The 57,671-nt window shown below is 52.4% G+C and carries 48 protein-coding genes, 1 tRNA gene and 1 pseudogene (2 of these 50 only partly in view); 30 read left to right on the top strand and 20 right to left on the bottom strand.

The window, feature by feature from the left end:
• From ACYVC2_RS17100 to ACYVC2_RS17125, 6 genes are all read left to right on the top strand, one after another.
• On the top strand, nt 1-1,824 hold the 3' portion of the coding sequence (locus tag ACYVC2_RS17100) for a sialate O-acetylesterase (protein WP_461103869.1). 120 nt of this gene lie to the left of the window's left edge; only the last 1,824 of its 1,944 coding nucleotides appear in the window; its start codon lies beyond the left edge, outside the window; the stop codon is at nt 1,822-1,824.
• Between the two features lie 49 nt (nt 1,825-1,873).
• Nucleotides 1,874-2,209 (top strand): hypothetical protein, encoded by a 336-nt coding sequence (locus ACYVC2_RS17105; RefSeq protein WP_461103871.1) that lies wholly within the window; start codon nt 1,874-1,876, stop codon nt 2,207-2,209.
• Nucleotides 2,210-2,282: 73 nt separating this feature from the next.
• Nucleotides 2,283-2,873, top strand: a complete 591-nt coding sequence (locus ACYVC2_RS17110) for an RNA polymerase sigma factor (protein WP_461103873.1) — start codon at nt 2,283-2,285, stop codon at nt 2,871-2,873.
• Nucleotides 2,874-3,034: 161 nt separating this feature from the next.
• Nucleotides 3,035-4,099 carry a FecR family protein gene (locus ACYVC2_RS17115; RefSeq protein WP_461103875.1) on the top strand — a complete coding sequence of 355 codons (1,065 nt, stop codon included), beginning with the start codon at nt 3,035-3,037 and terminating at the stop codon, nt 4,097-4,099.
• Between the two features lie 37 nt (nt 4,100-4,136).
• Nucleotides 4,137-7,637 (top strand): TonB-dependent receptor, encoded by a 3,501-nt coding sequence (locus ACYVC2_RS17120; RefSeq protein WP_461103877.1) that lies wholly within the window; start codon nt 4,137-4,139, stop codon nt 7,635-7,637.
• A 62-nt stretch (nt 7,638-7,699) separates the two neighbouring features.
• The gene (locus ACYVC2_RS17125; protein WP_461103879.1) at nt 7,700-9,151 is read left to right on the top strand and encodes a RagB/SusD family nutrient uptake outer membrane protein; all 1,452 of its coding nucleotides are present in this window, start codon (nt 7,700-7,702) and stop codon (nt 9,149-9,151) included.
• Between the two features lie 276 nt (nt 9,152-9,427).
• Here ACYVC2_RS17125 and ACYVC2_RS17130 read toward each other — a convergent pair whose 3' ends face one another.
• Nucleotides 9,428-9,619, bottom strand: a complete 192-nt coding sequence (locus ACYVC2_RS17130; RefSeq protein WP_461103881.1) for a Sec-independent protein translocase subunit TatA/TatB — start codon at nt 9,617-9,619, stop codon at nt 9,428-9,430.
• A gap of 442 nt (nt 9,620-10,061) precedes the next feature.
• Here ACYVC2_RS17130 and ACYVC2_RS17135 point away from each other — a divergent pair, with 442 nt between their 5' ends.
• The 10 genes and pseudogenes from ACYVC2_RS17135 (at nt 10,062) to ACYVC2_RS17180 (ending at nt 24,230) form a co-directional block, all read left to right on the top strand.
• Entirely contained in the window at nt 10,062-14,048 is a 3,987-nt protein-coding gene (locus ACYVC2_RS17135) for a hybrid sensor histidine kinase/response regulator transcription factor (RefSeq protein ID WP_461103884.1), read from the top strand.
• Nucleotides 14,049-14,366: 318 nt separating this feature from the next.
• The gene (locus ACYVC2_RS17140) at nt 14,367-15,884 is read left to right on the top strand and encodes an insecticidal delta-endotoxin Cry8Ea1 family protein (protein WP_461103886.1); all 1,518 of its coding nucleotides are present in this window, start codon (nt 14,367-14,369) and stop codon (nt 15,882-15,884) included.
• A gap of 374 nt (nt 15,885-16,258) precedes the next feature.
• Complete coding sequence (locus tag ACYVC2_RS17145; RefSeq protein WP_461103888.1) at nt 16,259-17,428, top strand: WD40/YVTN/BNR-like repeat-containing protein; 1,170 nt, start codon at nt 16,259-16,261, stop codon at nt 17,426-17,428.
• A 122-nt stretch (nt 17,429-17,550) separates the two neighbouring features.
• Entirely contained in the window at nt 17,551-18,675 is a 1,125-nt protein-coding gene (locus ACYVC2_RS17150) for a DUF418 domain-containing protein (protein ID WP_461103890.1), read from the top strand.
• A gap of 378 nt (nt 18,676-19,053) precedes the next feature.
• A complete protein-coding gene (locus ACYVC2_RS17155) occupies nt 19,054-20,250 on the top strand; it encodes a lipase family protein (protein ID WP_461103892.1) in 1,197 nt (398 codons plus the stop codon).
• Between the two features lie 71 nt (nt 20,251-20,321).
• Nucleotides 20,322-20,615: a hypothetical protein gene (locus ACYVC2_RS17160; protein ID WP_461103894.1), complete on the top strand. Its 294-nt coding sequence runs from the start codon at nt 20,322-20,324 to the stop codon at nt 20,613-20,615.
• A gap of 212 nt (nt 20,616-20,827) precedes the next feature.
• Nucleotides 20,828-21,006, top strand: a pseudogene (locus tag ACYVC2_RS17165) (Sec-independent protein translocase subunit TatA/TatB).
• Nucleotides 21,007-21,136: 130 nt separating this feature from the next.
• A complete protein-coding gene (locus ACYVC2_RS17170; RefSeq protein WP_461103896.1) occupies nt 21,137-22,285 on the top strand; it encodes an alpha/beta hydrolase in 1,149 nt (382 codons plus the stop codon).
• A gap of 400 nt (nt 22,286-22,685) precedes the next feature.
• A complete protein-coding gene (locus ACYVC2_RS17175) occupies nt 22,686-23,186 on the top strand; it encodes a DUF2165 family protein (protein WP_461103898.1) in 501 nt (166 codons plus the stop codon).
• Nucleotides 23,187-23,309: 123 nt separating this feature from the next.
• Complete coding sequence (locus ACYVC2_RS17180; protein WP_461103900.1) at nt 23,310-24,230, top strand: bestrophin family protein; 921 nt, start codon at nt 23,310-23,312, stop codon at nt 24,228-24,230.
• 152 nt (nt 24,231-24,382) lie between these two features.
• On the opposite strand, the gene ACYVC2_RS17185 is transcribed toward ACYVC2_RS17180, so the two are convergent.
• From ACYVC2_RS17185 to ACYVC2_RS17205, 5 genes are all read right to left on the bottom strand, one after another.
• A complete protein-coding gene (locus tag ACYVC2_RS17185) occupies nt 24,383-24,580 on the bottom strand; it encodes a hypothetical protein (RefSeq protein ID WP_461103902.1) in 198 nt (65 codons plus the stop codon).
• Nucleotides 24,581-24,824: 244 nt separating this feature from the next.
• Nucleotides 24,825-24,896: transfer RNA gene (locus tag ACYVC2_RS17190), tRNA-Arg, on the bottom strand.
• Entirely contained in the window at nt 24,870-25,148 is a 279-nt protein-coding gene (locus tag ACYVC2_RS17195) for a GIY-YIG nuclease family protein (RefSeq protein ID WP_461103904.1), read from the bottom strand. The genes ACYVC2_RS17190 and ACYVC2_RS17195 overlap by 27 nt, the downstream gene beginning before the upstream one ends.
• A 129-nt stretch (nt 25,149-25,277) precedes the next feature.
• Entirely contained in the window at nt 25,278-26,558 is a 1,281-nt protein-coding gene (hflX, locus tag ACYVC2_RS17200) for a GTPase HflX (RefSeq protein ID WP_461103906.1), read from the bottom strand.
• Nucleotides 26,559-26,769: 211 nt separating this feature from the next.
• Nucleotides 26,770-28,155, bottom strand: coding sequence for an MATE family efflux transporter (locus ACYVC2_RS17205; RefSeq protein WP_461103908.1), 1,386 nt, complete (start codon nt 28,153-28,155; stop codon nt 26,770-26,772).
• A 276-nt stretch (nt 28,156-28,431) separates the two neighbouring features.
• Between ACYVC2_RS17205 and ACYVC2_RS17210 the strand changes: the two genes are divergently transcribed.
• On the top strand, nt 28,432-29,190 hold the full coding sequence (locus ACYVC2_RS17210; RefSeq protein ID WP_461103910.1) for a Nif3-like dinuclear metal center hexameric protein: 759 nt from the start codon (nt 28,432-28,434) through the stop codon (nt 29,188-29,190).
• Nucleotides 29,191-29,202: 12 nt separating this feature from the next.
• On the opposite strand, the gene ACYVC2_RS17215 is transcribed toward ACYVC2_RS17210, so the two are convergent.
• Complete coding sequence (locus ACYVC2_RS17215) at nt 29,203-30,021, bottom strand: aldo/keto reductase (protein ID WP_461103912.1); 819 nt, start codon at nt 30,019-30,021, stop codon at nt 29,203-29,205.
• 337 nt (nt 30,022-30,358) lie between these two features.
• Here ACYVC2_RS17215 and ACYVC2_RS17220 point away from each other — a divergent pair, with 337 nt between their 5' ends.
• The 8 genes from ACYVC2_RS17220 to ACYVC2_RS17255 all read left to right on the top strand — a co-directional run bounded on the left by ACYVC2_RS17220 (nt 30,359) and on the right by ACYVC2_RS17255 (nt 39,040).
• The gene (locus tag ACYVC2_RS17220; protein ID WP_461103914.1) at nt 30,359-31,912 is read left to right on the top strand and encodes a DUF4394 domain-containing protein; all 1,554 of its coding nucleotides are present in this window, start codon (nt 30,359-30,361) and stop codon (nt 31,910-31,912) included.
• A gap of 116 nt (nt 31,913-32,028) precedes the next feature.
• Nucleotides 32,029-32,595 (top strand): Uma2 family endonuclease, encoded by a 567-nt coding sequence (locus ACYVC2_RS17225; protein ID WP_461103916.1) that lies wholly within the window; start codon nt 32,029-32,031, stop codon nt 32,593-32,595.
• 361 nt (nt 32,596-32,956) lie between these two features.
• Complete coding sequence (locus ACYVC2_RS17230) at nt 32,957-33,898, top strand: hypothetical protein (RefSeq protein ID WP_461103918.1); 942 nt, start codon at nt 32,957-32,959, stop codon at nt 33,896-33,898.
• Between the two features lie 37 nt (nt 33,899-33,935).
• Nucleotides 33,936-34,520, top strand: coding sequence for an RNA polymerase sigma factor (locus ACYVC2_RS17235; protein WP_461103920.1), 585 nt, complete (start codon nt 33,936-33,938; stop codon nt 34,518-34,520).
• Nucleotides 34,504-35,898: a hypothetical protein gene (locus ACYVC2_RS17240; protein WP_461103922.1), complete on the top strand. Its 1,395-nt coding sequence runs from the start codon at nt 34,504-34,506 to the stop codon at nt 35,896-35,898. Before ACYVC2_RS17235 ends, ACYVC2_RS17240 begins: the two co-directional genes overlap by 17 nt.
• 16 nt (nt 35,899-35,914) lie before the next feature.
• Entirely contained in the window at nt 35,915-36,874 is a 960-nt protein-coding gene (locus tag ACYVC2_RS17245) for a hypothetical protein (protein WP_461103924.1), read from the top strand.
• 18 nt (nt 36,875-36,892) lie between these two features.
• Nucleotides 36,893-37,831, top strand: coding sequence for a hypothetical protein (locus tag ACYVC2_RS17250; RefSeq protein ID WP_461103926.1), 939 nt, complete (start codon nt 36,893-36,895; stop codon nt 37,829-37,831).
• A gap of 48 nt (nt 37,832-37,879) precedes the next feature.
• The gene (locus ACYVC2_RS17255) at nt 37,880-39,040 is read left to right on the top strand and encodes an outer membrane protein assembly factor BamB family protein (RefSeq protein ID WP_461103928.1); all 1,161 of its coding nucleotides are present in this window, start codon (nt 37,880-37,882) and stop codon (nt 39,038-39,040) included.
• Nucleotides 39,041-39,171: 131 nt separating this feature from the next.
• Here the strand turns inward: ACYVC2_RS17255 and ACYVC2_RS17260 are convergent, their stop codons facing one another.
• The 3 genes from ACYVC2_RS17260 to carB all read right to left on the bottom strand — a co-directional run bounded on the left by ACYVC2_RS17260 (nt 39,172) and on the right by carB (nt 42,887).
• Nucleotides 39,172-39,594 carry a putative toxin-antitoxin system toxin component, PIN family gene (locus tag ACYVC2_RS17260; RefSeq protein ID WP_461103930.1) on the bottom strand — a complete coding sequence of 141 codons (423 nt, stop codon included), beginning with the start codon at nt 39,592-39,594 and terminating at the stop codon, nt 39,172-39,174.
• Between the two features lie 81 nt (nt 39,595-39,675).
• Nucleotides 39,676-39,891 carry a hypothetical protein gene (locus ACYVC2_RS17265; RefSeq protein ID WP_461103932.1) on the bottom strand — a complete coding sequence of 72 codons (216 nt, stop codon included), beginning with the start codon at nt 39,889-39,891 and terminating at the stop codon, nt 39,676-39,678.
• Nucleotides 39,892-40,010: 119 nt separating this feature from the next.
• Nucleotides 40,011-42,887, bottom strand: a complete 2,877-nt coding sequence (carB, locus tag ACYVC2_RS17270) for a carbamoyl-phosphate synthase large subunit (protein ID WP_461103934.1) — start codon at nt 42,885-42,887, stop codon at nt 40,011-40,013.
• 298 nt (nt 42,888-43,185) lie between these two features.
• On the opposite strand from carB, the gene ACYVC2_RS17275 reads away from it, so the two are divergent.
• Nucleotides 43,186-44,637 (top strand): hypothetical protein, encoded by a 1,452-nt coding sequence (locus ACYVC2_RS17275; protein WP_461103936.1) that lies wholly within the window; start codon nt 43,186-43,188, stop codon nt 44,635-44,637.
• Nucleotides 44,638-44,698: 61 nt separating this feature from the next.
• Here the strand turns inward: ACYVC2_RS17275 and ACYVC2_RS17280 are convergent, their stop codons facing one another.
• Nucleotides 44,699-45,496: a ferritin-like domain-containing protein gene (locus ACYVC2_RS17280; RefSeq protein WP_461103938.1), complete on the bottom strand. Its 798-nt coding sequence runs from the start codon at nt 45,494-45,496 to the stop codon at nt 44,699-44,701.
• Nucleotides 45,497-45,523: 27 nt separating this feature from the next.
• On the bottom strand, nt 45,524-46,249 hold the full coding sequence (locus ACYVC2_RS17285; RefSeq protein WP_461103940.1) for a ferritin-like domain-containing protein: 726 nt from the start codon (nt 46,247-46,249) through the stop codon (nt 45,524-45,526).
• A 500-nt stretch (nt 46,250-46,749) separates the two neighbouring features.
• On the opposite strand from ACYVC2_RS17285, the gene ACYVC2_RS17290 reads away from it, so the two are divergent.
• Nucleotides 46,750-47,205: a ferritin-like domain-containing protein gene (locus ACYVC2_RS17290; protein ID WP_461103942.1), complete on the top strand. Its 456-nt coding sequence runs from the start codon at nt 46,750-46,752 to the stop codon at nt 47,203-47,205.
• A 61-nt stretch (nt 47,206-47,266) separates the two neighbouring features.
• Here ACYVC2_RS17290 and ACYVC2_RS17295 read toward each other — a convergent pair whose 3' ends face one another.
• The 3 genes from ACYVC2_RS17295 to ACYVC2_RS17305 all read right to left on the bottom strand — a co-directional run bounded on the left by ACYVC2_RS17295 (nt 47,267) and on the right by ACYVC2_RS17305 (nt 49,530).
• A complete protein-coding gene (locus ACYVC2_RS17295) occupies nt 47,267-47,614 on the bottom strand; it encodes a hypothetical protein (RefSeq protein WP_461103944.1) in 348 nt (115 codons plus the stop codon).
• A 56-nt stretch (nt 47,615-47,670) separates the two neighbouring features.
• A complete protein-coding gene (locus ACYVC2_RS17300) occupies nt 47,671-48,549 on the bottom strand; it encodes an aldo/keto reductase (protein WP_461103946.1) in 879 nt (292 codons plus the stop codon).
• 123 nt (nt 48,550-48,672) lie between these two features.
• Nucleotides 48,673-49,530 carry a prephenate dehydrogenase gene (locus ACYVC2_RS17305; RefSeq protein ID WP_461103948.1) on the bottom strand — a complete coding sequence of 286 codons (858 nt, stop codon included), beginning with the start codon at nt 49,528-49,530 and terminating at the stop codon, nt 48,673-48,675.
• Between the two features lie 220 nt (nt 49,531-49,750).
• On the opposite strand from ACYVC2_RS17305, the gene ACYVC2_RS17310 reads away from it, so the two are divergent.
• Nucleotides 49,751-50,047 (top strand): GxxExxY protein, encoded by a 297-nt coding sequence (locus ACYVC2_RS17310; protein ID WP_461107170.1) that lies wholly within the window; start codon nt 49,751-49,753, stop codon nt 50,045-50,047.
• A 70-nt stretch (nt 50,048-50,117) separates the two neighbouring features.
• On the opposite strand, the gene ACYVC2_RS17315 is transcribed toward ACYVC2_RS17310, so the two are convergent.
• Nucleotides 50,118-51,290: a pyridoxal phosphate-dependent aminotransferase gene (locus tag ACYVC2_RS17315; protein WP_461103950.1), complete on the bottom strand. Its 1,173-nt coding sequence runs from the start codon at nt 51,288-51,290 to the stop codon at nt 50,118-50,120.
• Between the two features lie 240 nt (nt 51,291-51,530).
• On the bottom strand, nt 51,531-52,091 hold the full coding sequence (locus ACYVC2_RS17320; RefSeq protein WP_461107172.1) for an NUDIX hydrolase: 561 nt from the start codon (nt 52,089-52,091) through the stop codon (nt 51,531-51,533).
• Nucleotides 52,092-52,211: 120 nt separating this feature from the next.
• Here ACYVC2_RS17320 and ACYVC2_RS17325 point away from each other — a divergent pair, with 120 nt between their 5' ends.
• Nucleotides 52,212-52,793, top strand: coding sequence for a hypothetical protein (locus ACYVC2_RS17325; protein ID WP_461103952.1), 582 nt, complete (start codon nt 52,212-52,214; stop codon nt 52,791-52,793).
• Nucleotides 52,794-52,827: 34 nt separating this feature from the next.
• On the opposite strand, the gene ACYVC2_RS17330 is transcribed toward ACYVC2_RS17325, so the two are convergent.
• Nucleotides 52,828-53,766, bottom strand: a complete 939-nt coding sequence (locus tag ACYVC2_RS17330) for a nucleoside hydrolase (protein WP_461103954.1) — start codon at nt 53,764-53,766, stop codon at nt 52,828-52,830.
• Between the two features lie 161 nt (nt 53,767-53,927).
• Between ACYVC2_RS17330 and ACYVC2_RS17335 the strand changes: the two genes are divergently transcribed.
• Nucleotides 53,928-55,595 carry a M28 family metallopeptidase gene (locus ACYVC2_RS17335; protein WP_461103956.1) on the top strand — a complete coding sequence of 556 codons (1,668 nt, stop codon included), beginning with the start codon at nt 53,928-53,930 and terminating at the stop codon, nt 55,593-55,595.
• 57 nt (nt 55,596-55,652) lie between these two features.
• Here ACYVC2_RS17335 and ACYVC2_RS17340 read toward each other — a convergent pair whose 3' ends face one another.
• Together ACYVC2_RS17340 and ACYVC2_RS17345 are read right to left on the bottom strand one after the other, a co-directional pair.
• The gene (locus ACYVC2_RS17340; RefSeq protein WP_461103958.1) at nt 55,653-56,333 is read right to left on the bottom strand and encodes a peptidoglycan recognition protein family protein; all 681 of its coding nucleotides are present in this window, start codon (nt 56,331-56,333) and stop codon (nt 55,653-55,655) included.
• A gap of 154 nt (nt 56,334-56,487) precedes the next feature.
• A protein-coding gene (locus ACYVC2_RS17345) for a SusD/RagB family nutrient-binding outer membrane lipoprotein (RefSeq protein ID WP_461103960.1) crosses the window boundary here: on the bottom strand, nt 56,488-57,671 show its 3' portion. It continues 241 nt past the right edge of the window; the window shows 1,184 of its 1,425 coding nt (coding positions 242-1,425); its start codon lies beyond the right edge, outside the window — the gene reads right to left on this strand; its stop codon occupies nt 56,488-56,490.

Consider the following 57,671-nt stretch of genomic DNA (forward strand, 5'->3'; position numbering starts at 1 on the left):
GATGTACCGCTTACCATCTGGGGATGGGCAACGCCCGGTGAGCGGATATCGGTACGGTTCAAAAACAAGAACTACAAAACCGTAACGGAAGCCAGCGGCCAATGGCGGATAAAGCTGCCACCGACTCCGCCGGGAGGGCCATTCACCATGGACATTTCGGGTAACTCACAACGCCAGCTGAAGGATGTTTTAGTCGGCGACGTGTGGTTTTGCAGCGGACAAAGCAACATGGTCCACCAACTGAATATTCATGACGTCACGTACGCGAACGATATTGCAACCGCAAATTATCCCCAGATTCGCCAGTTCTGGATTCCTACCCTGACCAACTTACAGGGACCTCAGGCCGATGTTCCGAATGCGCGCTGGAAAGCGGCCGTCGGCGAAGACGTTCGTCCGTTCTCGGCAGTAGCTTATTTTTTCGCCCGAAAATTGTTCGAGAAATACCATGTACCGATCGGGATTATCAACGCCAGTGTGGGCGGCACGCCCATCGAGGCCTGGACGAGCGAAGCGGGGCTAACCGATTTTTCGACGCTCGAAGCCATCATCAAAAAGAATAAAGACACGACTTATACAAACAGCCTCACCCGACGCCAAACGACAACGCCCCGAAACCCGGCTCCGCCCGCCGATTTGGGGCTTGCGGGCAGCACAAAGTGGTACGAGCCCTCTTATGTGCCTAAAGGCTGGCGTCCGATCAATGTTCCGGGCTATTGGGAAGATCAGGGAATCAACGAGTTGAACGGTGTGGTGTGGTATCGTAAGGAAGTCGATATACCCGCTTCGATGACCGGCAAGCCCGCCCGGGTGTTCCTGGGTCGGATCGTAGATGCCGATGAACTCTACATCAACGGCAAACAGGTTGGCAAAACCACGTACATGTATCCACAGCGTCGATACCCCGTTCCCGCCGACCTGTTGAAAGCGGGGAAGAATGTGTTTGTGGTCCGGGTCACCAACATGGCCGGAAAAGGCGGGTTCGTGCCCGACAAACCGTACTGTATTTTCGCCGGTGCCGATACCGTCGATCTGAAGGGCACCTGGCAGTACAAAGTAAGCGTCGCCTATCGACCCTCTGCCGGTGGCAGCGTTGGTGGAGGCTTAAATGCGCAGAATCAGCCGACAGCGCTCTACAATGCGATGGTCGCTCCGGAAATCAACTACGCGCTGAAAGGATTTTGCTGGTACCAGGGGGAAAGCAATGCCGGTAAACCGCAGGAGTACGCAGCCTTGCTGCCTGCCCTGATCAATGACTGGCGAAGTCGCTGGAAACAGGGTGCGTTGCCCTTTCTGTACGTGCAGCTTCCCGGCTTTATGGAGTACAATTACCAGCCGACGGAAAGCAACTGGGCACTGCTGCGGGAAGCCCAGCTCCACGCCTTATCTGTAGCCAACACAGCCATGGTCGTGGCCATCGACCTGGGCGAATGGAACGACATTCACCCGGATAATAAGAAAGATGTGGGGGAACGACTGGCGCTGGCGGCTATGAAAACGGCTTACGGCGAAAACCTTGTTTATTCGGGACCCCTATATCGATCGGCCACGGTTGACGGCAATAAAATCGTGATCAACTTTTCGAACGCTGGTAGCGGATTGACGACCAAAGATGGCGAAGAGCCCGCTGAATTCGCCATTGCGGGCCCGGACAAAAAATTTGTCTGGGCGAAGGCTAAAATCGAGGGGGCCAACGTGATCGTGTGGAGCGATGAAGTGCCTTCTCCGCAGTACGTTCGCTACGCCTGGGCCGACAACCCCGTCAACCCCAACCTGTACAACAAAGAGGGCTTACCGGCTTCGCCATTCAGGACCGATAAGTGAGAACGACCAAAGGAGCATTCGACTACGCACGATTACCGGCTGCCCATTTTTGGATCAGCTGGAGCACTTCGGCGTTATTCGGGTGCTCCTCCCGATGCTCACCGATTACCCGTTCCAGGAGCGGAGCCAGATGCGGGGGAATGTCGACCCACTGAAAATTTTTTTCTCCTGCCGAAGGCGGATTAGCCTCCAGCCACTGTCTGAGTTCATCCATACCACAAACCTAAGCAGGTATTATCCATTTCTGAACCGGTTGGCTTACCAGGCAGCCCTGGCCCGAAGCTGGCGGGATCGATCGGAGGGCGCTGTGGTGCGGTTCATGCACGAACAGCTGGCTCGTTATGTACAGGAGCGTATTAATGAATTTACAGAGGAGGTAAACTGAATCAGCGTTCACGTCTATTTTTGAGTAGATTAATTAAAAATTCACTTCCGGTAGTTGAGCCAAAAGCCTGCCCATGAACGTCGACCTGTTGGATGATAATGTTCTTTGGCAACGATTCCGGACAGGAGATACCGTTGCTTACGATCAGCTTGTTCTCCGCTTTTATCAACCTCTTTTTCGCTATGGGACTCGTCTGGATCCCGATGAGGAATACATTAAAGACTGTATTCAGGATGTATTCGTCGAACTCTGGCAGCGACGGAAAACGGTCAGCGAAACGGAATTTGTTAAATTTTATCTGCTTAAATCGCTTCGTCGACGCATCTTTCGGGGACGAGCCAAATGGGGTTCCAGTTGGGCGCCCGTCGATGATACGTATTACTTCGAGGTAGAATTCTCCATCGAAGCAAAACTCATTACCCAGGAAGTGGCGCATGGTCAGGCTCAGCAACTGGAAACGTTGCTCAATCAACTTTCCCGACGGCAAAAAGAAGTCATTTTCCTTAAATTCTACCAGAATCTGACCCATGAGCAGATCGCCGAGGTCATGTCCCTGAATCGCCAGTCGGTCTACAACATATTACACGAGGCTCTTCAAAAACTGCGGAACGCCTGGCAGGGCGATATGGCTTTTTTACTGGGGCTACTCGGCCTGCTGGTGTAACGATCCGAATAGTCAAGCGGTAGAATCTCGCACAATTTTTTCAAAAAAAATCCATATCCCATCCAGTAGGATCGGTAGGGCGACTGCATGTTGGTTATAGAGGCTAGGTTTTAGCTTACTCCTTCATGAAAAACTACCAGGATTACCAGTTAGAAGATTTTTTGGCCGATGAGTCCTTCAACCGCTGGGCTCGCCAGGAAAGTCCCCCTGCCGAGTGGGAGTTTTGGCATGACTGGCTTAGGCAGCATTCCGATAAGCAGGACATTGCCAGGCAGGCCAGTCTGATCATTCTTGGCCTTGGGGTTAAGCCGTATCGGGACATCCCGGAAGCAGATTTGGAGGAACAGATCAACCAGATTCGATTACAAACCCATCAAAAACGCACATTGAGCGCCTGGTCACCTAACCAGTTTGTCTGGTGGATGAGCGCTGCAGCTATGCTGTTGCTCGCGTCAGTCATTGGCTGGCTAACGTGGGAAACACGCCCTACGGTCAGCCAGCCCATCTACAGCCAGCTGGTTCAGGCATCATCGATTGCTTTAATTGAGAAAGTAAATAACACCCAAGCTCCCGTATCCGTGCGCCTGCCAGATGGGAGTGTTGTACGGCTGCAACCCGCGAGTCGCATCAGTTTCAGCAAGCTGGGTACGGAAGACAAACGGGAAGTCTATTTAACGGGCGAAGCCTTTTTCACCGTACAGAAAAATCCACTCAGGCCTTTTTATGTACATGCGAACGAAGTGGTCACCCGGGTGTTAGGGACCAGTTTCACGGTAAAGGCCTTCGAAAATCAAACAGATGTGCAGGTTGCCGTACGCACAGGGCGAGTCTCTGTTTTTGCCCGAAATGATTGGGAACGTGCCGAGGAAATCAACAGGGATGTACCCGGGCTTGTGCTGACGCCTAATCAGCAGGTGGTTTTTAATCGTCAGGCGGGCAGTTTCCACCGATCAATCAGGCCTGATCCAACCATTATCAGGCACCACTTTGCCAACGATGTTTTTGTCTACGATGAAACCGCAGTAAACCAGGTTTTTGCCCAGTTGGAGGAGGCTTACGGGATCGACATCGTCTTCGACGAGCAACTGCTGAAACACTGCACGCTGACGGCAAAATTTCAGGATGAGCCGTTACTGGAAAAACTTGACCTGATCTGCAAAACCATAAACGCTTCCTACCAAATCGTTGATGCTCAAATCGTAATTAACGCGCCAGGATGCTACTAACGCTATTTTTTTTACCCTTTTACTCAAAAATAACCCGATGAAACAAACTCGACCTTTACGAGATTTTGCACTACTGTTCCTAAAAGCCCCCCTGGTTCAGGGTTGTATACTCATCCTTTTTTTTGCGGGCATGGCCTATGCCACCACTGTGGATGCCCAATCGCCACTCGATCGCCAGATCAGCCTGCAGATGGAGAATGTGACCGTAAAAAATATGCTGAAAGCCATTGAACGCGAGGCCGATGTTGAATTTATGTATAGCGACAGGCTGATCCAATCCGGTCGCAAGGTCTCACTGACGGTGGCTGGTGAGCGGCTATCGGCAGTGCTTGAGAAACTCCTGCGCCCCCTGCAGTTGAGTTACCAGCTAACCGGTAAACGTATTCTGCTAAACGTGTCCAGTCCGGACATGATCGTTGTACCCAGGGCCCGTCAGGTTTCAGTGAGCGCACCGGCCGACCGCATCGTGACCGGCACGGTCACCGACGATACCGGTGAGGGGCTGCCGGGCGTTAGCGTCGTGGTGAAGGGAAGCCAGCGCGGCACGACAACCGATGCCCGGGGCCAGTTTCGACTGTCGGTTGCCGAGGAAGGATCGCCGGTGTTGGTGTTCAGCTTTGTGGGCTACCAGAGTCAGGAGGTTCCACTGGGAAGCAGCACTCAGGTGACGGTCAAGCTGGTCAACGACGACAAAACGCTGAACGAAGTAGTGGTGGTGGGATATGGGACGCAGAAGCGCGAAGCGGTAACGGCCGCGATTGCATCCGTGCCGATGTCCGAAATCAGGGACATGCCCGTGTCGAACGCAGCTACGGCCCTGCAGGGTAAAATTGCCGGGGTTGTCGTTCAGCAAACCAGTGGTACACCGGGTAGCACCCCTGCCATTAAGGTTCGAGGTTTCGGTTCGATCAGTGCCGGAAATACGCCCCTGATCGTTGTGGATGGAAACATCGTAGACGCCAACGTATTTAGTCTGCTCAACAGTAACGATATCGAAAGTATCGATGTATTGAAAGATGCTTCCTCGGCGGCTATTTACGGGTCCAAAGGCTCGAATGGGGTGATTCTGGTCACAACCAAACGGGGTAAGAATGGCAAAACCAACGTCAGTCTGGATGTTTACACGGGCTTTCAGCAGGTCACTAAAAAGCTGGACCTGCTCAACTCACAGCAGTTTGCTGAATTTGGTAAAGAATCGTCCAATAACGCCTACATTGACAATGTACCCGGCGCTTCGGTCAATGACCCCAACAGCGCTCGACCAACGTCCTACCTGCGCTATCGCTACCCGCGGGGTGAAGTGTATGACTGGTTTAACTTCGACGATCCAACCCGAGTGGCTAACCTACCTTACCATGACTACCAGGATATGATTTTCCGAAAGGCTAGCATCAGTAATTACCAGCTTGGCGTTTCGGGCGGTACCGACAAGGCACGTTATCTGATTAGTGGTGGCTACCTCAAACAGGACGGAATCATCAAAGGCTCGACGCTCGACCGGTATACGTTGCGGGCTAATGTCGACGTCAATATCACACCTGACTTGCGCGTGGGTCTGAACATCAACCCCTCGTTTAAACAACAGCAGGAGGTAACGGCCGAAGGGCACTGGGCCAACAACGGGATCATCAATGCGGCTCTCTCCGCCATGCCGATGGCGCCCATATACGCGGCTGATGGAACCACGTATTCGTCGCAGACCGAACTGGCCGCCCCCTATAACTATCCGGGGATAACCAATCCCATCGCGAATATCACGGAAAATCACAGTCAGTATCAGCAGGCGAACTTGCTGGCCAACGCGTATGTGGAATACAGCTTTCTGAAAGCCTTCAAATACCGGGCGTCGGGAAACATCAATTACACAGGGTATCGGCGGAATGGGTACCGGACTTCGCGAATACCGCTCAACCAGTTATTGCCACCCAACGCAGCGGTTGGTCGGGCCGAGTCGGAGCAGGGCCTGAGCTGGTTGTTCAACCAGACCCTGACCTACAGTAAAACCTTCAACGATGCCCACAATCTGGATGTACTGGTGGGTATGGAGTCGACACGCTACCAGTATCAGTACAGTTTGGGTACGGGGAGTTCCTACGCGAACGACGTTGTCGAAACCCTGAACGCCAGTGCCAACGGAACCACGTCGACCATCACCTCGTCGGCACGGGCCAATGCCTCTACGTCTTACTTTGCCCGCCTTACGTACAATTACAAAAGCCGGTATCTGGCCAATATTTCGGTACGTCGGGATGGATCATCCATCTTCGGACCCGAAAATCGCTGGGGGACGTTCCCGGCGGGTTCGGTCGGCTGGCGCTTTACGGAAGAAAATTTCATGAAAGGGATTAAGGCCCTGTCGGAGGGTAAACTTCGGGTTGCGTATGGATTCTCGGGTAACAATGCATTCGGTAATGATTTCTATCCCTATGCAGCGACCCTCCGGACGGACAATTACTCCTTCAATAATGCGCTGGTCAATGGGTTAGCGCCCGGTTCGCTGGGTAACGCCAAATTAGGTTGGGAAAAGAGCCAGCAGTTCGATGCGGGTATTGATCTGGGCTTACTCAGCAACCGGATCTACCTGATCGTCGATTACTACCAGCGGATAACCAAGGACTTGCTTTTGTCCGTAAATGTGCCCACCGTAACGGGCTTTTCCTCGGCGGTGAAAAACATTGGCAAGATGGAAAACAAAGGCTGGGAGTTTGCGCTCAATACCCGTAACCTGACCGGGGCCTTTGTCTGGAATACCAGCGCGAACCTGTCCTTCAACCGGAATAAAGTGCTGGCGCTGGGGCCCACGGGCGACCCGATCCGGAGCAACAGCGGGGTCGATCAAACGAACATTACCCAGATTGGATCGCCCATCGGCAGCTTTTATGGCTACAAACAAATCGGGATTTTCCAGAGCCAGGCCGATTTGGACAGCTATCCACATGATGCTACGGCCAGACCGGGCGACGTAAAATTTCAGGATGTAAATGGAGATGGTAAAATTACGGCCGACGACCGAACCCTGATCGGCAACAACCAGCCCAAATTCATTTATGGCCTGACGAACAGCTTCAGCTACAAGGGCTTCGATCTAAGCCTGGCGCTTCAGGGAACGCAGGGAGGACAGGTGCTGAACCTGAGCCGACGTTTCTTTGAAAACCTGGAAGGGAATGCCAATCAGATCACAACCGTATTGACGCGCTGGCGGTCGGAAAGTAATCCGGGCGATGGGGTAACCCCACGCGCCAATGCCCGGACAACGGGGAATAACAATGCCGTTTCCTCCCGCTGGGTTGAAGATGGTTCGTACCTGCGGATTCAGAATCTTAGCCTGGGATATCAACTGCCCAAAGCCCTGCTGAATAAAGCCAGAATCCAGCAGGCGCGGGTGTATGTCACGGCTCAGAACCTTTATACCTGGACCAAATACCTGAATTATAATCCCGAAGTGAGCAACTACGAAGGCCCATTAACTGGCGGGGTTGACTACGGCTTCTATCCATTAGCAAAAACCTTTACGATTGGTCTCAACCTGGGTTTTTAAACACGCCTTTTTACGACCTAACTGCCCAGGGCCAAGGCCATGGCTAAACCGAAACGACAACAATGAAAGCAAAAAAAGTATACATATCCCTGCTGGCCAGTCTGTTTCTCAGCTCCTGCAGCAAAGAGTTTCTGGATCTAAAGCCCATTTCATCGGCCACCTCCGATAATTTTTACCAGACAGCCGACGATTTTAAAAATGCGGTAAATGGCGCCTATGCCTCGCTTCAGTCGGGCGGTGTGTTTGGAAACAGTTATGTCTTTGGCGACGTTGCTTCCGACAACACAGTGCCGCCGGCTTCCGGCTCGGTAACCGATCAGGATGAGTTCGATCGGTTTTACATCCGAACGACGAACCCATTTATTTCCGGACGCTGGAATGACAGCTATTCGGCCATAGCCCGGTATAATACCATCCTGGATAAAATCGGCGGAGTCAAGATGGATGAGACGTTAAAGAACCGTTACGTAGGCGAAACAAAATTCCTTCGGGCACTGGTCTATTTCAATCTGGTTCGCACCTTTGGCGATGTACCCCTGATCCTGAAATCGATTTCGAATCCCGACGAAGGCTACAATTACGGTCGGTCGCCGAAAGCCGATGTGTACGCACAAATTGAAAAAGACCTGATGGATGCCGAGGGAGTTTTACCCGTTTCGTATGCCGCTGCGGAGACAGGCCGTGCCACCAAAGGAGCTGCGAAGGGGCTGCTTGGGAAAGTCTACCTGACTGAGAAAAAATATGCTCAGGCAGCTGCCAAGCTGAAAGAAGTGATCGATTTAGGGGTGTACGACATTTTGCCGAATTATGCAGATGTGTTCAGAGTAGCCAATAAAAACAATAAGGAATCGGTATTCGACGTGCAGTACAAATCGGGCGGTTCCGGCGAAGGCAACGCCTGGCCGAACTCTTTTGCTCCTGAAAACTCCGGCAATGCCGTCATCGCGTTTGGGGGAGGGGGTAATAACCAACCCACTGCCGACCTGGTGAATGCCTACGAAGCGGGCGATAAGCGCAAGGATATTTCCCTGGCGACTTCCTACGTGAATGCCAGCGGTCAGACGATTCCCTACAACTATGTGAAGAAGTACTATGACACCCCTGCTACCATTAACGATAATGGAAACAACATCCCCGTTATTCGCTATGCCGACATTCTGCTGATGTACGCCGAAAGCATCAACGAAGTTGGCTATCAGGCCAATGGCGAAGCGTTGACTTATCTAAACCGTATCCGGAACCGGGCGGGGTTGCCCAGCAAAACGGCAGCCGATCTTCCAAACCAACAGGCCTTTCGGCTGGCCATGGAGCAGGAGCGTCGGGTCGAGTTTGCCTTTGAAGGTCAACGCTGGTACGATTTGGTTCGCACGGATCGGGCGATTCCGGTACTGAACGGCAAAAAGGATCAGATACGCCTGGTGAACGTGCTCACGGAGAACAACCTGGTCGATCCAATTCCACAAAGCCAAATCGATATTAATCGGACGAAGATTCAGCAAAACCCAGGGTACTAATCCTGATCACCGGTCTTTTGAAAAAGGGAGCAACTTCGTGTTTGTTCCCTTTTTACGTTTAGCCGCGGGATAAGGTTACTAGTATCTGATTTCAATTCCTGTTTATTCTAGTCGGTTGCAGACTCTAGCTAGCGCCTGTTTTGCTGTATTTTGTCCTGGTTAAGCTGCTCATGAACAGGCCTGTTCGCGAAAAACAACTAAATAGAATAGCCCATTAGCCAACTCATTAATGAGTTGGCTAATGGGCAGTCCACAAACTCGACTCACTCGGATCGGTCATTTCAGGCCGTCTTCAATATTCTCGCGAACATCTTTGGTCGCTTCTTTAAATTCTTTGATGCCGTTTCCCAGGCCCCGGGCCAGCTCGGGGATCTTTTTGGCACCAAATAACAGGATCAAGGCCAGGAAGATAAAGATCATTTCCTGTCCGCCTAATCCCATAATAGCATAGATGCTTGCTGTAATCATGATTCTTGTGATTTAAATGGATGAAAAATAGAAAGTTTAAAACTTGACGTTCCCGTCCTGAGCAGCCACCCGTGTCGAAACGACTGATCCACTGTAGTCATTCCCAGCGCATCTGTCCGACTAACTTGATTCGACTACAGGACAAAGGTAGAGGGTGTTTCCTACCCCCTGTTAGCACAAATCGGCCATATCACTAGCACAAATCGGCCAATGTTAGCCAATACCCACCTGGATCGCTCAACTTCGTCCGAAATACGTCCATAACTTAGCCCCAGCGAAATACAGTATCACCCGGAACATTGATGGCCGTCAAACGCCATCCTGTTTCTTTCTCGCCAGACATTGCCAGATCAGTTAGACTGGATGAGATCCAGGCGAACCTATTTAGTTGGCTGATTGGAGCTTATGACGTATTTTTAACCGTCTATCCTCTTGACCAGCCATGACAGTTTGTGTTCGACTCTGGCTACTACTGTTGCTGATTAACAGCCCCTTGCTGGCGCAGCCCTTTAGGGCCCGTAACCTGAGTCTCCAGCAGGGCTTGCCCGAATACTATGCGTCCGGCATTGTGCAGGACAAGGAAGGCTTTATCTGGGTAGCGACCCTCGATGGGCTGGCCCGCTACGATGGCCGTCAGTTCAAGGTATTTCGCCATCGACTCACCGGCACACCCTCGCTGGCCAGCAACGTGATTCTTTCCATGGAGCCCGTTTCGGATTCGACCCTGCTTCTTTACCTGGAGAACCGTACCTTCCAACTGTTTAATCCTATTACTGAACAATTTAGTGACTTACTAACGGATGACCAGTTAGCGCGTCATCAGGTGAACATGGTGAAGGTGATCCTGACCCCGGATGAAAAAACGGTCTGGGGGCGCTTCCGTACCCAACTGACACGGTTTGATCGACAGACGGGTCGGTTCACTGCCTTCCCCTTTCCCCCGTTCCCCGATGCGGGCCTGTTTCCGGGAAATTCCCTGCTGCTGGCCAAAGACCATCAGCTGTTTGCACCGGCTCCCGGACGACTCCTGCAGTTCGACACCCAAACGGGTACGTTTCATTCGTGGGCGCATTCCCTCATCGGCTTATCCGGTACGATCGACACGTATTATGGGACGCCCCTGATCCAGCGGTCTAACGGGGAGATTCTCATCGGCGCGGCCCGGCAGCTGCTTCGCTTCGATCCGAAAACGCACCGGTTCGTATCCATTCCCATTCCATCGGCTGTCGATACCCAGACCGGGCTTATCTACGAAGCCCCGGATGGCCAGGTCTATTTTACCTATGGTATGACTGTGTACCAGCTATCAGCGAACAATCAGGTAACCGCCATCTGGACGGCTCCCCGCCTGGATTACCAGAATTATTTTCATGCGCTGCTGCTGGATCGCTCCGGCGTGCTATGGATCGGCACCAACGGGGATGGCATGTATCAGATCGATCAGCGGGCATTGCCTATTAAAACCTATCCCTACCGGATTAATTTTTTTGTAGATGTGCTCGAATCCGAATTGGGGTTGGCCGTTCCCTCCTGGGCCCAAACCGATCAGCAGCTTTATCAACTCCGCATCGCCGGAACGGCACCTTATTTAACGATCGGGATCGAAGGGCGGTATGAATTATTACGGGGTGATCAAGCCAACCATCGATTCCGGTCGTTACTTACACTGCCCAGGAAGACCCAGCTCGGGGACTATGATGGGGGAAATGCCCTTCGCCAGGAGCCCGATGGCACCCTTTGGCTGTTCGATCCGCACCAGGGACTCTTGAAAGCAGACTCGGCCGGGCGGCTCCTGGCCGTATTTGCCTGCCCAACCCCGATTAACCGGGTCAGCTCGATTCAACCCCTTGGCCAGTACGTCTGGATTGGCTCCCAGGTAAGCGGGCTCTATGCCTATGACCTTCAAACGCGCCGGATTGTTCGCCACCTGAGCTACCAACCCGATCAGGCGAAGACTCTGCTCTCGAACCCGGTGAACTGTCTGGCCGCTGATCCGGTGAACCCGGCCATTCTCTGGGTCGGTACCCACGAAGGCCTTTGCCGCCTGGATACCCGGACGATGCGCGGCCAGAACTGGACCGACGAGCAGGGCCTGCCCAGCGCGACGATCAATACGCTGCTGACCGATCGGCAGGGGAATCTGTGGTTTAGCACAGGAAGAGGCATCAGTCGGCTAAATCTCCGTACCTACCGGCTGCGCCATTTCTCTACCTATGATGGCCTGCTGGACATCGAATATCGACCCAATCAGGCCCTGCGCTTACCCGATGGACGGATGGCGTTTGGGGGCGCTACGGGGGTCAGCGTGTTTGACCCCCTGGCCCTCACCGACGTGGTCGAGCCCATCCCGACAGTGCTGACGGGTTTGCGGCTGGCTAACCTACCCATTGAGCCCGGCAAAATCGGCTCACCCCTGCGGCTGCCCCTCAATGCCACTCCTGCCCTGCGGCTCCAGTTCAACCAGAACTTTTTGAGCCTGGAGTATGCGGGTCTTCAGTATAACAAGCCCGCTAGCCTGCAGTATCGCTACCAGCTCACGGGGGTCGATGCCCACTGGGTCTACGCGGGTAACCAGACTGTAGCTAACTACACCCAACTCGACCCCGGTGACTACGAATTTCGGGTCAACACGGCCAATGCCAGTGGCCGCTGGAGCCCAATTATTAAAACCCTGCGGATCATCATTGCTCCCCCCTGGTGGCAGACCTGGTGGGCGTATGGTCTGTACGGGTTGGTGGTACTGGTGCTGGTACGGGCCTATATACAATACCGGATCAACCAAGCGCAGCTTCGCCAGGATATGGCCCTTCAGGAGCAACAGGCCCGCCTGATCAAAGAGAACGCCGACTGGCAGACGCGATTCTTTACCAACATCACCCACGAATTCAGAACACCCCTGACACTGATCATCAATCCGTTGGAGCGGATGATGGAAACGGCAGCTCCCTCGCTGCAGCAGCCCTACGGGGTAATGCACCGCAATGCCCGCCGGCTGTTACGCTTAATTAACCAACTCCTGGATATGGCCAAACTCGAAGCGGGTCAGTTGGGAATGGTGCTTACGCGGGGGAATCTGGCCCGTTTTTTTTCGGATCTGGTGGATTCGTTTCGCCTGCGCGCCGAGCGCAAGGGTGTCCAGTTACGCTACGAGCCCGCCGATATGCCCACCGATTCGCTCTTCGACGCCCATAAACTGGAAACCATTGGCTACAACCTGCTGGATAATGCCCTCAAGTTTACCCCCGCCGGTGGCCACATCCGGATGCTTCTTCATCCCGTTGAGTCGGCATCTGAACGCTCGTTCCAGTTACAGGTCATCGATTCGGGCGGGGGTATTCCCGACGAGCAGTTACCACGAATTTTCGAGAGGTTTTATCAGGGGCGTCAGGCCGGGGGGAACGCGGGTACAGGAACGGGCATTGGTCTGTTCCTGATCGCCGAATTTACCCGGCTGCTGGGGGGGCATGTGCAGGTGGAGAGTCAGGAAGGTCAGGGCACTACGTTCACCGTTACCCTGCCGCTCCAAAAAGCAACCGACACCCTGGCGGTTCTGGATGCGCCCACGGAGTGGCTACGTCCTGCGAGCACGGAGTTGGCAGCGGAAGCCATTGCCGGAACGGAATCGGCTGATACGGCCCAAACCGCACCAGCGCCCGCAACGGCTCCGATGGTGCTGGTGGTGGAGGATAATGACGAACTGCGGGAATTTATGGCCGGTGAGCTGGCCCGGACCTACCGGGTACTGACGGCCCCGAACGGGCAGGAAGGCTGGCAGATTTGTTTAGCCGAGCTACCGGACCTGGTCATTTCGGACGTGATGATGCCGCTGATGGATGGCTTTACGCTGGTGGAACGGATTAAGACGACGCCCCTGACGGCCCACATCGCTGTGATGCTGCTGACGGCTAAAACCATGACCGAATCCCGCATTCAGGGGCTTACGGCCGGGGCCAATGATTACCTGACCAAGCCCTTCCATGGGCAGGAACTACACTTACGCATTGCCAACCTGCTGCGTCACCAGCAGCAGCTACGCCAGCACTGGCAGCAGCAGACAGGCCCGTTGCCAAGTCCGACATCACCGGTAGCCAGGCCCAACATCGACGACCCCTTTCTGGCCAAGTTCTACCAGATACTGGATCGGGAGCTGGCCAATTCGGCCTTTTCGGTTGATTTGTTAGCCGATGAACTTGCCGTCAGCTACCGGACCCTGCATCGGAAACTCAGCGCCCTGACGGGAACTTCTGCTAATGAACTGATTCGTATCCACCGGTTACAGCAGGCGGCCCGCTTGTTGCAGGATGGCTATTCGATTTCAGAAACCGCCGAAAAAGCGGGCTTCGAAGGATTATCTTACTTCGCCAAAATGTTTAAGGCCCACTTTGGGATGACGCCCACGGCGTTTGTGCTCGCTCAGGGTCCCCACTAACAGTTCCTGTTTTCGTATAATTTATTCTTCATTCAGTACTGCCAATCTGCTCTTTGCGCCTACTAAAACGCGCTGATCGAGCAGATTGGCAGTTTTCTGCTATCGATTGGCAGATTTGTGCTACCTGCCAGGGGGAGTCAGGGTCTAGTTTTGCCCAGCAGTTCGGGATGACCGACGCGCTTCGAGGAACAGCTTGAGGGGCCATAAAGCGTACCCTTGTGGAAGCGCAAAACTATCCTCCCACACGCATCCATACTAAAGCGGGCTTAGCCATTCATCTGTACTTAAACTTTCTCCATTCATTTAACCCATACAATTATGTTTTTAGAAACTCGTAAAATGACGCGCAAACAATTTATTGGCCGCTCACTGCTGGGATTTGGCAGCGCCTTTATCTTGCCCAGTATGCTGCAAAGCTGCATGAAAGACCATGACCTCCCGAACCCAGTGGGTGGTGGCAATCATCCTCCGCTTTTAACCTATACGGTGGATTGGAATGACGACGCGAAAACGATGGTCGCCAGTGCGATCGAAATGGTACCCGTAGCCGGTGATCTGCTGGGCGGATTGGTAGAAATTTTATGGCCCAGTACTCAGGAAGACGTATGGGGTGAAATCAAATCCCAGGTGGAAGCCTTAGTCAACCAACAAATCGCTGCTGCTGTCTATACGCAGGTTTCCGAAGATCTGCAAGGCTTGAGCAACTCGCTAACTATTTATCAGAATGAACTAAAAGAGGGTACTACAGGTGAAATTCTAAACCAATGGATGATCACCAAAAATTTGTTTGTTGCTGCGCTCCCCCATTTTCAATCACAAGGCAACCAGGTGCCGCTGCTACCCTTATTTGGGCAGTTTGTCAACCTGTATCTGGGGATATTACGGGATGGGGTAGCCAATGGTCTAAGCTGGGGTAGGACCGCTGCCGATCACCAGCAGGATATTACCGACTTGAAAAATGCAATCACTACTTCTGTCAACTATACCACGACCACGTATAATAACGGACGAAGTGCCTTGTTGCAAAAAACGAAGGCAGATTCCCATCACATCGAGCCGTTTAAAACGGTTAACATCTATGACCGCCAGATGAGTCAAACGGTACTTGTCTTTATGGATATGTGGCCTTATTTTGATGTGGACAAATACCCCAATGGGACGAAAGTGGTCTACTCACGCGAAATTTACAGTGACCCCTATGGCACCGCCGATGACAGCGGCCCTATCGTTCTCCCGTCAGCTCCAACGCAGTCTCCATCTAATATAACCGTATGGGGGTGGGATCGAATCGATGCGGTTCAGGTAACCTACCCAGCTGGTGGCGGGCCGGGTGGGGTTACCACAACGCCCCGCATGGGCGATCAAAATGGGGGCTCGAATCAGCCTCCTTATGGCGGCTCATTTAATTTAAGTCCTCAATCGATCGCAGCGGGCAGAGTTACCTACGGCAGCATTGTCAATTCGATGCAATTTATATATGGTGACCAAACATCGACACCGATGATGGGCGGAAACGCTGGTTGGGGAAGTAACGATACGGGTTGGGTAGGGTACTCTGATACGTTTTTGTCGAGTGTTCACATTAATGGGGTAAGTAGTTACTATGGCAGCGCCGACTTAGTGGTGTTTGGGTTTCAATACTGGACCACGCCAAACTCACAGTTGAACGCGATTCAAACAATGTATGTCACAAGCCCCAAAGAACGCTCGGTGACTGATTTTGCCAAAGAATTTCCGAACCTGAGTATTACAGATAACCTGATCACCGATACCTTAAAAAAGGAACGCAGTGATTACTGGGCAAAGCTTAAAGCGCGCGCAGAAGCCCTTAAATAGCCGACACCCGCCTGGCCAAAAGGCGGCTTGATCAAGAGCCCGGGTAGGGTATCCGGGCTCTCTTTCATAAGGTGTCGGCAGCTGATCACAGGGAATCGCCTGTATGATAAACTAGGTCCAATGGCTGGCTAATGCGCAGCTTTAGTGAGGGAAAGGACGGCCAATCCGGGCCGGGCCACTCCAGGCCGGGCCACTCCACATTCATTGAAGCTGTTGCTGGCTCCGCATTTAACTAAACCAGACGCGGATACCATCCACCAAATCCTTTATTCGTGCGAACTAGCAACGCAGTGCGTTTTTATCTCCACCGTCATCCGCTAGAGACCCGCTTTCAGTTTGAAGAAGACCACTCATTTTTTTAAGTAAGCTCCACCATGAAAACAATAGTGACGAAACGTATCGGTCAACTCCTCCTTTTAAGTACACTTCTGGGAGCGACCATCAGCTGTATGGACAAAGACCATCAGGTACTTACTGGACCGCCATCTAAGGGCACGCTCCTGGATATGGGGGAGATGCCCGTGCCGGTCAAGGGCCATGCCGAATTTACCCAAAACGAATTTCAAACGGCTGCTTACTCCGACAATTTTGTGGTTGTGGCCACCTCCAACGGGTTGTGGCGATGCAATTTGCTCACCAAAGAGTGGTCCAGAAGTGGATTTGCGGGCCGCAAGGTCTCCTGTATTTACAAGCACCCTACCCTAAAAAACAAGTTCTTTGCCGGGGTGATCCCCGCCGAACAATCCTCGGAGAAATCCTTATTTATCTCCGAGGACGGTGGGCAAAGTTGGACGGCGGCCACCACACCCATTCACGATGATGGGGAGAATAGGTATGAAACGTACGTCAGTATAGCCGTACGCCCTTCGCATCCCGATCAGGTTTATGCCAATCTGGAAGGGGGGGCTATGATCGCCGTATCGACCGATGGGGGCCAAAGCTGGCAACGCATGAATTATGAGCCCCATTCCAATTTTGGTTATCAAAGTAATATAGTTTTCCTGCCCGACAATCCTGACCAGCTCTTCCAGGGTAGCGAAAACCCCTTCGATGACGCCTGGCTGGGCCGCTACACCATCGACCCGACCGATCCGGTGAAACTGACCCAGTTTACTAAAGTGGTGGATATGAGTGTGTTTGGCAATCGACGTCCGGTGGAGTTGCAGACAACGGTGTATACCGGCAACAGCATCTATGTAGGGCAGGAAGGAGCGCTGGCCAAAGTGACCGGCACGACCACTCAGTTTATCTTTAAAGCCGAAGAAAACAAGCCCGCCCTTCCCTATGCCTATATCTATGGCATCTGGATTGATCCAAAAGATACGCGGCACCTGCTGTTCGGTGGGGCCGTCAATGGGGATCAAACGGCCTTAAGCTTATTTGAAACCCTTGACGAAGGCATAACCATCCGGCAGCTAAACGATATACCCAGTTTAGCCAGTGCCCAGGTGGTCAAGATCGTGACTACGGATACGGATCCAGCCATCGTGCTGTATGATACGGCCACGAAAAAAATTCGGCTATTCCTCTACAAGTCCACCTAAAAGATCCTTTGGTCATCCCGTAGTCAACCTCATGGCCCCGCTCCTGGGGATGCCAACAGAACTGTCTAGCGTAGCGGCCTTTTGTGTGGTAAGCAGTGAATCCCGGCTTTTTTTATCAACGTATGGTCCCTACCGTTTGCCGTTCGTCTGAGCGGATCACCACCCAGGATGCGCTCTGGGGCCTGGTGCTGCTGGGCCTATTGATGGCGCAGGCGTTTGGTCAGCCCGCTATTCCGCAACCGGGTCATGGTTTACCCCTAAACCATCATCACCCCGAGTTGCCGGCTCAGTTTATTCTGCACCTGCTGGTGAGTGGTCAGTTCGAGCGGCTGGGTAGCTTTTTGTTCGGCCTGGGGTTTTATCAGGGCTGGGGGCAAATTAGACTAGCCAGGCTAAACGCTGGGCACATTGCCCGGCATCTCTTGCTGATGATGCTGGGGATCGGCCTTGGCCTGAGTCTACTGCTGGGATCGGTTGATCTGCTCTGTAAGTATGCGCTGCTGGGATTGACGCTGCTGTACTTTATGAACCAGTCGGTGGCCAGCCTGCTCAAGTGGCTGGTAGGCTTGATTGGGCTGGTCATCCTGGTACCGGGCAGTGTAGCCCTCCTTGATCCCGGCGGGATGACGCCCCACACCATGCTTAGCGGGCCCTCTTTCAAAGACTGGCTGCTGGCTAGTCACTCGGTGAGCCGGGGTTTTGCCGCCACGATCTCCTACGAGTTGATGCTGCTGGGGGGGCTGCTGGTGGGTAAGCTGGGGTTGTTGTCACCCAATACCCAATTGCGGGTGCGCTTGTCGCTTTTACAAATAGGGGTATTACCACTGGCTTTTCTTTGCAAAGGGGCGTGGGTGGCCCTATCCCTTGGTCTGGTGGCTTTACCCGGGCGCCTTTTGGGCTACCAACCCTTACTGCTGAGCCTGTGTGGCTTTTGGGGTGCTTTGCTGTTGACCGTAGTTTATCTGCTGGAGCTTGGGGTAAATAGCCGATGGGGGTCTCAAAGATGGGTGAGTTGGCCTGCCCGGATTGGCCAGCTGAGCCTGACGAATTACCTCATCCAGTCGATTCTCTATCCGCTTCTGCTGTACGGCTATGGGCAAGCCGACTCAGGCTTGCCACCCGTATGGGGCAGGGCCATTCTAGTGATGGGCATTTACGGCTTTCAGCTGGGATTCAGCTGGCTGTGGACGAAGCGCTACCGGCTGGGTCCACTCGAATGGCTTTTTCGCCAGTGGCTTCGACGCTAAATAGGGGGTGAAGTAGTGATTAGCTCTAGGCTTTAGCCATCTACGTTCACAGGGGTGTTATAAACTGGTGGAGGCTTCGGTTCGTAACGTATCACTTGAGCGATTCGCGAATTAAATGCGAAGCTAATAAGGAGTAATGTCTGGGTTGGACCGATGAGAAGTCAATAAATTATCAGACAATCGGTGATAATTCGACGTTGGCAGCAAAGTTGTCCGATTTGTGCTAGTAAACTGGCCGATTTTTGCTAGCCGTGCCTGGGGGCCACCCTCTACTTTTGTCTCGCAGTCGGGGATCTAACTAGCCAGCTTTATACGCCAATTTTTAGCTCCTTATCACCTTGTACAAATTCAGTCTCATTATTTAACGTACGTAACCCCATGAACGGGCTTCTCCATGCCAAATCATGCTTATTCCGACCGTTTGAAGGTCTCAACTACTCGGTCTTCCTACTTCTGCTGGGAGTAATCACCCTGTCGGCCTGTAGCGACCATCAGCTACCGCCACCCCTTCTCGGTCAGGAGCAATCCCCCACCGATACCCATAAACGCATCGCCCTGCTGGCCATGATGGCTGATATCAACTACGATCTGGTAGCCGCATCCGAAGCGGAACTCCAACAGAACACCCTCAAGATCAATCAGCTCCTGCAAACCAACGCCGATGCCCAAGCCTTTCTGGGCACCGACTGGCAGGTGGTATGGGGACCCGCCCTTTCCAACAGCAAACGAAAATCCGCCACGAGTCCGGTCGACAGCTTTGTCACTGACAACGCGATGTATGTGGCCCGGGGCACCGACCTGGCTACGGGTAAACCCCTGTATGTGGTGGCCATTGCGGGTACCAATGCGGTCTCCAGAAACGGTGCCCTCTTCCAGGATTTGAACGTCGTCGAAGAAAAGGACTGGCCCACGCTGGGCGGTGGTAAAATCAGCGCGGGCAGCCTTCTGGGTTTTAACAACCTGAATGCGATGCGCGATGCCAACAGCGGACAAACCCTACTGGAGTTTCTGGCTACACTCAGCAAAGCCGGTCCTGGCCAGGTAGCCTTCACGGGCCATAGTCTGGGCGGAGCCCTCGCCCCCCTAATGGCCCTCAAAGCCATTGAGTGGCAGCAGCAGACGGGCTCTACTAGCTTGACTGTCAGCGCCTATCCGATTGCCGGTCCCACCCCGGGCGATGGGGTGTTTGCCGGGTATGCCGCCAGAAAATTTGGCGATGCCTACCACTCGGTCATCAACACCCATGATATTGTGCCCCATGCCTGGCAGAAAGATCAGTTCGCCCAGATTCCCTCACTTTACAAACAGGCGCCCCCGTTTAATCCGGGGGGGGCGAAGGGGTTTAGCTTACCGTCTACGGATCAGCTGGCCTATGATGCCCTGAAGCTGAGTATCGATAAAAAAACTTACCAGCGCATTGCCCCAGAGCGGGAGTTTGTCTTTTCCGGTACACCGAATGTGTACCCCGATGGGTCGGGTAGTTATTTCCAGGAAGCCAAGTATCAGCATACCATCGCCTACTATAAGGAGGCCTTTGGCTTTCCCCAACCCATTATTGATGCCCTGGCTCATTAAAGCTACCTAAAAAAGCGTGTTTAGATAAAATTTGTAAAACCAACTGAAATCCGTTAAACATGAATACCATCATGAACCAATCAATTATCTATCCTCATACGGAGGAAGCTGTCGCAGATAGTAAAACAACAACCAAGGACATTATTTCGGTAGCTGAAGCATCCTTTCCGACCCCGCCGTATGAGCGAAATCGAAACGCACCCGTTCTTCTTTCGTTGGCACCAGCCCACTCCTTCGAGGAGCAACTGGACACTGACAGGAAACTGGTTCAGTTCGTTTTGTCGGAGGCTGAAGCCGCCTTTGTCAGTCCGGTTCGCCATTTTTTCAATCCGGGAGGCCAGCAGCTACAGTATAATCAGAATTAAAATCCGTAAGCAGGCCAGTCAGCACGCTAGGCTCAGTCTTAACCCGATGGCCTCTTGGCTTGGGGCGGGTGGTTCGTCCGGTGGAAACCACCGGACGATGCTGCAGAGATAGGATAGTGGGATGACCTATCGTGACGATTAAATTTTGCATTTCCATTTTTTCATCCAGTTAACTCATAAGCATCATGATTTCAGCAGGCATTTAGGCTATTATGGGTTTAGGTGGTCAGGAGATGATCTTTATCTTCCTGGCCCTGGTCCTGTTGTTCGGGGTGAAAAAAATCCCCTAGCTGGCCTGGGCCTGGGAAACGGCATCAAAGAGTTCAAAGACGCCACCAAAGACGTTCGGGGAGATATCGAAAGTGGTCTAAAAGATATCGAGAGGAACTAATCGTGTTTGTTCATAGGCAGTTCATCCGCGAACTGACCGATGGGCTGGCTGTAGTAAACTGTCTTTCGGTAAGAGGGTAATACGAGGCTGTTCGTTAAGTGCAATTTTCACAAAAGACTCCAGGCTTGAGATGGCTGAATACATTTCTCAAGCAAACGAGGGTAACCGGTACGCCATGGTCCGCACCGGTCCGGTCGACCCGGCGGCATTCTGGAGCGAGCCGACCGGGAATTACCCGGGCTCGCGACTGGTCAGCTGGCGCTGTGCGTACCGATGCCGTACTTTTCCGCAAATAAACTCAAAATTGTATGATCCGGTCATGATAAAGCCGCTAATAAAGCCGATATTATATAGTAGCGCCTTCCTTTTTTTAGGACTTTCCTTAGGGTGTAAAAAGCAAAACTCAGTTGATCCTGCTTTACCTGATTCTTCTGCACCTATTCAACTTTGGCCCGTTGGTAAAATGCCCGACAGCACAGGCCTACGGGGCCCAATTAAAATCAGTTCGACGGGGGACATAACCAATGTAGCCGTGCCCTACCTGATTCCTCACGTGCCGGCGCAGCCGAATGGCCGCGTACTGTTGGTGATCGCGGGCGGTGGCTATACGCATATTGAATCCGGGAATGAGAGCGGGGCGGCAGCGGACTGGTTAAGTAATCAGGGCTTCACCGCTTTTGAACTGATCTACCGATTACCTTCCGAAAATTGGGGTACAAAGCTTGTAGCTTTTCAGGATGGACAACGGGCAGTGCGACTCATTAAAAGCTTAGCGAGTCAGTATCATTACGATGCCACGAAGCTTGGCATTATGGGTTTCTCGGCTGGCGGTCATTTGGCGGGTATGCTGGCTACCGTACCTCAGCGAATGTTTTACAAGCCGGTTGATGGGCGGGATAGCTTAGGGACTGACGTACAATTTGCTGCCCTTCTGTATCCCATTGTTACCATGCTTCCGCCCTATAATAACACGTCTTCGAAGAAGGTCCTATTCGGAACCGGCGATGATTTGACCGCTGAACAACAATACTCTGTGCAGTTGCTGGTTAGCCCGCAAACGCCCCCCATGTTTTTAGCTCAGGCCAAAGATGATACGACTTCATCGGTACAAAACAGCGAGATGTTGTATCAAGCTTTACTAACCAAGGGAGTGACCACTTCCCAACTTCATCTATTCGATACGGGTGGTCATGGATGGGGGTTAGGGAAAGCAGGAACGCCGGAAACGGTATGGCCCTCGTTATTCCAGAATTGGGCTACGCAAAACGGGTATTGGTAGAAGAGTGGCCGCCTGCGCGGTACCAACACCCTGGGTAGTTTTATTGGTCTTCAAAAACGATGGTAATCAATGCGCCACCCACTCCCCATGTCGATAGTCGTTAAAAAAGCTACCTCATGAAAACGTATCGCTCCAGGCTGGTTGGCTCCCACGGTAGCGGGTCTGTGGTCTTCCAATGGTTGCTCCTGTTGAGTTTAGGGGTACTCATTCAAGGGTGGTTAACGCGCTACCGCCTGCATCAGCAGCCCCATAAAACGATTGGGTTTACGAAAGAATCTCTACCATCGAACCGATATAATCCAGTAGGTAGCAGAGTACCCTATTTTAGGAAATAACCAGTATATCTACTCGTGTAGCGTGCTATACCTACCAAAGCAACGTCTCGTTTACCGCCTGAATCATGTATACAACTGCTCGTTTAGTGAGGATTGCCAAAACGGTTTCGGTAGGGGCCATCGGTCTCCTCGGATTCTTCATCGTACTGGGTAACACCACCGATTATTATACGAATTATCGCTTCGTCGAGCATGTGCTAAAAATGGATACCACCTTTCCGGCCAGTCAGATTCAGTATCGTCATATTGACAATCCACTGCTGTATCACGTGGGCTACGTAGTGATCATTGGGCTGGAGACAGTGATGAGTGTTTGCTGCCTGCGTGGATGCTGGTTACTGGCAAAACACGTAAACAGCGATTCCATTACGTTTCAGGCAGCCAAGAACTGGGCCGTGGCGGGCATTATCATTGGTATTTTGATTTGGTTTTTGGGCTTTGAGGTCGTTGGCGGGGAATGGTTTGCCATGTGGCAAAGTGCAAGCTGGAATGGCTTAAGCAGTGCTGAACGGATTGTGAGTTTTCTGATGTTAACCCTTATTTTATTGCAATACCGGGATGAGTGACCGTTGGGTTCGTTACTCCCTGTGCATAACGGGGGATTAAGTAGTCGATTGAATCAGTATCATCCTTTACCTAAACCTTACACTGACACCTTTCCCCGTAATTGACAACCTGAAAATACCCTTATGCTGCTTAAGCCCGACCTTCGACTCAGCCGCGTCATCCGAATTACCTGGAAAGTGGATCTGTGGATGATTGCCCTCTGTACGGGGGCCTATCTGCTGGAAACCTATCTGCTCCGGGGGAATGTTCGCATTCCCAATAACATCCCCGCCCTGCTGGCCACTACGCTGGCATTTTTCATTGGCTTCAACAATAACCAGGCTTACAGCCGCTGGTGGGAAGCCCGCACCATCTGGGGAGCCTTGGTCAACGACGCCCGCTCCTGGACCCGCGCGCTGCTGGCCTATACCCAGCCACCCGATGTGGTAAAAACTGTCCAGGACCATCCCAATGAGCTGGCCATCCGGTTAGTCCGTCGGAATCTAAGTTTCGTGTATGCCCTCAAAAGAAGCTTACGAGGCACCGATAATAGGGATTACCAGACCTATCTGGAGCCAGCTGATCTGAGCACCCTCAGCCGCTACACCAACATTCCGGCGGCTCTACTCGATTTACAGGCGCAGGATCTTCAGCAGCTCCGGCAAACCGGTCAGGTGGATGGGTTCACGTTCATGGCCCTCAACGAGTTGCTGGTTCGCTTCAGCGACAGCATGGGCCGCTGTGAGCGGATCAAGAACACGCTATTCCCCGTTACGTATCTCTACTTTACCCGGGTGTTCATCTGGCTGATGATCGTTATCCTGACCATCGACATTGCCGAAGATGCCGGTATGTGGTCCATTGTGCTGGGCTGGCTGATTGGATTTGTCTTTCACGTGACACATCTGAACGGGCTGAACCTGGTGAATCCTTTCGATGGCAATCCGGCCAGCGTGCCCCTGGATTCGATTGTGCGTACGATCGAAATCAACGTGTTGCAAACGCTTAATGCGTCTGAGGTTCCTAAGCCCATCGTAGCGGTGGATGGCGAGTATATTTTATAGCCGTCTCGTCCTGATTTTAGTCGGACGTTTTTCTGAACGATAGCTAGCAAGGAGAGAAGGGCTGGAAACGGCCTTTTTGGTGTTCAATAAACCCGTTCATTTTAATCGTTCACACTGCCTTGGCGTCATTGATACGCAAGTCCATGAAGCAACTAAATAAAAATACTCAACACGGTCCGCCAAGAATCCGGCGTGTCATTAGCTTCAAATAAGGCCAACCATACTTGACGCTGTTCTTGGGTCAGTACATGGGGGAAACTTTCGGGCTTACTGCCTTCAATGACCTTAAAAGGCATCAAAACGTTCTTATCTGCCAGCGCCCAGTTGACATACGTGCGGACGTCTTTCATTCCTTTTTTCAATCGTTTCCGGCCGGATTGCTTGTCATAATAAATAAGTTGGTGGCCACGAAAGCTTCAGGGGCATCTGGTCGAAATTGCCGTCCACAGAAACATATATATACAGCGGGCAAGTCTCGCTTTTTTGATGTAGTCATCCTTGCTAATGCCCTTTTTACTGAAATTCGGCGTGTTTCCCATTTGGAAATGAAAAAGCCCTTATATGGCGTTCATAAGGGCTTTTCACCTTGTTTCGTGGTCCCGACGGGAATCGAACCCATATCAAACGTTTAGGAAACGTCTATTCTATCCGTTGAACTACGGGACCATTTTTTAAAAATTCTTTGCCGACGCCAGACTTCAAATATAGTTCTCGTTTTCGAGCCTCAGCCCGCGTTGACACTTGTTCTGTATAAATAAGCTTCCAGGGTTTGTAAAATCTGGTCGATCTATTTTTGCCTGAGTTATGCTCCTGTACTCTACGGGCCAGGTTGTTTGTCATACCTATGTAGATGCGTCCGTCGACCTCACTTTGAATAGCGTAAACGACATAAACAGCCTCTGTCTCAATCGAACCCATATCTAAGGTTTAGGAAACGTCCCTGCCTGCCGGCAGGCAGGTATTCTATCCGTTGAACTACGGGGCCAAAAAGTAGAGACGCTAATGTTAGCGTCTCTACAGTACACGTGCAAAATTGTCGAAAATCTGTCAGCCTGCCAAACCATCGCCATATTCGGCTGATTCCGTGAGGGGTACGTGCAGCCAGTTCGGATAAATCTGGTAGTGTTTCTCCTTCACCAGATCGTACAGCAACTCGCGCAGTTCGCCTACGTTCTCACCCGTTTCGGCCGAAATGAAAGCGACGTAATCCGCTTTCTGAGCCAGATAGGTTTTCTTGAGAAAATCCAGCGCTGTTTTCCGGCGCACGGCTACCGGAATCAGTACTTCTTCGTGCGATTCGCTGGGATCGTCGTCTTCCTCGCTGGATTCGGATCGTTCGGTCCATTCATCTTTTGGAACAAACCGGTCCATCTTGTTGAACACCAGCACCATCGGCTTATCGGCCGCTTTGATATCGGCCAGGGTGTCATTGACGACTTCGATTTGCTCCTCGAAATTTGGGTGCGACACATCCACGACGTGTACCAGAATGTCGGCCTCGCGGACCTCATCGAGCGTCGATTTAAACGACTCGATCAGCATGGTAGGCAGTTTCCGGATAAAACCAACCGTATCGGTCAGCAGAAACGGAATGTTACCCAGCGTGACCTTCCGGACGGTCGAGTCGACGGTGGCGAACAGCTTGTTTTCGGCAAAAACGTCCGTCTTGGCCATTGTCCGCATCAGCGTCGATTTGCCGACGTTCGTGTAACCAACCAGGGCGACCCGAACCAGCCGATCCCGCTCTTTCCGGCGGGTCTGGCTCTGCCGGTCGATCTTGGCCAGCTTGTCTTTCAGAAAGGCAATCCGGTCTTTCACGATCCGACGGTCGGTTTCAAGCTCTTTCTCCCCTGGTCCACGCATCCCGACGCCCCCTTTCTGGCTGGTCAGGTGACTCCACATCCGGGTAAGCCGCGGATACATGTACTGGTACTGCGCCAGTTCGACCTGCACCCGTGACTGCGCCGTCTGCGCCCGCAACGAGAAAATGTTCAGGATGAGCAGGCTCCGGTCCAGCACTTTGATCTCATTGAATTCGGCTTCCAGGTTACGCACCTGAGCCGGAGTCAGATCGTCGTCGAAAATGATGGAATCGACGGGGTTGTCGAGAATAAACGTCCTGATTTCCTCCAGCTTGCCCTTACCTACGAAGGTGCGGGTATCGGGTCGGTCGAGTTTCTGGGTAAATGCTTTAACGGTTTTTACACCCGACGTTTCAGCCAGAAAGGCCAGTTCGTCCAGGTATTCTTTGGTCTGTTCGGCCGTTTGTTTCTGAGTAATCAGCGCGACCAGAACAGCGGTTTCGGGTTGTTTATGGGTATCGATCATATAATAAATGCTGAGGTCATATTAAGGTGTCATTCAGTAGTCATTGCTGGTCATTCGTAGTCATTGGTTGTTTCTGATGAAAGCGATAAATGACTATAAATAACTATCAATGACCACATAATGACATTTGTAAACAATACATGACAATTTAATAACGGGTCCTTCTGGGTAAAAGTTTCGGCGGAAAAATGGCTTAACCGCATGATTTCCACTACACCTGAACCGTTTTCCAGCGCCCCCGGCGAAACACGAAAATGGCGATGACGGCCAGTAAGGTTTCGCTGATGGCGACCGACCAGAACACCCCCGGCGGCCCCCAGTCGAGCAGGTGCGCCAGGATGTAAGCCAGCGGGATTTCAACCATCCAGAAGCAGACAATGTTAATAATTGTTGGGGTTCGGGTATCGCCTGCGCCGTTGAGCGACTGGCTCAACACCATGCCGTAGGCCATGAACAGGTAGCCGAGGCAAAATACCCGTAAACACTCTACCGCAATACCGACCACGCGCGGATTATCATCGAAAAGACCGACGATGTTAGCCGCTCCCAGGTAAAATCCGACACCGACGGCGGCCAGGAACAGCATGTTGCAGAAAGCTGCCCGCCAGGCGGAAGTTTCGGCGCGTTCGGGCTGCCCGGCTCCCAGGTTCTGGCCAACCAGCGTAGCAGCCGCGTTGGCCAGCCCCCACGAAGGCAGAATCGTGAACACGATGATCCGGATGGCGATGGTATAGCCGGCCACGATATCGCTCCCGTAGGTCGACAGAATCCGCGTCAGGAAGATCCAGCTGGCTGAACCGACCAGAAACTGACTCGTGCCACCAACGGCCAGACTCAGCAGATTCCGGATAATGCCGGGGCTGGGGCGAACATCGGACCGCTGCACCTGAATGGCTCCCGTCGGGCGGGTTAGAGCATACAACTGATACAATACACCCGTAGAGCGTCCCAGCGTCGTAGCAACGGCCGAACCCATCACCCCTAGTTCGGGAAAGGGCCCCAAGCCGAAAATGAACACCGGACACAGTATGATGTTGACACCGTTGGCCAGCCATAACGACCGCATCGCTACCGACGCATCGCCCGAACCGCGTAGACTCCCGCTGAGCGTATAAAGCAGGATGATGGCCGGCGAACTGGCGAAAATCATGCGGGTGAAGCCTACGCCGTTGGCAATCAGGTTTGCGTCGCCCCCCATAAGCCGCAGAATGTCTTCGGCAAATAGAAAGCCCGGAACGCCCATAACGACCGACAGAATGAGTGAAACCAGAATGACCTGCCCGACGGTAAAGCCCGCTTCCCGGTGGTTTTCTTCACCGACCCGACGCGATACCAGGGCCGTAGCCGCCGTGCTAAGACCTATGGCGATCGAATACACCAGGGTCAGGACCGACTCGGTCAGCCCGACGGTTGCGATGGCCTGCGTACCGATTTTGGCCACAAAAAAGACATCGACAACGGCAAACAGCGATTCCATCACCATTTCCAGAATCATCGGTACGGATAACAGAAAAATGGCCCGGTTGATACTGCCAGACGTAAAATTGGTTTCTGTACCGCGCAATGCGGCCAGGAATAACCGAATGAATTTACTCATTGGAATACATGAACTATGCCACAGCCCAATGGCTATTGACAGTGTGCGAATGAAGAATAAAAGAAAATGACTACCGGAGGGGCAGCGGGCACTTGAGGAAGAAAGGAAAAACCACGTGGGTTTTTAAGCGAGGAACTTCATCGGCTTTTTGGAACCGCCAGCGCGGCCAGATTTGAGACGGCAAACCTACGACTTTCTTTCGCACACTTCCAAATCCGTTTGAGTAAACGGTCAAATCAGCGTAAACTATCCCAGGGCCGATGGGTTACAATAGCTATGCATACACCACATCCTACGCTTCATGAACTGGCCACTTTCCTGCAGAACGAACTAAGCGTCGATCGCTATCCGGATCGCGAACAGGGGGGCATTTATCAGCTATCCGACCGACCTGTCCAGCGACTGGGGCTGGCACTCGACCCCTTTGCCGGCTTGCCTGAGTGGGCCGCCGAGACCCATATCGATGCACTCTGGCTGCATCGTCCCTGGCAACTGAACCTGGAGGAATGGCCCCGCGATATCGGTATTCTGTCGCATCATCTGCCCTTTGACGAAAGCCTGACGGTCGGTTTCAATGAACACCTGGCCCGGCAGCTCGGCGCCACGCCACCGCTTGAGCCACTGGGGTACAAGCAGGCAGCAGACGATAATGGTAAGTTGTTGCCGCAGCGGCCGCTGGGCATGTTGTTCGATGTACCTGGGCAGGAGTTCGACGACTTACTGGATACCCTGAAAACCCTGTTTGGGGGCTACGACCGGGCCGAGGCCGGATTTGGCACGGGAAGCTGGCAGGCCGATAGCCGTCGTATAGCCGCAGTGGGAGCTATGACCGATGCGCTTGTTCGGGAAGCGGTCGGGCGGGGTGCGCAGTTGTATCTGACAGGCGCGTATCGGAAACCCGCTCAGCCCGCCGTCGATCAAACCGGCATCGCTGTTGTCGCTGTCGGGCATCGTCGGGTGGAGGCCTGGGGAATGCGGGTACTGGCCGACCTGTTGCACGAACGATGGGGCATCGACTGCCTGATTCACGAATAGCGTTTGCCCGACTCAAGCCAGGGTGCGGGGGTCGTCGGCAATGCGGGTATTATCGTAGAACGTGTCCAGGAGGGCCATGTCTTCCTGGGTGATGGTGAAATCCAGTACATCGAAATTCTCCTGAATGCGTTCGCGATCGACGGATTTTGGAATCGTAACGACATCATGCTGTAACGACCACCGGACCAGCAGCTGAAATGTCGACTTCCCATATTTTTCGGCCAGCGCGATCAGGTTGGGGTCATTTCGTTTTTGTCCGCGTACTAACGGAGCATACCCCTGTACCCTGATCGTTTTCTGCTGACAATACCCAAGCACATCGGGTAGAAAGCAGTAAGGGCTAAACTCGATCTGGTTGATGGCAGGAACGATCTGTGCCTGAGTCAACAGCTCGTCGAGGTGGGCGGGGTAGTGGTTCGAAACGCCGATGGCCCGGGCCCGGCCATCAGCGTATATTTTTTCGAGTGCCCGCCAGGTTTCGTGCCGGTGTTGCTTCACCGGCCAGTGAATCAGGTATAAGTCCACGACATCGAGTCGCAGGCGTTCCAGGCTTCGGTTGAACGCCCGTAAGGTTCGCTGGTAGCCCTGATCGTCGTTCCAGACTTTAGTTGTTATAAAAATATCACTTCGTGAAATGCCGCTGGCCCGGATCGCATCGCCAACTTCGCGTTCGTTGCCGTAAGCCGCAGCGGTATCGATCAGCCGGCAACCCGCTTCGAGTGCCCACTCGACAGCCTGCTGCACGTCGCTGTTATGTTGTGGCGCATAGACCCCCAGCCCCAGTAAAGGCATGTCGACTCCATTATTAAGCGTAGTAGAAGGTATTGTCATTCCATGATATTGTTTCAATCTAAAAAAGTCTAAACCCCGGTAATATGTTTGAACGACAATTCATTTAGATGACAGAATTAAAAAGCATCAACTCCGACCATAGACGATGCATCTGATTTTCTCAAATAAAGTCTCGTATGATTTTAATGTATTTTTAATATATGTAGCTAGTTGATTTCGATCAATGGTTTAATAAAGTTTTGAAAATGCGAGAGTTATATTGAGCAACCATGCTGTTGATTTGACCTGTAAATAATTTTTTAATGAAATTTTAATTTCTTTAAATCTGGATTGTGGGCAAGACCGTATAGCTAATGTTTTTACTAACTTCAATGCTATGGCTATGCTTTACAAACAACGATTTCGTGCGATTGCCGGCTTACTGGCGGTTGCTTCGGGGCTGATACTCAACGCCTGTCAGGATCATCGCCTGCCACCCGATCCGGTTACGGTTCCCGATGCCATCGTGTATGCCCTCAACGACGCCAATCAACTGCTTCGATTCAGTGTCCGCACACCGGGCACCGTGACAACCACTCCCATTAGTATTTCGACAATAGCCCAGGGTGAACGCATCCTGTCGATCGATTTTCGGCCTGCTACCGGACAACTGTACGGCGTGAGCAACCAGAGCCGTTTGTTTGTAATCAATCCGACAACCGGAGCTGCCCGTGCTTTAACGACCGCTCCGTTTGCAACTCCTATTGCCGGAACCGTCGTTGGTCTGGATTTCAACCCAACCGTCGATCGGATTCGGCTGGTTACCAACACTGGTCAGGACCTGCGGCTAAATCCGGAAACGGGGGGCATTGCAGCTGTGGACGGTGCTATCAATGGCGTGCCCGGCGCGATGATTGCTGAAGTGGCCTATACCAACAACCGGGCGGGCGCTACCTCGACAACCCTGTACGACATCGATCCGGCCACCGACCGGCTATATATCCAGAATCCACCCAACAACGGTACTCTGACCGACGTCGGGCCCCTGGGACTGGATATTACCGGTGCCGCCGGGTTCGACATTTCGCCAACCGACAATACGCAGGGCTTGGTGGCTGTCACCTTCAATGGCGCTTCGGAACTGCAGCAGATCAACCTGTCGACAGGACGTTTGCAGAAACTGGGCAACCTACCAGGCAACATTATTGGGTTAGCTATCCCGACCGAACCCGTTGCTTACGCAGTCGATGCCAGCAATAACCTGTTTATTTTCAACCCGATGGCCGCTACACCAGCGACCACCGTTAAAACGCTGGCTGGCTTGCAGCCGGGCGAAACGCTGGTGGGCCTCGATACAAGACCTGTAAACGGTCAGCTTTACGCGCTGGGTAGCTATAGCCGACTTTATACCATTGCCGTTACCGCCACCAATAGCTGGAGCGCCGTTGCTGTAGGAAATCCAGGGGCGTTTACGCTGTCGGGAACGGATTTTGGCTTCGACTTCAACCCAACGGTCGACCTGATTCGCGTGGTTAGCAACACGGGCCAGAACCTTCGTCTGAATCCGGTTAGTGGCGCCTTGACAGCGACCGATGGAGCGCTGAACCCAGGAACGCCTGCCGTAACGGCCGCGGCCTACACAAACAACTTTGCCGGGGCAACGACGACTACTTTATACGATCTCGATGTCCGGCCGGGCAGTGCGTACCTGCTCGTGCAGAGTCCACCGAACAACGGCGTTTTAGCGACTGTAGGGGCCCTGAACGTGGATGCCGAAAGTGCCAATGGCTTCGATATCGGTGGAACCAGCGGCATGGCTTATGCACTGCTGCGCTCGGGTGGCATGACCAAAGTATACTCGATCAACCTGATGACTGGAGCCGCTACGGCGGGCGGTGCCATTCCGGGTAGCCCGATCGTGCGTGGCTTTACGCTGGGCTTAGGCTTCTAACCGAATTTTTTGTAACGAACATCGGCCCGGTTTGTCTCAAGCAAACCGGGCCGGTGTGTTTAGCGGCCCTACGACCCAATTTTGGTTATCTTTGGTAAACTCTTAAAGCGTCAGCCATGCTAGCGACATCAACCCAACCGGAAGCGTTACCCACTCACCTGCAAACCGTCGAAGAGTTCGAGCAGTGGGAACGTCAGCATATCTCCGAAGATAACTACGAGTTCATCCGGGGACACATCATTCCGAAACCGTCGATGAAGCAGGAGGAATATTTTATCGTAAAATTTCTTACGCGTTTGTTTATCACAACAGCTGCGTTCCAAAACGGTGATGAGCTGACACCCGAAATGGATTCGTATATAGATGGAATGCGTAGACGTCGGCCTGATCTGACATACTTCACGAGTGATCAAATTCGGGAAACCCGAGCGGGAATTCGACAGAAAACTCAATTTGCCATCGAAATCCTGTCCGACTCCGAATCGTATCTGGATGTGCTCGATAAGCTGGAGGATTACTTCGATGGGGGCGCACAGCTAGTTTGGTATATCGTTCCGAAGCGGCAGCGGATTATTGCCTATACCTCGCCCGAAACCCTGAAAATTTACAAAGACAGCGCTGTCATTACAGCCGCCCCGGTCGTGCCCGATATGCAGTTTCGGATATCGGAGATGTTTGAATAAGCAGTTGTCAGTAGATAGTTAGCCAGTGGTTAGAATCAGGGAGTGCCAATCGGTATGACCCCGCTGGGGTCACATGTTTGTCGAAAAGCGGATTGGCTATAAATATGTGACCCCAGCGGGGTCATACCAGACTAATCATTCGTCCTGATAATCGGGTTCTGTACGCGGTTTTTCGCTATCCATTCCATTCGGGTAAGCCGGTTCTCTGCCCCCTTTTCCATACCCTCCCCAAATAAAAAAAGCGCTGTGCAACAAACCGAATCACTTTCGGTGTCTATGCTTTCGACGGTCCGATGAGTAGTAAAATAGCTTCCGGCTGGTTTGCTGTACGGCCCTAACGCCTGTCAGCGTGCGAGAGAATATGAAAAGAATAATAGGGGTTTTACTTCTCGGCGTGTTAAGTGGCGGTTGTAATAAAGTCAACGACATACAACCCAATGAGCAAGAAGGGGAGGTGCCCGTAAGCGCCATCGAAGCGGTGACCGGGCAGTTTCCGCAGGCGAAGGATATGGTGTTCAAAACGCTGGAGAAGAATCGTGTCTGGCAGGTAGCCTTCAGCCAGAATGCGGCTCGCTACAGTGCCGCCACTGATCAGCAACTCCTGCTGGTCGCTTATCAACTGGCCGATCGTTCAGTGCCCGATTCCCTGACTTCTCTGGTTCGCAGTACGGTCATCGACGGCGGATCTTTTTCTAATCTCAAAGTTCAGAATTACTCCTGGTTCAAAGACCCGGCCAACAACGGTCAGTTCATTTTGGCGGACTACGACTGGCGCGGGACTAGCTATACCTTTCGCTGGACGGTAACGAATATAAGCGGCCGGATCAACTACGTAACGGAGATGTTTCCGTACTACCAGCTCGAATACCGAACTGTAACTCTGGCCGATCTGCCGACTACGATTCAGGAGTCGCTGAGAAACCTGCGTGCCGATTTCAACTACGCCATCATTCAGGTGGATGGGCACGCCAAAAAGCGCTACAGCGTAACGGTACAACAGGCCAGTAATGTTATAGCGCTGACCTATAACGACGAAGGGGGGTTAACGGCCGTCTCGAATCCGCAGACTACACAGTACTTCAGCCAGACGAGCCAGTTGCCAACAGCCATTCAGGCGTATCTGCGCGACACGCCCGAGCTGGCCGGGTTTGGGCTGGGTGGGCAGTTCACCCTGCTGGCCAGGAGTACGTTCGATACGATGGAAACCTACACGGTCAATCTTCAGAAAGGCCGCGAAACCTGGTTTATGACCTTCAACGGTAAGGGAGAACTGATGACCCGTTCGTATTTAAACCTGGTGTAAAACCAACGTCACCCTCTTCATGAACTAGCTTATCCGGATGGCGTTTTTTCGAAAAAAATATACGAATCTGAGCCAGTTGGTAATTGGCTGTCAGCGGCATGAGCCCGCAGCTCAGGACGCGTTCTACGAACGTTATAAGAGCCGGATGCTCGGTGTGTGCGTTCGCTATGCGAAAACCCTGGCCGAAGCAGAAGATATATTTCAGGAAGCCTTCATCAAAGTTTTTCAGCACATTCACGAAGTGCAGAAACCCGAATCGGCCGATGGCTGGGTCAAATCGATCGTGATCCGGACCGCTATCAATTACTATAATCGGACAACCCGGCACGAAGAGCGCTTTACGGCTTACGAGCACCTCACCGATGAGCCGGTCAGTGATGAATACGAACTGATTCTTAATCAGCAGGATACGGATGTTCTGCTGGGCCTGATCAGTCAGTTGCCTGATGCGTATCGGCTAGTTTTCAACCTGTACTTAATCGAAGGGTATTCACACGCCGAGATTGCCGTTCTGCTAACTAAGCCCGAAGCCACCATTCGTTCGCAGTACAGTCGGGCGAAGCAGTTACTGATCAGAACTATTCAACAAAACGATATGAAACGTCATGAGTTCTTCGGATGATCATTACGATAAAAAGCTAAGGAAGCACTTTCAGGACGTCTTTGACGACTTTGAGGTGCAGCCGTCGGCATCGCTTAAGGAGCGTATCTGGCAATTCATTACTCAACCGACTGTTGCGCGCCGGGAGTATGGGCTGTTGGCGTTTAGCCTTGTACTCCTGCTAGGGACCGGATTTTTTTACCAGCAGTACGGTTCGCGCCTACAGTCCTACCAAACCAAACTTCGGCAGGCTAAGCAGGTAACCCCCGTTCAGCCAGTCGAACCCGGCACGCAGGTGGCCACGAAAAAATTGCCTACTCCGGAGTATAGTCATGCGCCGTCGACAGCGGGTCGGCCAACGGTCGGGACAGCCGGTTCAGAAGGTGAGCGAAAACTAACTGAAACCGCTCAGCAGCCAGACGTTCGAAGCGTGGAGCAGCCGAAGCCTGTGGCACTGAAACACGAATCTGAACTGGGCTTGGAAAGCCGAAAAGATATACAAAAGCGAGGGGCTAAGTTCTGGACGATTGAGAAAGCATCAGCGACGTTTGCCGAGACAATTCCGCCTGGGCCGTCTGTTGCGAAGTCGACCGAATTACGTACCAAAACACCCGAAATTCCTCTATCCACACCCTTTGTTCAACCGGAAATAGCCATAGCGCTGGGCACTGAAAAAGCTGTTTCGTGGCACGCATTGCAACCGTTGTCGCTGCGGTCTGTCGGTGGTCTGCGGGCTCAAATCAGCCGAAACGTAGTAGCCCGATCGTTTATAGCTACGTCGTTGGAACGACCGATTACACCTAAAACGCCTGTTCGCTGGCTGCTTGATGGATCGCCCTTGAGTACGTATCAGTTGATGACCGTGGTCGATAAGCCCGATGCGTATGTACAGCGCGTAGAGGCTCCGGCCGCTTTTTCGGGGCCGACCTGGGGCTATCAACTGCGGGGTGGGATCGAATGGCGTCAGCTCGATTTGACACTCTCGCTGGGGCAAATCCGGCGGTGGGCCTACTACGACCTGGCGACCAATACTTTCCAGGTAGAAGCGTTGGGAGCGAAACAATATCGAGTGACACGTCTGGAAGCGCCCGTTGCGGAAAACGTATCGATGACGATGCTCGGGGCAAGTGTTCGTAAACTGCATTCGTTGGGCGGAGCGAATAGCCGATTCTTTGTTCGTTTGGGTGGTGATTTGACTTACGTGCCCGATACACGTCAGTCGCTTATCTGGGCCAGCGCGATGGTGGGGGCAACGCTTCCGTTATTGAAAACCTATCAGCTTCAGCTTGGCCCCACGGTTGAGTACGGGTTTAGCCGGATCTGGAGCACTGAGCGGCAACTCATAATCCGGCCGTATCTGGTCGGAGCGTCTATAACCCTACGACCCGGCAAGCCTTAATCCAGACCCTTTCAATATGATCACCACACAATTACTCAACCGTTATACACCCGGACTGATTTTCCTGAGCCTGTGGTTGGCCGGCTGTCAGCCCAAGCAGGATAGCCTTCAGCCGGAACCCGTCCCGGCCAGCCTGCTGGTGACTGCCAAACCCGATTCGATTATTACACTGACGGAGCGGGTCGATTTTTCGACTATCTCCGAAACGGGGCAGGGGCCCAAAGGCACATTGATTCGTTGGGATTATCTGGGTATACCTTCGGGTTCATTTCAGGCCAATACCTATGACGCGCAAAATCGGCTGACGGGTACGTTAAGTATCAGTTATGGGTATCAGGTACTCAATAAATACGCCTATCAGGGTGGACTGTTAACCCAGGTTTTTAGCGGAAATCGGTTTGATGTATCGCAGCCGCTACGCGACGTTCAGCCCTGGCAACTGACGAACTATCAATATAACGAAAGCAAACAGCTGGTTCAACTGCTCATATATAGCCGGATCGACAGTTCAGATTTGTTTAGGCTGACCCATACGATGCGCTACGAATATGACGCCGGTGGTCAGCTCCAGATAACCCGGCTCAATTACACCGAAAAAATAGGACCGACCAGGCTGATCAGTTACTGGAAGAATGGTGATTGTATCAACGACGAACTTTACTACCCGGCCAGTGCAGATTCTCCTAATCCTATTGTTGTCAAGCACAGTTATGAATACAACAATCAGAATAATCCATACGCCCACCGATTACATCCTATCAATCAGCTAAGCGAGCATAATCGGACCCGTATGACTTCCTATGGAACTTCAGGAAGTCCACCTATGGGCCAATACGAAGAGAACCAGTTCGAGTACGATCGGCAATACGATCTTGTGGGTCGGTTGATTCAGCAGCGTTCCCGATCACTAGCAGCTAGTAATTCCAGGCAGTGGGCAGCGTGGGGCAGCCCTGATCAGTTCACGTATGCACCTTAGCAGGCAATGATTCCACTCATGATCAACCAATTGATAAACGCATCTGCAATCAGGCTGCTGATTTTGGCTTTGCTCATAGGCGGCTGTCAACCCAGTCAGGATAATCCCTCGCCGAGCGCTGTACCCGATGCGCTATTACTATCTCCGACTCCCGACTCTGTGATTACCCTGACGGAACAGGTCGATTTCGCAGTCTTGTCCGAAACGGGAAAAGGACCGACGGGGTCCCTGATTCGCGCTGAATTATTCAACCCAGGCGGTCCTAATTACTTGAGAACCTTTACGTATGACGACCGTGGCCGATTGATCGGGGCCTTATACCCACCAACGAATCGCCGACTGGCCGAGATTATCCATTATCAGGGTGACTACCTCGCTGAGCAATTTGTGGGTGAATACCAGAACTCCTCGACGGTGCGGGTGACCATCTGGCGAAAATATAAGTGCACGCCCGATAAACAATTGAAGCAGATGCTGTTCTACAGCCGGTATGCGGATGATATTCCGTTCAGGCTGCTTGCCAGTGTGACCTATGAGTATAATGCAGATGGACAGCTACGTCTGATGCGCAGCAGTTACTCTCCGAAAGGGTCTTACAGCATCCGCTATATAGAAAATGGAAATTACGTTCGGGTTGAAGACTATGTGTCCGCTGGTCCGGACAATCCGAAGCCAAGACTAACGCAAGCCATTTATACCTATGACCGGCAGGCGACTCCAGAAGCCGGTATGTCGCTTTATGGCACAGAGTCCTATTTGCCCAGTGCGCATTACGAGACGGGATTCACAGCGTACGCACCCAAGGCAGATGGCTCATTCGAGAAATTATTTGAACAGTACCAGGAAACGGGTTACCAGTATGATGCGCAGGGTCGTGTTATCAGTACCCGTGTGCGAAGAGTACCTGACGGATTCTGGTCCAACTGGGGGCTGACCACGTTTACTTATGCGCCCTGATCCCGATAAATCTTTCCCAAAAGCTGAACTCTAATTTACGCTGTGTATATGCTTTCTTTTCTCCGCTCCGTCGTCCTGCCTTTTATCCTGATCTATACGGTTGGCAGTGCCTTTCTCGCCTGTACCGATTACAATACGCTGCATGTTGAACCCGACCAGACCGAGACGGTTTTTATCGGCACCGGTGACCGGAAATTCCTGGCGCTGGATGCCCAAACCGGTACCAGAAAGTGGGAGTTCAGTACCAGTGAAGTCGTGACGGTGACGCCCACCGTGCACGACGGTACCGTCTACGTAGGCAGCGATCATGTGTTTTACGCGCTGGATGCGAAGACCGGTACGAAAAAATGGGAGTTTGCCACGGGGCCACGGCCCAGCAGTCGCTACATACCGGCTGTCAGCAACGGGACCGTGTATGTGTTTGGCGATAACCGACAGATACTCTATGCCCTTGATGCCCGCACGGGCGCGAAAAAATGGACGGCTACGTCGAAAAGTTTTGCGGCCAATGGTGGCTGGTACAACACTCCACTGGTGGCTGATGGGCTGGTTTACGTGGGCGGAACCGATACGACTCTGTATGCGCTGGACGCCCTGTCGGGAGCTAAAAAATGGAACTTTAGGGCTGGTTCCGGTTTTTATACCCAGCCTGCCATTGCCGATGGAATCGTTTATGCGGGAAGCTACGATGGTAAACTCTACGCGCTGGATGCCCGAACGGGCACCCAAAAATGGGCGGCAACCGTTGGCGGTTATGTTCAGTCGCCTAAGGTGAACGGAGAAAGTATTTATATTACAAACTGGAGTACTGTAGTAGCGTTCAATCGGGCGACCGGCACCCAAACATGGCGGTTTACACCCGTGATCAATGGAAACTATACGGGCAACACGGGGCTGATCGCCATTGACAATGAAACCATCTATGGCGGCTTTGTTCCGCTCGACTGGAATGATGGATTTATTTACAGCATCGATGCGGCTACCGGTACCCAAAAACGGGAGCTGTGGGCATGGCCGGGTGGTCTCAATAATACAACCGGTCGGGCTTTATTGGCGAACGGCACCCTCTATATCGCCTGTGGTGATCATACATTTCGGGCGATGGACCCGGAAACCCATGCCGAAAAATGGACTTATAAAGCCAGTGATTTTATTGCCTATCCCCTTTGTATACTGACAAAACAGGGTGTTGTCGTAAATGATTTTTAATTGAGAAGTCCTCAAAAGAAATGGGGCTGCTTCTCACTAGAGGCAGCCCCATTTTGTATTTCTATCGGCTCAGATACAGATTCCGTTCGGAGTAAACCTTCTGGAAATGGGTTTAATGTATGGGTTTTGCTTTAAGCGATATAAGTATCAAAAAATAGTTTAGGACTAACTATTTCAAGAGCACTAACCCTTGCCAAATCTAATAAGTCCCGATCACCTGTTATAAGAAAATTTGCATCCACAAATAGCGCAACTTGTAGTACGTTATTATCGTCAGGGTCACGGACATCGGTTGGTAAATCGTTTGTCGGGAAAACGATAAGATGCCTTTCGCGAATGACATCAATGATTCGGTTTCTTTGTTCCGGTAAGTATCTGAATTTGTGTTCTAATTTCTCATCAAACTCAGTTAGTATCCATTCGGACGTATAGAGCTCGAAGTGTAGCGCACAGTAATCGTAAACGTCGGCCGCAAATCCTGGATAAACGAATGTCGATATTAACACATTGGTATCGAATACAATCCGAGTCGAAGATGATAAATTCAGGGCCATGCGTTCTGAGTGATCCTACAGAGCTACCTCCCACTATGTGAGACTACTTCGTCTGAAACGATATAAACAGGCGGATAGGGGTTAAGAAATATCTCTATATATATCGTCTTCCGAAAGAAAGCCAGCCGCTTCGGCAGTCCCTTTCAACTCCCGACGAAGTTTATTTACCTTTTCTATATGCAGATAGTTTTTCACAATCCGGCTGATCATCTGCTCAGATGACAAATGGACGGTGCCCGATGCTTCTTCTAAATCCTGAAATACTTTATCGTCTAATTCAACAGCTACGACAGTCATAATTTGTTACGCCAGGATGAAAGGTAAATATCAATCTTATAAACGCAAATCGCAATAAAACAGTTGTAGCACGCCAATGATTGGCGTGCTACAACACGATGAACGTAAAGAATAACAAATTACCGGCTCAGATACAGATTCCGCTCGGAGTAGACTTTCTGGAAATAATCATCTGTGAGGTCATCGATGAAGTAGATGCCCTCGCCGGTCGATTTCATTTCGGGGCCGAGTTCCTTATTGACATTCGGGAATTTGCTGAACGAGAACACCGGAATCTTGATGGCGTACCCTTTCTTCACGGGTTTGAAGTCGAAATCTTTCACCTTCTTATCACCCAGCATTACCTTCGTCGCGTAGTTGACGTACGGTTCCTGGTAGGCTTTGCAAATAAACGGCACCGTCCGGCTGGCGCGCGGGTTCGCTTCAATGATGTACACCACTTCGTCTTTGATCGCGAACTGAATGTTGATCAGCCCAACGGTTTTGAGTGCCACCGCAATCTTTTTGGTATGCTCTTCAATCTGCCGGATCACGTTATCGCTCAGATCGAACGTGGGCAGTACCGCGTACGAATCGCCGGAGTGAATCCCCGCCGGTTCGATATGCTCCATGATGCCGATGATGTACACATCTTCACCGTCGCAAATAGCATCGGCTTCGGCTTCGATGGCGTTTTCGAGGAAGTGGTCGAGTAGGATATTGTTATCGGGAATGTCCTGCAGGATTTTCATTACGTGCTGCTCCAGCTCATTCTCGTTGATCACGATTTTCATGTTCTGGCCGCCCAGTACGTAGCTGGGGCGTACCAGCAGCGGAAAGCCCAGCCCCCGCGACAGCTCGATGGCGGCTTCCGATTCACGCACAGTGCCGAACTTTGGATACGGAATATCCAGTTTCTGGAGCATCTCGGAGAAGTGCCCCCGGTCTTCGGCCAGATCGAGCGCTTCCCAACTGGTACCGATGATTTTGATGCCGTAGCGGGTCAGTTTCTCGGCCATTTTCAGCGCCGTCTGACCACCCAACTGCACAATTACGCCTTCCGGCTGTTCGTGCATGATGATGGCGTGAACGTGCTCCCAGAAGACCGGCTCGAAATACAGCTTGTCGGCAATGTCGGGATCGGTCGAAACGGTTTCCGGGTTGCAGTTGATCATGATCGTTTCGTAGCCTGCTTCTTTGGCGGCCAACACTCCGTGTACACACGAATAGTCGAACTCGATTCCCTGGCCGATCCGGTTGGGACCCGAACCCAGCACCACCACTTTCTTCCGATTGCTGCGGATCGACTCGTTGCCGGGCAGGTCCGAAACCGGTTCGGCATGGTCGGTCGTGATGGGCACCTGGTTGTTGAAGGTCGAGTAATAGTACGGCGTTCGGGCTTCGAACTCAGCCGCACAGGTATCCACGCACTTGTAGACCCGGCGGATGTTGTGCTGCTGACGGTACTGGTACACTTTGCTTTCCTTAACCTGCAGCAGGTGAGCTAGTTGCCGGTCAGCATAGCCTTTTTGCTTGGCCGTCCGGAGCAGTTCGGGCGGCAGATCTTCCAGGTCGTACTGCTGAATTTCCCGCTCCAGCTCGATTAACTCTTCGATCTGATGGAGGAACCAGGGGTCGATTCTGGTCAGCTGCTGAATCGTCCGGAACGACATGCCCGCTTTGAACGCGTCGTAGATATGAAACAGCCGGTTCCAGCTCGGGTGTTGCAGGCTTTCGGTCAGGGCAGCCCGGTCGGTCAGTTCGTGCCCGTCGGCGCCCAGTCCGTTTCGACGAATTTCGAGCGACTGACAGGCTTTTTGCAGGGCTTCCTGAAAATTTCGCCCGATACCCATTGTTTCGCCGACCGACTTCATTTGCAGACCCAGCGAACGGTCGGCACCCGGAAACTTATCGAAGTTCCAGCGGGGGACTTTCACGATCACGTAGTCGATTGCCGGTTCGAAGAAAGCAGAAGTCGTGCCGGTAATCGGGTTGATCAGCTCGTCGAGGTTATAGCCAACGGCCATTTTGGCCGCAATCTTGGCAATTGGGTACCCCGTTGCTTTGGACGCTAAGGCTGACGACCGGCTTACACGCGGGTTCACTTCAATAACGATGATGTCGTCCGTTTGCGGATTGACCGAGAACTGAATGTTGCATCCTCCGGCGAACTGCCCAATGCCCCCCATAACCCGGATGGCCAGATCACGCATTTGCTGGTACAGGGTGTCGGGCAGGGTCATGGCCGGAGCAACCGTAATGCTATCGCCGGTATGAACGCCCATCGGGTCGAAGTTCTCGATCGAACAGATGATAATGAAATTGCCGTTGTTGTCGCGCAGCAGTTCCAGCTCGTATTCTTTCCAGCCCATCACGCTCTGCTCCACCAGCACCTCATGTACCGGCGATGCATGCAGACCGTGGGTCAGGGCTTTGTCGAACTCTTCGGGTGTATTGACGAAGCCTCCTCCCGTTCCACCCAGGGTGAACGAGGGGCGGATCACGAGCGGGAAGCCAATTTCCTGCGCAATTTCCTTGCCTTCCAGGAAGGAGCGGGCAGTACGGCCTTTGCATACACCAGCCCCTAATTGAAGCATCAGCAGCCGGAATTTCTCCCGGTCTTCGGTGGTTTCGATGGCTTTGATATCGACGCCAATGATCTGAACGCCGTATTTCTGCCAGATACCCGCTTTGTCGCAATCGATGGCCAGGTTCAGCGCCGTCTGGCCACCCATCGTCGGGAGCACCGCATCGATCGGTCGGCCCATTTCCTGGTGTTTTTTCAGGATTTCGACGATGGATTTTTTCTCCAGCGGCAGCAGATACACATGATCGGCGTTAATGGGATCGGTCATGATCGTAGCCGGGTTGGAGTTGATCAGGGCTACCTCGATGCCTTCCTCCCGGATCGAGCGGGCGGCCTGCGAGCCGGCATAATCAAATTCACAAGCCTGACCAATGACGATAGGTCCGGAGCCGATAATCAGAATAGAGCGAATGTTGGTGTTCTTGGGCATTTTTCAGTGGGCAATGAACCGCAGCGAGCGGCCCCGAATGAAATAATGACAACTCAATATGAGGAAACAAGACAGTGATCAGTGGGCAGACGCTATATGGTATGCCAAAAAATCCTGCAAAAGTAGTGCATTAGGCCGAAAGGAGTAGACTACTAGTCAGAAAAAATACGGATTTAGCTATAAATTGATCTTTGTGGGGATTTTACGCCAGAAATTTACCAAACAGAACGGGCACCTGCTGACGCTCCGGCTGTTACTATTTTTCTATATTTAAGCCCTTCCACATGATTTCATACCTATGGTTCGGTTCCGTTTACCCGCCTGTTACGCGCTGCTGAGCGCCTGGTTTTTCGGCTGTACGGCTGATTATCCGGCTACGGCTCCCTATACCATCACCGTTCCGGTGCCGACTACGGGCGGTCATGGCTCGTCGCCCTCGACACCCACGGGCCCCACCGCGCCACCCGCGCGGTTGTTTCTGACCAACGACAAGGTCAAACTCGGGATCGACCTGAACGCCGGCGGGGCCATCACGTACTTGTCTGAAGCCAGCAGCAGCGTCAACATGGTCAGTAATCCGGATTATGGTCGCCAGATTCAGACATCTATTTATACCGGGCCATTTCCGTATATTCAGAATGGGAAGCTCCCCGTGCCTGAGTGGCGAAATCTGGGCTGGAACCCGGTTCAGACCGGTGATTATTACAACCATTCGTCCCGAATCGTCAGCTATCAGCAGGGACCGAATCGGTTGTATGTGAAGAGTATACCCCTGATCTGGCCGTTGTTCGATGAGCAGGCGGAGTGTTTTTACGAACACTGGTATGAACTGAGCGGCAATACCGTTCATGTCCGTTGCCACATCACGGTTTTCCGGGCCGATACGACTCAGTATGGCGCACGAACGCAGGAAATGCCCTGTGTATATCTGACCGGGCCCTACTACCGAATGGTCAGCTACCTCGGCTCGAAACCCTTTACTAACGACGCGACTTCGGAGTTCTACGACGATGGCGGGTATTATTATCGGTTTTCGCCCGAGCACTGGACCGCCCTGCTCAACGACCAGGGGCGGGGCGTTGGGCTCTATAAACCAGACGAAGTACGGTTCGGCACGGCCAAATTCGGTACGGAACGATACGGCGGTGAATTCGATGGAGCCAGTGGATATATGAACACGCAGACGTTTCTGCTGATCGATCACAATGGGCAATATGATTATGAGTATACCCTCGTACTTGGTAATCTGGACGATATCCGGCGCTTTGCCTATAGCCAGCCCCGGTCGCTTACCTATCCCGATTTCCGCTTCGTAAACGACCGGCAGGGGTGGTTCTACAACAATACCCAGGATACCGGCTGGCCAATTCAGAACGAACTGAAGGTACGCTGGGAGCGGGACAGCCTGCAGAAATCGCGGTTTTTTATCCTTTCTCCCATGCGATCCTGGAATGCCGCCGATGTTCCCAAACTGTATATACGGGCGGCTTTTCAGACGAAAGGGACCGTTGCGCGGTTTCTGTGGTTTAAGCCCGAAGACGGTCGGGAAATTTCAGAAGCGCCTAACCGCTACCTCGATTTCCCGATCATCGGCGACGGTCAGTTCCGAACCTACGAAGTAAATGTAGGGCAGTCGGGCGGCTGGAACGGACTCATCTCTCAGATTGCCCTAACCAGCCCCGACAGTCAGTTTGCCTACGAAAAGGGTTCGACCGTCCGGATTCAGAGTGTAACCACAACTCCTCCTTAACGAAACAGGGCATCCGGAGTTTTCCGGATGCCCTGTTTACTTTATTTATGGCTCTGTTTAATTAAGATGCCTTAATGAACGGTCCGGCGATGGCCAAAACCTGCTCTTTTGTCAGCGGTTCGTCGAAAGCTTCCGACACGGTGTCGGTAGCAACGCCCGAAATCGATGCCACGTTCAGATTGGCCTGCGTGACCATATCATCGCCCTTGTAGACGGCTTCTACACCGGGTATGTTCGACGTATCCTGGTTGGTGATCCAGCCTTTGTAGCCGCGCAGCATCCGAACACGAGCCGCGTGCCGAGCTTCCACCGAGTGAATTTGCAGTGCTGTTTCCAGAACCGGCGTACCAAGCAGGCGTGGAGCCTGGCCTTTATACGCCCGAACGCCTGTATCTTCCAGCGCCTGCGACACCGCCAGGAACGTATCGTAATTGCTCAGAACAGTCGGGAAAGCACCTTTATACGTCAGGTCAAAGGCGGGTTTCGAGATGGCCGAACCACCCAAAGCGCCCTGCAGTAAGGCAACGTGGGCATTTTCGTGAGCGGCAATCTGCGTGTAGATCGTACGAGCTGTGCTGCCCGAAGGGAGCAGGCCCGGAGCCGCCAGGCCCATGTTGTAAAATTCGGCCTCCAGGTATTCCAGCGTCAACGCAAAGTTAAGTACGTCGGTAACATCGGCTGCTCCGGCATATGCTTTATTCAGCATAGACGCGAAAACCACCGGCGCACCAGCTGCCGCACCCTTCATGGCCTTCTTGAAGAAATTCTGGAAAACATTCCGGCGAGTAACATGCTCCAGACGTTCGTATACGTCAGCATCTACACTCTCAATATCATTAAGTATGTTTTGTAAAATCATGGCTATTGGAAATTAGAAGCTGAGCGATTAGGCCGCGTTGAAGTTTACCGTCTCTTTGATGTAAGGAGCAACCGTAGTGAGTACTTGTCTGAACGACATAACCGGATCTAAAGCGTCTGGTGCGAACGACGTTGTGTTTGGGTCGATGATGGCAGCAATAACCGAAGCATGGCGCGCTTCTACCGATACAATTTTACCAGCCAGTGTCAAATAATCGGGGCTCTTGATAAACTTGCCCGCGCCGTTGTAAGCCGATACACCCACGTTTTCAAACGTTTTGGCGGTTGCCAGTACCGACATACGGCTGCTGAAATCGATCGAGCTGAAGTCGGGAGTCAGGCCAGGAATAGCGCCACTGCCCAGGGCTACTTTAAACAGTTCGCGGTGAGCCACTTCGTGATCTTTGATGTCCTTGAGAATCCGCATCTCCATGTCGGAAATACCTTTGTAAGGATTCATTACAACCATCGTGTAGAAAGCTGCTTCTAATTGCTCCAGCGCATAAGCGTAGTTCAGAATCCCCCGGTCGGTAGTTTCAAGGTCACCCAGGTCAACCGTGTTAAAACCTGCCCGGGCAGACCCTTTGCCCACTGGTGCTACATCATTGATCTGGCTATGGCAAGCGCTAAGTGCCACCCCGGCAGCCGCTGTTGTACCCAGATACCGCATAAAAATTCGACGGCCGATCGCTGCCGATTCCCTGCCCGTCAGTAACTGACTGATCTCAGTCGAGTCGTTGGGTAGTTTTTCCATTGAGATTTGAAAGTTTAAGAGACTTTTTCGTCCGTTCGTCGGAAGAATTGCTCTATCTACGCTTCGTAAACCCATATGGTTTTACAGGAAATGAAAATTTTTAAGCCCAGACGTGATTAACCGATTGAATGGCCCAAAAACGACCATTTACGAAAGAAATTCTGGAAAATATGACTAAAATAATCCTATGTATTATTTTGGCAGGAGGTCATTGGATCAGATGTAACTTTCTCTACATATGTGGTTTCCTGGCAATGTGCGGAATATGGTGCGCGACTTCCCCGCGACGGGCAGGTCGAGGCCGCCATCGTTTTCCGGTTGTGGATCACCGGGCCTGATCTAGTGCGAGTACATCGGGTGGCGGCTGGCTGGATACACCTGGTAGAAATACCCTGTCTAAAAAAACTTCGTCGTTTGTTGAACAAAAAAGGGGCTAACCACAAACAAATGCTGATCTGGTAAGTTTTAATTCTGTTCACTAATTAGGAAAAGCAACTGTTATGATCACGAATAAAGAAATTGTCGAGGATCTAAACGATCTGGTCAAAATCAACAATGACCGCATCAATGGCTACGAAGATGCCATCAAAGATAATGAGGATGCGCAGCTCAATGAGCTGTTCCGACACATGATTCTGCAAAGCGAGCAGTTCCGTAGCCAGCTGGCCGATCATATCGTCCGGATTGACGGATCAGCAGTCCCTGATATCGATACTACCGATTTGACCAGCAAACTGCACCGGGCCTGGATCGACATCAAATCAGCCGTTACGGGTAAAAATCGCTCTACAATTTTGAGCTCGGTTGAATTCGGCGAAAACGCAGCCGTAGGAGCCTACGAAGATGCAATTGCCAAAGACCATATCCCGGCTTACATCAAAGAAGATCTGCAAAAGCAGTTGACCGAGCTGAAAGGCGCTTACGATAAAATTAAAGGATTGGAGCAGGCCGCCTAAGCTAAGCCCCTTTCAAACAAAAAAAGGATTGCTGTGAAGCAATCCTTTTTTTGTTTGATACTCATTTTGACTCGGTAAGCTGCTTCGACAGGCTTTCCAGTACATCGGCCAGTTGTAGCAACTGTCCGACCAGCCCCACATCCGAAGATTCATTGGCCGCCTGTTTGGTTAGTTTGCTGAGCGTATGGAGCGAACCCGCAATTTGGGGCGCTCTCTGCTCCGCTAGCGCTTTCTTTAACGAAAACAATTCATCGGCAATGTTTTCGAGCGTCAGGTTGCCTTCACCCAGCGCTTCACTCCACTGGCCGATCAACTCATCGACAGGATTCAGGTGTTCGGCGTTCTGTTGCAGCCGGCGCAGTGTTGTCGCCAGCAACTGCTGAGGGTCTTGCCTGGTCTGGTTTGTCATAAGCGTGGCAACGAATAGGTTTGTGAGTAGGAAGCTGATCGCTGCGCCGACACAGCTTACTGAGGCAGCGGCATGTCCTGGAAATCTTCGTCCGTAAGCTTGATGGATACGGCCTGCACATTTTCTTCAAGGTGCTTGACCGACGAAGTGCCGGCGATGGGCAGCATAACCGGCGAAGCGGCCAGCAGCCAGGCCAGAGCAATCTGATAATCGGTGGCACCGTGCCGGGCGGCTACCCGTTTGATCGCTTCGTCGGCCGACATGTTTCCGGCGTTGAGCGGAAACCAGGGAATAAACGCAATGCTATTCTGTTCGCAATATTTCAGTACATCGTTCCAGTGCTGTTCGCCGAAGTTGTACATGTTCTGCACCGATACCACCTCGAAATATTGCTTTGCCTGTTCGATCTGCTCTACGCTCACTTCCGACAGACCGATGTGCTTGATTTTGCCTTGCTGCTGGGCTTCCTGCAAAAAGCCGAGGTATTCTTCGGCGGGCACTTTATTGTCGAACCGGTGAAGCTGATACAGGTCGATCTGTTCGCGCTTCAGGCGTTTGAGGCTACCATTGAGGGCTTCTTCGAGGTGCTTTCGGCTCCCATCGACCGGCCACTGGTTTGGGCCGGTGCGGAGCAAACCGCCTTTGGTCGCAATAACCAGCCCATCGGGATAAGGGTGTAAGGCTTCGGCAATGAGTTCCTCCGAAACGTATGGACCGTAGCTGTCGGCGGTGTCGATGAAGTTGATACCCAGTTCGAGCGTGCGCTTGAGTACCCGGATAGCCTCATCATGGTCTTTGGGCGGACCCCAGATTCCTTCGCCGGTGATGCGCATGGCCCCGTAAGCCATACGGTTGACGGTCAAATCACCACCAATTGTAAGTGTACCCGCCTGTGCGGCTAGTTGGGAGCCAGCGGATTGTTCAGTTGCTTGCATAAGCGTTCAAGGTTGTTGAAGTCTGAAACAGAGCGCTTCGGTGCGATCGGCTTCGTTTCTATAAACAATCCTGAACGCTTTTTGGCTAAAGCGTTCGATTAACTTTTCGTCAACTCCCCACGTTCACCGCTTCTCGATACCGTCGAGTACCCGCCGGATGACGTTGGCCCGCTGCATGAAATCCAGCGAAGTCGTCACATCCTGATCGTCAATGACCTGTTTGAACTGCTGCAGGAATTCAATGTAAGCGGCCAGCGCGTCGGACACATTCGCCCGGTTCTGATCGAAGATAGGAGCCCACATCTGCGGAGAACTTTTCGCCAGGCGCACGGTCGAGCTAAAACCTGTACTCGCCATGTCGAAAATGGCCTGTTCGTCTTTTTCTTTCTCCAGCACCGTCAGACCAAGGGCAAACGAGCTAATGTGGCTGAGGTGCGATACGTATGCCAAGTGCAGATCGTGCTCCTGGGGCGTCATGTAGAACAGCTTCATGCCTATATCCCGAAACAGGCTTTCGGCCAGGGTGAGGCTATCCACATTGATTTTTTCCCGGTCACAGATAATGAGGTTTTTGCCCGGCAGCAACTCCCGGAAAGCGGCACCTGGTCCTGAATTCTCGGTTCCGGCCATGGGGTGAGCCGCCACAAACTGCGCCCGCCGGGGATGCGCGTCGGCCACATTGCAGATCAATTCTTTGGTCGAGCCCAGGTCTACGACGGTAGCACCCGCTGGTAACTGATCGAGCACCGTTGGCAGCAGGTCGATGATGACATTGACGGGCGTGGCCAGCACGACCAGCGTGCTCTGAGCGACTGCTTCAGGTAGCGGCATCAGCTCATCGACAATGCCTTTTGCCAGCGCCAGTTGCCCATTGACCGGCGACATATCAACGCCAATGAAGCGCATTTTCGGATATTTCTCGCGGACGGCCAGCGCAAACGACCCACCTAACAAACCGATACCAATAATGGAAACTGTCATCTGAACCAGGATTTTTTTGATTTTACTGACTGACCTTGATTTTAATATTAGTTTATTTTCATTTGATGGTATACATGGGTGTTTTGTAGATAAAAGGGGGTGCTAGATGGTTAAATCTGACTATAAATATTCTGAGCTGACTGCTAAGGTGATTGGATGTGCCTTTGACGTTCATAAGATTTTGGGTAATGGCTTTCAGGAGGTGATTTAGCAGAGGGCACTGGCCATACAACTGGAAGAATGCGCCATCGAATTTGCCCGCGAGTTCGATATGCCTATTTTCTTTAAGGGAATACATATCGGTTCGCGCCGGGTTGATTTTTTAGTTGAAAATAGTATATCTGTTGAATTGAAAGCTATTTCAACCCTTACCGACGATCATTTAGCGCAAGCCATCAATTACCTGGAAGCCTATAATCTGGAAGTAGGTATGCTTATCAACTTTGGCAGTCCAAGTCTTCAATTCAAGCGACTGATGAACAAAAAATTCAAAGTCTACCCCGCCATCATTTGCTGAAAATCGCGGGTTTCCACGGCTGCAGCCGACCACCCGCGCTACACAAAAATCAAAGTCAGTCAGCTAAATCCTATAAATCCTGGTTCAGACGATTAACGGCCTCTTCAATCCGCTCTTTTGGCATACACAGCGACACCCGGATATACCGGTTTCCTTTCGGACCAAAAATAAATCCAGGGGCAATAAATACATGCTTAGTCCGCAACAGATCGTCGACCAGCGTCTCCGCCGATTCAACCGAATCGGGCAGCTTTGCCCAGATAAACAAGCCTTCCTGATCGGTGGTATAGCTACAGCCAAGCGCATTCAGCAACGCATGCACCGCATCCAGCCGACCCTGATAGACCGCGTTCCGTTCGCGGTGCCAATCGTCTGAGTTGGTCAGGGCTTCGGCAGCGGCATCCATCAATGGCTTGAATTGTCCTGAGTCAACATTGCTCTTGATGGTCAGCACCGCATCGACATAGTCTTTGGCGCCGGCCATCCAGCCAATGCGCCAGCCCGCCATGTTGTGCGACTTACTGAGCGAATTCAGCTCAACGGCTACCTCTTTCGCACCGTCCACCGATAACAGGCTGATAGGCGGTTTTTTATTGAGAATCAGGCTGTACGGGTTGTCGTGGCAGAGCAGAATCTGGTGGTCATGGGCGAACCGAACCGCTCGTTCGAACAGCGATCGGGTAGCCGGAGCTCCGGTTGGCATGTGCGGGTAATTCATCCAGATAATCCGGGTTCGGCCCGCCGACTCGGCCACCAGATCCGTCATGGCTTCCCAGTCGGGTTGCCAGCCGCCATGTTCCAGCAACGGGTACTCACGAACGCTGGCACCGACCATATTGCTCACAGCCCGGTATGCCGGATAACCCAGTTCAGGAACCAGCACGCCATCGCCCTCATTCAAAAACGTGAGCGAGATATGCGTGATTCCTTCTTTGGAGCCGATAAGCGGGAGAATTTCCGTCTCTGGCTCCAGCGACACACCGTATGTATGCGCATAAAATCGGGCAACACCCTGCCGAAGCCCCGGCGTCCCCTTGTACGATTGATACCCGTGGGCATTGGGCTGCTGCGCCGATTGGATCAACGCATCGATGGTATTGGCTGAGGGCATCAGATCGGGATTACCAATGCCCAGGTTGATAACGTCATGTCCGGCGGCCTGAAGGCGACGGACTTCGGCCAGCTTGACCGAGAAATAATACTCCTGCGTTTGGTCGGCGCGATGAGCGAGTGGGATAATCATGACCGGGGTTACACGGATTGTTGGATCGACAGCTTTTCGCGGGCAAACCAGCTATGCTACTAAGTTGGGGGGCAAAGATACTCGTCCGACGAATGCCATGAACCATCGGGCCGCTATATGCATGGCTTTTTCGAGTATGACCGTAGTACCGAAGCTCCTGCGCCGGTCATAAAACGGACCCACAGGCAGATTCCAGCCGGAGCCAGCGCTGCGGTTCTACATCAAAGTCCGTCACTCGAATCAAACGAATCCCGGTTCCGACAGGTACTTCAGCAACGGAGCCAGGTGCAGCGCCTGAATCATTTCGCTCTGGTTAATAATGTCCATCGCCCGTTCCGGCGATACCAGATGCACGGTAATTTCCTCGGTTTTTTCGAGATGCTGCGCCTGTTTACGTTCAACACCCGTTGCCAGAAACGCATAGGTCAGGTTGTTGTGCGTACCCGGATTGGCCGAAAGCGTCATAAGCGGCCGCCACTCGCCACCGCCGAACCCGGTTTCTTCCAACAGTTCGCGCTGAGCCGCCACGAGCGGCTCTTCGCCCGCATCGATGACCCCGGCGCAGAGCTCGTAGTGAACCCCCGCAATGCCATGACGGTACTGACGAATCAGTACCAGTTGCCCGTCGGTCGTCACCGCCACTACGTTGACCCAGTTGGGATATTCAAAGACAAAATAATTGGGAATGGCGCCCCCGTTTTCCATGCGGATCGCGTCTTTGCGAACCGTAAACCACGGCAATTGATGAATGTATTCGGAGGTGTCGACCTGCCAGGGCCGCGGATCATTGTCTGTCGTCATGCCTGCAAAGGTAGGCACGCCTGGCAGTTTTTTCGGTCAAATCATATTAACCACCCGGTCTGATTCGTTGTAGAGGGGACTTTTGCGATTGTCATTTTTACTCGTCCAACTCACGACCTGATGCGAAACGCCATTGCCTTTGTTGTTGCTACGTTATGCTTTTTCTTTTCGTCCTGTCATCGCCCAACTGCCTATTTTCAACCAACTCCTCGTCCGGCTGCTGCCCGATTATCGGTCGACAAACCAACCGATCAGGCGGTAACGTCGATACCTACGCTCCCGGATACGGCAGCCGTTCTCGCTGAGGAGCTGGCGCTTCTTCCCGAACTTGCTACCGGCAGTGCCAGCCTGAACCACGCACCCGTTCAATCGACGAAGGCTCAGGTTGCGCATCGCATACGGCACATTCAATCGCTGCTGACAGCACCAGCCCGATCGACGGATAAACAACCGGAACCCAAACGGAAGCTTAAACTGGGTAACAAGATTCGTCAGAGTCTGGGTATGAAACTACGTCCGGAACTGAACTGGTGGCAGCGCATTAGCTGGAAGCTCAAAGCAGCGGTGATCGTTATTCTGGTAGCGCTGCTGTTCGCTATTCTGCACGTAACGATCCTGGCGATTATCTTCGGCGTATTCGGAGCCTTTTTGTTGCTTAGCGGTCTAAAACGATCCTTCAAAGTCCGACGTCCGTGGTTTTAACATGTCGGCAGAATTGACAACCGGCGCGAAAAAACTACGGCAAGCGCTGTACGCTCTTGTAAATCAAATCGATGTATCGTTTCCGGTCGATGTCGTAAACGAAGTCCACGTTCGGCGTTTTTTTCAGCACGTTGAAGAAATCGACGACCGTCGTGCCGGTTGTTAGCGCGCCCGCCACTTCTACGTCGACAAAACAGGGCTTTGTCGTAAACAGGGTTGGGTCGATCAGCCAGGCGATGGCGCAAGGATCGTGCAGGGCCGCTCCGCCGTTTAGTTCCGGCCGCTCCTGGCGGTAATAAATGGAAAAGAAATCCATCAGTTCAGCCACCACTTCTCCCGACCGGTTGCCCATGGCCCGGAAAGCTTCGATATCTTCCTGAAACACCAGCGCTTTGTGAGTTACGTCCAGTCCGCACATCGTAATCGGTACCCCGGAATGAAATACGACCGCGGCCGCTTCGGGGTCGACGTAGATATTGAATTCGGCTGTTGGGGTGATGTTGCCACGAAACGCACCACCGCCCATCAGCGAAATCCGTTCGATTTTAGGTTTCAGATGCGGATAAGCCAGCAGAAAAGTCGCAATGTTGGTCAGAGGGCCGGTGGGCACGAGGGTTATTTTCTCAGGGCTTTCGGTCAGAATCCGGGCTATGGCTTCGATGGCCGGTAAGGATTCGTAGTCCAGGCCGGGATCGGGCAGCATCGGTCCATCCATGCCCATTTCGCCGTGTACGTGGTCGGCAATGATCAGGTCACGAAAAAGCGGCTTTTCGCAGCCTTTGTAGATTGGAATATCCGCACCCATCAGGGCTTTGATCTTGAGCGCATTCGTCAGCGTCTTGGTCTGGGTCTGGTTACCTGCCGAGGTAGTAATTGCCTTGATATCGAAGGCGTTGCTGCCGACGGCCAGCATCAGCATTACCGCGTCGTCGTGGCCGGGGTCGCAGTCGATGAGTATGGGTATTTTTTTCATAACGGTTGCGTTAGGGCAATTCAGCGGTTGGCCGCTACCGAAACAGGCGGCAAATATAGCACCGGGTCGGTATGCGAACAGCCAAAATTTACAAGGCGATTTATCGCTACTGAATTGTCGAGTATCTTCGCTATTCGTTTGGGTAACTTTACTAAAATCAGATGCACTTCCCGACAACTAGTTTACTTGCTGCCCTGATCGGATTAAGCCAGATCAGCACGTTATCCGCTCAATCGGATGCTATCCCCGCCGACGCACAGCGCGTTGCCAGAATGGTTCGCCCCGACGCCATCCGTACTCACATGAGCATTCTGGCCAATGATTCACTGCGCGGACGGAAGCCCGGCACGAAGGGATTCGATATGGCTGCCGATTATGTGGTTGGGCAGCTGAAGGCGCTGGGGTTCAAACCCGCGGGCGAGAATAAGGCTTACCGGCAGGATGTTCCGCTGCGACGTTGGCAGGTCAATGAAGCCAACAGTACGCTAACCCTCATCGTCAAGGGTCGGGAGCAGCCGCTGGCCTACGGAAAGCAGTTCATTCTGAATCCAGCGCCCGACCACGCCACCAGCGACGTAACCGCGCCGGTAGTTTTTGTTGGTTATGGCGTGACGGCACCCGAGTTGAATTATGATGACTATACGGGCATCGATGTGAAAGGGAAGATCGTTGCGTTTTTTAACGGGGCTCCCAGCTCGTTCCCGTCGAATCAGCGAGCGTATTATTCTTCCTCGAAAGCTGAAAACGCAGTAGCCCACGGAGCCGTCGGGACGCTGGCTTTTAGCCTGCCTACCGACCTGCGAAACCGGATCGAAACGGCGGCCCCACGGGCTCGGCAGGGCATTTATCGGTGGGTAGACAAAGCCGGAAAGCCACAGCGAACTTACCCGGCGCTTCAGGGAGCAGCCTCGCTCAGCGATTCGACGGCCCGGCTGGTTTTTGCCAGCGCGCCTACACCGTTCAAAGACGTGATTGCACAGGCTCAGAAAAATCATCCACAGGCGTTTCCGCTGAATTTTTCGGTCAGGATGAAAACGCAGACCGATGTGGTGGAGGATGTGGCCGGGTATAATGTAGTGGGACTGCTGCCCGGTTCGGACCCGGTTCTAAAAGATGAGTACGTAGTTTGTGCAGCCCACATTGATCACCTGGGCGTGGGGCGGCCCGTCAAAGGCGATTCGATTTACAACGGGGCGCATGACAACGCATCGGGTGTGGCAATTAACCTGGAAATGGCGCGGCTGTTTGCGTCGTTACCGAAAGCACCCCGCCGATCGATTTTGTTCGTAGGGGTAACCGGCGAAGAAATGGGGCTGCTGGGGTCCGATTATTTTGCCAGTAACCCAACTGTACCTAAAGAAAAAATAGTGGCCAATCTGGCGCTGGACATGCCCTTTTTCTTCCACCCGCTGCTCGATATTGTGCCCTACGGAGCCGAACATTCCAGCTTGCGTAAAGAAGTGGAACAAGCCGCTTCCTTCCTGGGTCTTAAAATCAGCCCGGACCCGATTCCCGAACAAACTGTATTCATGCGGAGCGATCATTTTAGCTTTGTGCGGCAGGGAATTCCGGCCCTTTTCGTTAAAAGTGGCTCGGAAACTGGCAACCCGAATCTGAATGGAACGAAACTCAACCTCGAATGGCGGGCCACCATCTATCACACCCCCCAGGACGACATGAACCAGCCGTTCGATTTCAGCGCGGCTGCCAAACATGCCCAACTGCAATTTCTAATTGCTTATTTAACCGCTCAGAGCGACCAGCGCCCCATCTGGAATCAGGGAGATTTTTTCGGAACAAAATTCGGGAAGAGTTCGCTGGTTCGGTAATGATTTTTGATTAGCGCTCGCTTTAGCATAGATAGCGGGCCGAAGCTCGCGATAGATTTACTCCGCCTGCGTGGGGCTTCCTTTCAGTTGTAAATCCCTGACCTGGCTTCTGACTTTCCGCATGAACGATTTTCCGGGATCGGTTTTACCGGTCAGGTAGTTCGGGTCGGTTTCTTTCCAGAGAGGTGTTCCGATAAAATCTTTGTATTCGTAATGCCCGATCAGGTATTCGATGTCGTAACGACGTTTGAGGTAGCGAATCAATTGCACATTGGCTTTGATCTGCGCTTTGGTCAGGTTGTTATTACCAATGTTTTCGATGCCTATGGCGCAGTAATTCAGGCCGATACAGTGGCGGGCAAAAGTGGTGTCCGGCAATAACCGGAAGATGGTACCATCGCGGTCGACTACAAATGGCACCGATGTGTTCAGAAGACTGGCCGCCTGCAGATCGGCCCGGCCCGGCAGTATGCTGGGATTAAACATAGCGAAGGTCGCTTCGAACGTTGGAATACCCGTCCAGTGCAGAACAATCATTTTGGGTTTGATGTAGGGCTCGGCCTGCTGAATACCGTGTCGTTTCGCCAGGTAGTCGAGAGAAAGTTTCCGGCGCTCCTCATCGAACACAATGGGCTTATCGATCATACGGAACGGAGGCTCCTGAGCCCGGCAGAAACCGAGCGTGAGCCAAGCTACCAGAGGCAGGATTCGAAGCAGGTGTTTCGGAACGGTGATCATAGGGTTCGTGCGTAGTCTGGCTGAGAAAGTACAAAAAAAGAAAATCCTCTCAAGGCGGGAGGATTTTCTTTTTAAACGTCACAAATCAGCGCTGATTCTACCACCGGGAAGTTTTTCCTGCGGTGTCGTCTATGTCGCCGTACCTGAAAAAGGCTTATTTCTTATCCCACCAAAGCGGTTCTGCTAAGGTAACTTCAGTCGGTACGTTGCTTCCGTTTTTGGAGGTTTCCCCGCTAGGATACGCAGCGCGCCGAATGAACGTAGACAGTGCTGCATTCACCGGCAGCTTAAACCCTTTATACTGGTAGTCATACCGCCGGGCGTCGTTCCAGGCTTCCGGATTGAGGTAGGTAGCCACGTACTTCTCCTTGAAGATGAGATCGATGGTCAGCGCCGTTGCCCCAACAGCAACCACCGGATTGGCCAGATAAGCATCGCGGGCGGCAGTGGCTACCCCGTATTTATCCATGTTCGCCTGAATACCGGCCAGGTAAGCGGCATACGCCCGGGCTTTATCGCCCGACCGGAAGGCCGCTTCGGCTTCGATAAATTTCAGCTCGGCGTAGGTCGCAATCAGCAGGGGCGATGTATCGCCGGTAAGGGGCGAATTGAGCGAAATGTAGTTCTCATCTTTAATGGTATTGGCCGCGCCAACATTACCCTGGCCATTGATGGTGCCTTTGTAATCGTTGTTGACGGTTTTATCCGTGATTTTCTCGATCCGGGGGTCGAAAACTCCATACGTCGTGCTATTCAACTGATTGACTAACTGGGCCGAAAGCCACCCATCGAGCAACAGATTGGCGTTGTCGCGGGCTACCTGCGCCCAGGGGTTACGCAGCTGGAAAGTGGCCATCTGCGCGTCATCGGCGTTCGAGGTGTATGACTTCGAGACCGCATCCAGCACGTCGGCCGCTTTGTAGGTTCCCTGTTTCGTCACTTTGGTCAGCATCCGGGCTTTCAGCATATACGCGGTTTTTATCCAGGCAGCTGTACTGCCTTTATGGATCAGGTCGTTGGCCGCGTTTAATTTAAGCTTCGAATCTGTTTTGGCGAGTTCCGTAATTGCCTCATTGAGTAAGCTGAGGGCCGTCGAATATAAGGTTTGCCCCGTATCGTATTTGGGCGTGAGGGTAGTGCCGGTAAACGCATCCGAAAAGGGTGCATCGCCAAACATATCCGCAATGAGCGTCAGGTGGTAAGCTAACATGACGTCTGCCGCGCCTACGTACTCCGATGCGCCCTGCTCCTGAGCGAATTTTTTCATGTCGTACAAATCGGCCATGCCAAAATAAACATAATCCCAGGTGCCCGTATAATCTGTACTCTGGTAGGTAT

Source organism: Spirosoma koreense (assembly GCF_054777875.1).

Excerpts from the sequence above, each read along its gene's own strand:
- ACYVC2_RS17110 (WP_461103873.1), top strand. The coding sequence starts at position 2,283 with ATGAACGTCGACCTGTTGGATGATAATGTTCTTTGGCAACGATTCCGG.
- ACYVC2_RS17120 (WP_461103877.1), top strand. The coding sequence starts at position 4,137 with ATGAAACAAACTCGACCTTTACGAGATTTTGCACTACTGTTCCTAAAA.
- ACYVC2_RS17125 (WP_461103879.1), top strand. The coding sequence starts at position 7,700 with ATGAAAGCAAAAAAAGTATACATATCCCTGCTGGCCAGTCTGTTTCTC.
- ACYVC2_RS17130 (WP_461103881.1), bottom strand. The coding sequence starts at position 9,619 with ATGATTACAGCAAGCATCTATGCTATTATGGGATTAGGCGGACAGGAA.
- ACYVC2_RS17135 (WP_461103884.1), top strand. The coding sequence starts at position 10,062 with ATGACAGTTTGTGTTCGACTCTGGCTACTACTGTTGCTGATTAACAGC.
- ACYVC2_RS17140 (WP_461103886.1), top strand. The coding sequence starts at position 14,367 with ATGTTTTTAGAAACTCGTAAAATGACGCGCAAACAATTTATTGGCCGC.
- ACYVC2_RS17145 (WP_461103888.1), top strand. The coding sequence starts at position 16,259 with ATGAAAACAATAGTGACGAAACGTATCGGTCAACTCCTCCTTTTAAGT.
- ACYVC2_RS17150 (WP_461103890.1), top strand. The coding sequence starts at position 17,551 with ATGGTCCCTACCGTTTGCCGTTCGTCTGAGCGGATCACCACCCAGGAT.
- ACYVC2_RS17155 (WP_461103892.1), top strand. The coding sequence starts at position 19,054 with ATGAACGGGCTTCTCCATGCCAAATCATGCTTATTCCGACCGTTTGAA.
- ACYVC2_RS17160 (WP_461103894.1), top strand. The coding sequence starts at position 20,322 with ATGAACCAATCAATTATCTATCCTCATACGGAGGAAGCTGTCGCAGAT.
- ACYVC2_RS17170 (WP_461103896.1), top strand. The coding sequence starts at position 21,137 with ATGGCTGAATACATTTCTCAAGCAAACGAGGGTAACCGGTACGCCATG.
- ACYVC2_RS17175 (WP_461103898.1), top strand. The coding sequence starts at position 22,686 with ATGTATACAACTGCTCGTTTAGTGAGGATTGCCAAAACGGTTTCGGTA.
- ACYVC2_RS17180 (WP_461103900.1), top strand. The coding sequence starts at position 23,310 with ATGCTGCTTAAGCCCGACCTTCGACTCAGCCGCGTCATCCGAATTACC.
- ACYVC2_RS17185 (WP_461103902.1), bottom strand. The coding sequence starts at position 24,580 with ATGAAAGACGTCCGCACGTATGTCAACTGGGCGCTGGCAGATAAGAAC.
- ACYVC2_RS17195 (WP_461103904.1), bottom strand. The coding sequence starts at position 25,148 with ATGGGTTCGATTGAGACAGAGGCTGTTTATGTCGTTTACGCTATTCAA.
- hflX (WP_461103906.1), bottom strand. The coding sequence starts at position 26,558 with ATGATCGATACCCATAAACAACCCGAAACCGCTGTTCTGGTCGCGCTG.
- ACYVC2_RS17205 (WP_461103908.1), bottom strand. The coding sequence starts at position 28,155 with ATGAGTAAATTCATTCGGTTATTCCTGGCCGCATTGCGCGGTACAGAA.
- ACYVC2_RS17210 (WP_461103910.1), top strand. The coding sequence starts at position 28,432 with ATGCATACACCACATCCTACGCTTCATGAACTGGCCACTTTCCTGCAG.
- ACYVC2_RS17215 (WP_461103912.1), bottom strand. The coding sequence starts at position 30,021 with ATGACAATACCTTCTACTACGCTTAATAATGGAGTCGACATGCCTTTA.
- ACYVC2_RS17220 (WP_461103914.1), top strand. The coding sequence starts at position 30,359 with ATGGCTATGCTTTACAAACAACGATTTCGTGCGATTGCCGGCTTACTG.
- ACYVC2_RS17225 (WP_461103916.1), top strand. The coding sequence starts at position 32,029 with ATGCTAGCGACATCAACCCAACCGGAAGCGTTACCCACTCACCTGCAA.
- ACYVC2_RS17230 (WP_461103918.1), top strand. The coding sequence starts at position 32,957 with ATGAAAAGAATAATAGGGGTTTTACTTCTCGGCGTGTTAAGTGGCGGT.
- ACYVC2_RS17235 (WP_461103920.1), top strand. The coding sequence starts at position 33,936 with ATGGCGTTTTTTCGAAAAAAATATACGAATCTGAGCCAGTTGGTAATT.
- ACYVC2_RS17240 (WP_461103922.1), top strand. The coding sequence starts at position 34,504 with ATGAGTTCTTCGGATGATCATTACGATAAAAAGCTAAGGAAGCACTTT.
- ACYVC2_RS17245 (WP_461103924.1), top strand. The coding sequence starts at position 35,915 with ATGATCACCACACAATTACTCAACCGTTATACACCCGGACTGATTTTC.
- ACYVC2_RS17250 (WP_461103926.1), top strand. The coding sequence starts at position 36,893 with ATGATCAACCAATTGATAAACGCATCTGCAATCAGGCTGCTGATTTTG.
- ACYVC2_RS17255 (WP_461103928.1), top strand. The coding sequence starts at position 37,880 with ATGCTTTCTTTTCTCCGCTCCGTCGTCCTGCCTTTTATCCTGATCTAT.
- ACYVC2_RS17260 (WP_461103930.1), bottom strand. The coding sequence starts at position 39,594 with ATGGCCCTGAATTTATCATCTTCGACTCGGATTGTATTCGATACCAAT.
- ACYVC2_RS17265 (WP_461103932.1), bottom strand. The coding sequence starts at position 39,891 with ATGACTGTCGTAGCTGTTGAATTAGACGATAAAGTATTTCAGGATTTA.
- carB (WP_461103934.1), bottom strand. The coding sequence starts at position 42,887 with ATGCCCAAGAACACCAACATTCGCTCTATTCTGATTATCGGCTCCGGA.
- ACYVC2_RS17275 (WP_461103936.1), top strand. The coding sequence starts at position 43,186 with ATGGTTCGGTTCCGTTTACCCGCCTGTTACGCGCTGCTGAGCGCCTGG.
- ACYVC2_RS17280 (WP_461103938.1), bottom strand. The coding sequence starts at position 45,496 with ATGATTTTACAAAACATACTTAATGATATTGAGAGTGTAGATGCTGAC.
- ACYVC2_RS17285 (WP_461103940.1), bottom strand. The coding sequence starts at position 46,249 with ATGGAAAAACTACCCAACGACTCGACTGAGATCAGTCAGTTACTGACG.
- ACYVC2_RS17290 (WP_461103942.1), top strand. The coding sequence starts at position 46,750 with ATGATCACGAATAAAGAAATTGTCGAGGATCTAAACGATCTGGTCAAA.
- ACYVC2_RS17295 (WP_461103944.1), bottom strand. The coding sequence starts at position 47,614 with ATGACAAACCAGACCAGGCAAGACCCTCAGCAGTTGCTGGCGACAACA.
- ACYVC2_RS17300 (WP_461103946.1), bottom strand. The coding sequence starts at position 48,549 with ATGCAAGCAACTGAACAATCCGCTGGCTCCCAACTAGCCGCACAGGCG.
- ACYVC2_RS17305 (WP_461103948.1), bottom strand. The coding sequence starts at position 49,530 with ATGACAGTTTCCATTATTGGTATCGGTTTGTTAGGTGGGTCGTTTGCG.
- ACYVC2_RS17315 (WP_461103950.1), bottom strand. The coding sequence starts at position 51,290 with ATGATTATCCCACTCGCTCATCGCGCCGACCAAACGCAGGAGTATTAT.
- ACYVC2_RS17320 (WP_461107172.1), bottom strand. The coding sequence starts at position 52,091 with ATGACGACAGACAATGATCCGCGGCCCTGGCAGGTCGACACCTCCGAA.
- ACYVC2_RS17325 (WP_461103952.1), top strand. The coding sequence starts at position 52,212 with ATGCGAAACGCCATTGCCTTTGTTGTTGCTACGTTATGCTTTTTCTTT.
- ACYVC2_RS17330 (WP_461103954.1), bottom strand. The coding sequence starts at position 53,766 with ATGAAAAAAATACCCATACTCATCGACTGCGACCCCGGCCACGACGAC.
- ACYVC2_RS17335 (WP_461103956.1), top strand. The coding sequence starts at position 53,928 with ATGCACTTCCCGACAACTAGTTTACTTGCTGCCCTGATCGGATTAAGC.
- ACYVC2_RS17340 (WP_461103958.1), bottom strand. The coding sequence starts at position 56,333 with ATGATCACCGTTCCGAAACACCTGCTTCGAATCCTGCCTCTGGTAGCT.